The sequence below is a fragment of the Anaerobacillus alkalilacustris genome, assembly GCF_001866005.1.
GTDB classification, from domain to species: Bacteria; Bacillota; Bacilli; order Bacillales; family Anaerobacillaceae; genus Anaerobacillus; species Anaerobacillus alkalilacustris.
Window position 1 is genome coordinate 230,686 of sequence record NZ_MLQR01000029.1, and the last position, 57,671, is coordinate 288,356.

Genomic DNA, 57,671 nt, shown 5'->3' on the forward strand with positions numbered 1-57,671 from the left:
TAAGACATCAGGAACCTTTAAGCCACGAAAATCAACAGGCCTAGTATAATGAGGGTATTCTAATAAACCACTGCTAAATGAATCGGTTATAGCTGATGTTTCATTACCAAGAACACCTGTTAATAAACGTGTTACACTATCTATGATGACCATTGCTCCTAACTCTCCACCAGTTAGTACGTAATCACCGATAGAGATTTCATCCGTGACTAAATGTTCTCTAATTCTTTCATCGTAACCTTCATAATGCCCACATATGAAAATAAGTTGATCACATTGTGCTAATTCCTCTGCCTTTTTTTGTGAATACCTTTCACCTTGCGGACACAACAAAATAACCCTTCTTTTTTCACATCGAGATTGTTTTGTGATCTCTTCAATAGCATCAAAAACAGGTTGTGGTGTAAGAACCATACCACCACCACCACCATAAGGATAATCATCTACTCGCTGATGCTTGTCTTTAGAAAAGGTACGAAAATCGACCACATTGTAATTAACGATTTTCTTTTCTTCTGCACGTTTTAAAATTGAATGTCCGAGCACTCCTGTAAACATTTCGGGAAATAATGTTAAAATATCGTATCTCATATTAATCAAGCCCGTTCATTAAATGAATGATAACTTTTTTCTCATTTACATCTACACTTTTAACAACTTGTTCTATATAAGGAATTAATAAGTCCTTCCCTCCATTTTTCCTTTGAATAACCCATACATCATTAGCACCTGGAGACAAAATTTCTTTTATTTTGCCTAAAGCTTCTCCTTCTTCCGTCTCTACATCACACCCAATAATTTCATGGTAGTAATACTCTTCTTCTTCAAGTTGAGAAAGTTGATCTTCTCCTATTTGTAAAATACCACCTTTAAAAGCTTCTACCTCGTTAATATTGGTATAATTTTTAAAAGTCAATAAATCGAAATTTTTATGTTGGCGGTGACTAGCTACTGTTAGGCGTAGTTTTTCATTTAAGTTAGGATGTTCAAGATATAATGAAGACCCTATTGCGAATCTCTCCTCTGAGAAGTCTGTAGTAGAAATGACTCTAACCTCTCCTCTTACTCCATGTGTATTGACAACTTTTCCTACATTAAACCAATTAGTCATTCGTTTTTATGTCCTCCTTCACGGATCTCAAATACGATCCCATCTTTTACGATGATCTCCGTACCACTTGTAAATGAGTTCCAATCATCGCCTACGTTTAATTCATATAATGTATCAATAGTTTGTTCTTTTATTTCCGTTCCGATAACAAGCTCATTTAACTGTTGAATCTGAAAATCAATAATTTTAACTTTATCATTCCGGTCCTTAATTTCTTTATTAAATGAAGATTTAAGTGCATTTTGATATTCAAAATTGTTTTTACTTGCTTTAAGTTTTTTATGTAATTGAAATTCTAACTGTTTAATCTCTTTAACAACTTGTTTTTTTTGTTTAAAATAGTCCTCCATCATCAAGTGTTTCCTATTTTCTGTTAAAACTTGCTTAACAACCACTTTTTTTATAACTTTCATAACCACACCCCGCTCAATATAGTTATTACTTAATTTTACCACATGAAGAAGTAGAACAGACAATAGAATAAGAAAACTACCTTTAGATAGAGCTTTAATCTGTGTGATTTTCTAACAAAAAGTGCATGTAACCTTGCTCATCTACGAAAAAGTATTTTTGCTGTGTCTTCTATTCCTTCGTAGTAAGTTCCCACTAAGAAAGGGGTATGTAGCTAATCTAGATCTAATTCAAGTAGTAACTGAAGTTAGTAGCTTGACTGGGCAGAGAGCCCAAAAGATACATCGAATAGACACTAGACTTTTGTTCTCTAAGGAAATCTTATTAATCTAATAGGGCGCTGGAGCTAGACAGCTTTCTAGCACCAAAATTTTATACTATCTATCTTGTAAAAAACACTTTCTTAACCTTCAGGAATTTATTATTTAACAGTATAAAAAAAGGCAGAGGTTTTCCCCCTTGCCTTTACTGTATTTCTAAATTAATACGTTTTTTATGATTTGCACCAGCTGCATACACAACCGAGCGTATCGCTTTCGCAATTCGTCCTTGCTTTCCAATAACCTTCCCCATATCTGTTGGATGTACGGAAAGTTGTAAAGTCAAGGACTGCTCATGTTCAACTTCAGTAACGCGAACGTCTTCGGGATGATCAACAAGAGCTTTGGCAATTGTTTCAACTAACTCTTTCATTATTATCATTCCCCTTATAAATTAGTATTGAAAACTAGGCCCGAACTAAAGAAATAGTTAAGCCTAAGTTTTCATTACAATCTAATTTAAAGTAGTAATTACTTTACGTTTTTAGCGTTGTGTAACTTTTCCATTAAACCAGCTTTAGAGAAAAGGTTACGAACTGTGTCAGAAGGCTTAGCGCCATCAAGCATCCATTTTAAAGCTTTATCTTCGTTAACTTTAAATTCAACTGGATTAACTAGTGGATTATATGTGCCAATTTCCTCGATAAAACGACCATCACGTGGTGCACGAGAATTAGCAACTACTACACGGTAAAATGGTGCTTTATTTGAACCCATACGTTTAAGACGAATTTTTACTGCCATTTGTGTTTCACCTCCAAATTTAATTCACACAATAAGGTATATTATCATAAAATTCACTAGTTGAAAACTAGTAAAGTAAAAAAACTTTACAGAAAAGATTGGAATTTTTTCGCGTTTCTTGTCTAGCTACAGAGCCTATCAGCTCGATCACTTCAATCAAGCTTCATACTCCAATGCTTTCGCGTTTCTTACATAAAAGGAAATTTAAACTTTCCTTTTTTCTTTCCTTTTGCCGTCATATTTGACATTTGTTTCATCATTTTCTTCATTTCATCAAATTGCTTAATAAGTCGATTAACTTCTTGTATGGAAGTTCCACTTCCTTTAGCAATTCTTTTTCTGCGACTAGCATTCAAAATAGTTGGGTCTTGCTTTTCGGCTTTCGTCATAGAGCGAACAATCGCTTCAACATGGCCAATTTGCTTTTCATCAACTTGTATATTTTTCAAGCCCTTCATTTTATTAGCACCCGGCATCATACCAAGTAACTCATCAAGAGGACCCATATTACGAACTTGTGCTAACTGATCTAGAAAATCATCAAATGTAATATCAGCATTACGCATTTTTTTCTCTAGTTCACGAGCTTTTTCCTCATCTACAGTGGATTGAGCTTTCTCAATAAGAGTAAGTACGTCTCCCATTCCAAGTATACGTGATGCCATACGGTCAGGATGGAACGGTTCTAATGCATCTAATTTTTCACCCATACCAGCAAACTTAATTGGGGTGTTTGTCACTGCTTTTACTGAGAGCGCAGCACCACCACGTGTATCACCATCAAGCTTTGTTAAGACTACACCAGTTAAGTCAAGTTGCTCATTAAAGCTTTCTGCAACATTAACTGCATCTTGCCCTGTCATAGCGTCAACAACAAGTAATATTTCATCCGGATTTACCGTTTCTTTAATTTGCTGTAGTTCCCCCATGAGCGTTTCATCAATATGCAAACGACCAGCTGTATCAATTAATACATAATCAAGGTGTTCTTCTTTTGCTTTTTCTACTGCCTGCTTAGCAATTTCCACCGGGCTAACTTGATCGCCTAAAGAAAATACGGGCATACTTAATTGGTTACCCAATGTTTCTAATTGTTTAATAGCTGCCGGACGATATATATCGCCTGCTACAAGCATTGGCTTACGATTATTATTTTTCCTTAAGTAATTAGCAAGTTTACCAGTTGTAGTTGTTTTACCGGCCCCTTGTAGACCTACCATCATCACAACAGTTGGTGGCTTTTTAGCAACCGCTATTTTACTCTGCTCTCCACCCATTAGCTTTGTAAGCTCTTCGTTTACAATCTTAATTACTTGTTGTCCTGGTGTTAAACTTTTTAATACATCTTGCCCTACTGCTCTTTCTTTCACATTAGAAATGAAATCTTTTACAACTTTAAAGTTAACGTCCGCTTCAAGTAAAGCAAGTCGTACTTCACGCATCATAGCTTTTACATCCGCTTCAGAAACAACACCTTTACCTTTAATTTTACTCAAGGTACTTTGTAAGCGTTCAGCTAAACCTTCAAATGCCATGTTTGTCGCCTCCTAGTCTAACCTCTCAAGAGAATCGACGATAATTAATATAGATTGATTCGTTGCGCCTTTCTCTATCGCCGTTTTTAGTTTTTTCATAAGTATTGAGCGCTCTTCAAATTTAGAAAAGAGCCTGAGCTTTTCCTCATATTCTTCAAGCATACTTTCAGTTCTTTTAATATTATCATAAACGGCTTGACGACTAACTTCAAATTCTTCAGCAATTTCACCTAACGACCAATCATCGAGAAAATATAATTCCATGTACTGGCGTTGCTTCGTAGTTAGTAGGCTTTGATAAAAATCATAAAGATAATTCATTCTTAGCGTTTTTTCTAACACGAAAAGACCTCCTTGTTAAGTGAAATCCCTTTACAAGTACTTATCATACACGATCACAAAATTAGTGTCAAGTTTTTTTCTTTACTCTACTTCTGTTTTTTCTAGCATCTCAGAAAATAATCCATAAACAAATTGTTGCGCATCAAATTCTTGAAGATCATCGACCTTTTCCCCAAAACCAACAAATTTTACAGGTATATCTAATTCATGGCGAATCGCTAATACAATTCCGCCTTTAGCAGTACCGTCTAACTTTGTAAGCACAATCCCTGACACATCAGTTGCTTTTCCAAAGGTTTTTGCTTGTGACATCGCATTTTGCCCTGTTGTTGCATCTAACACTAATAGAACTTCATGTGGGGCACCAGGTATTTCTCTTTCGAGAACACGTTTTACTTTTTCTAACTCGTTCATTAAATTAACTTTGTTTTGAAGGCGCCCAGCAGTATCACAAAGTAAGACATCTACTCCACGAGATTTAGCCGCTTGAACAGCATCAAACATAACTGCAGCTGGATCTGAGCCAGACTGTTGTTTAATTACATCAACCCCTACTCGTTCTCCCCATACTTCTAATTGCTCAATAGCCCCTGCCCGGAAAGTATCTCCTGCTGCTAAAAGGACCGATTTACCTTCTTTCTTTAGTTTATTTGCTAACTTTCCAATCGTAGTAGTCTTACCTACACCATTTACTCCTACAAATAAAATAATAGTCATCGATGACTCTTGGATATTTAACTTTGTATCTTCCTCATTTTTTTCAAGAAGCTCAGCTAGTTTTTCAGAAATAACAGGTTGTAGCTCTTCTGAATTTTTTATGTTACGTGTTCTTGCAACATCCTTTAACTCATCTATCAACTCCATCACGGTAGTTACACCAACGTCAGCACTGATTAATAGTTCTTCAAGTTCTTCGAAAAATTCCTCATCAACACTTCGATAATTTTTAACGAGATCATTCATTTTTCCGACAAAAGAGTCGCGTGTCTTTGATAATCCTTCTTTAAATTTCTCAGTTACTGTATCTGTTTGTTGTGTAATCTTTTCTTTAAGCTTCTTAAAAAAACTCATTTTCTTTCCCTCCATATTTAATTCTATTTAGTGATTATTTTGATAGAAACTAACTCTATACAGTAGCAGTCAATAATTCGGGCGTTTCTTCGAGACGAACGGATACTAACTTGGATACACCAGATTCTTGCATAGTTACACCATAAAGAACATCAGCTTCCTCCATCGTTCCTTTTCTATGAGTTACAACGATAAACTGAGTTTGTTTACTAAATTCTTTTAAATAATTAGCAAAACGGGTTACATTAGCTTCATCTAGAGCTGCTTCTACTTCGTCAAGTACGCAAAATGGAACTGGTCGAATTCTTAATATAGCAAAAAGAAGGGCAATTGCAGTTAATGCTCGTTCTCCACCAGATAATAACGCTAAATGTTGTAGTTTCTTACCAGGTGGTTGGGCAACAATTTCAACTCCAGTAGTTAAAATGTTATCTGGATCACTAAGTAGCAGGTCCGCTTTTCCACCACCAAACAGTTCTTGAAAGACCATTTGGAACTGTGCTTTTATTTGCATAAAAACTGTTTTAAAACGTGTTGACATTTCTGCATCCATTTCATTTATAACACGAAAAAGTGTTTCTTTTGCTTCATACAAATCATTTTTTTGTTCTGTTAAAAATGTAAATCTTTGTGACACACGACTATATTCATCTATTGCTCCTAAATTTACAGTTCCTAACTCCTCGATTGCTAACTTAATAAGTTTTACCTTTGACTTAGCTGAATTAGCATCGATCGGTAGTGGATAATTAACTTTTGCAGCTTCAAAACTTATTTCATAATCAGACGATAGCTTTTCAAGACGATTTTCTAACTCAACATCTAAACGATTTACCTTCACTTCCTCTGTATGAAGATAATCAGATAACTGTTTTTGTTTGCGCTTATTTTCTTTTATCTCTTTTTCTAAATCATCATGCGCTGTTTGAAAGTCTAATCTATCTTGCCTACGATTTTGAATTAAATTTAAGGTAAGGTCTTTTTCCTGTCGTTTTTTCTTAATTAATTCATCTAAGGAATTTTCTCCAGTTGTACTATTACTCATTTCACGCTCAAGCAGCCAGTATTCTTCTTCTGTTTCACTCAATTCTAATTCAATACCGTCTTTTTCCTGCTTAGTGGTTTGTACGCGATGTTTTTTATTTCGGTATTGTTCTTCTTCTTTTGCCACCTGTACCTTTAATTCAGTAATAAATTCAGATAATGAAGCCTTAGATGTTTGTTGTGCTTTCTTCTTTTCTGTTAACAGTTGAACTTGTTCATCTAGATGTTCTTTTAATTTTTTAGTGCTATCTAGTTTTTCATTTAATTTAAGTAGGCTTGTTTCAATTTCAGATAATTCTAATTCAAATGATTGTTTTTCTTTATCATATATAAAAAGACGTTCATTTAAATTTTTGCATTCAATTTCAAGTTCACGTAGGTTCCCTTTTAGTTGTTGCTCTTCTGTTCTCAACAGTTCACCACGTTGCCGAAGTTCCTCCACAAACACTTCTGTTTCTTGACGTTGTTTTTTTAGAGATTTCAAATTTGTTTCCATGATTTTTGTTTGTTCTTCCATTTTAACTAGTTTTGCCACTAACTCCTCTAGTTCACGCTGCCGCCCTAATATTGGACTTCCTTTTTGTTTAACACTTCCTCCACTCATCGAACCCCCTGGATTAACAACATCCCCTTCTAGGGTAACAATTCTATTTTTATATTGAAGTAGCTTTGCTAATGCATTTGCCCCCTGTAGATCTTTTGCTACAATTACATGACCTAATAAGTTTGAAATAATTGCTTGATATTTTTTATCATAGTCAATTAATTCGGATGCCACACCTATATAAGAAGGTTGCGATTGTATCTTTTGTTTTTCAAACTGAGAAAGATCTCTGGGCTTAATGACCGAAAGCGGTAAAAAGGTCGCTCTACCAAAACGTCTAGCCTTTAAAAATTGAATTGCACTACGAGCATTCTCTTCTGTATTAACGACTATATGTTGCATAGCGCCACCTAAAGCTGTCTCTACAGCTTGCTCTACATGTTCAGGAACAACAATAATTTCAGCAACTGCTCCTTCGATTCCTGATAAAATATTTCCCCTTGCTTTTAATACTTCTTTTACCCCTTGAAAAAAACCAGAAAAATCAGCCTGCATCTCCTCTAAAACCTCTTTACGAGAACTTATCTGTTGTAAATGATTTAATGCTTGATAATACTGGGTTTCCTTCTTTTGATATTCACTATTTATTGTTTCAAGGTCTCGATTACTTTTTCGAAATTTGTGAATATGATTTTCTAAGCATTGCTCCTTATTTTGAAGTTCTTCCTTTAAAAGCATCTCCTTTTTTAACAAAGTTTCTCTTTGCTCTAATAAAGAGAGATTATTTTGATCCAAATGCTCACTTTTGTGTTTACGTTGTCTTAACTGTTCTTCAAGGTATCTAACTTCATTACGAATCGATGCTTGTTCATTTAAGACTTCAATATAATCTGCTTTCATTCGTTCTAATTCGGTTTCAATATCTTCCTCTAAAGAAGAGAGAAGTTTTTGCTCTTGATCTAAACGTTTTTTATTATTGAATAGCTTTTCTTTAAAGTTTTGTAGTTCTTTAGTTTCAACTGTTAGACTGTCTTCGATCTGCTCTTTCTTTTCTTTTAATACTTCTAGCTTTTTCAGGAAACTTTCTTTTGTTTGATGATAGTTTTTCTTTCTTTCTTTCAAAACTTCTTTTTGACCTTCATTTTTCTCTAATTGTTCACTTGTTGAAAGAAGAATATCTTGAAGTTCATTAATAGATTCATCAAGAGCATGCATTTTTTCACGATATTGATCAATATTCACTTCTTCAACTTTTATTTGCGAAGAAATTTCAAGCTGATCTCGTTTCAATTCCTCAACTTTTCGAGTCTGTTCATTCCAACTTTTATGAAGCTCTTCAATTTCATAAACTAATAGACCAACTTCTACTTTTGTAAGTTCCTCTTTCTTTTCCAAATAATCTTTCGCAATCGATGCCTGTATTTTTAAGGGTTCAACTTGTCCCTCAAGTTCATGGAGAATGTCCTCAATTCGATATAAGTTTTCTTGTGTTTCAGTTAGTTTTCTTTCAGCCTGTATTTTTCTCGTTTTATATTTTAATACTCCTGCCGCTTCCTCAAAAATAACTCTACGCTCTTCAGACTTACTACTTAATATTTCTTCGATTTTCCCCTGCCCAATTATTGAATATGCTTCTCTACCTAAACCTGAATCCATAAAAAGTTCATGAATATCTTTTAGTCGACAACTTTGCTTATTTATAAAGTATTCACTATCACCTGAACGATAAACACGACGGGTAACACTTACTTCACTATAGTCAATGGCCAAGTGCTGATCTTCATTATTTAATGTTAGTGTTAACTCAGCAAAGTTGAGTGGCTTTCTAGAATCACTTCCAGCAAAAATGACATCTTCCATTTTCGCTCCACGAAGAGACTTTGCTGATTGCTCTCCTAATACCCATCTAATACCATCAGATATATTACTTTTACCACTTCCATTAGGACCTACAACTGCAGTAACTCCTGGAACAAAATCTATTGATGTTCGCTCAGCAAAGGATTTAAACCCTACTACATCTAATCTCTTGAGGAACATTTCTTTTCACCTCATTATTTTTAACAATAAATATTATTAAGCAATTTCTTGCATCTTTAACTTAACTATTTTACCATACTTTTTTTAAACTAGTTATGATGATTATTGTTTCAAAAGCAAAATTTTAAAAAGCGTCTTACTGTTATACATAGACTATATAATCACAAAAAAATGCAATCGGAACTTCATTAAACGAAAAGCTCTATTCTAAACAAAAGAGTAGGACAAGAAAAGCGTAAGGCACCTTGGTCACGAGCGAAAGGCACTGGAAGGCCTTTAACAGAAGCCGTTCCTTGGCTTCCTACGTGCTTCTGCGTCTTCTAGTATTGTTTCGTAGTAAGCTTCCTCGAAGCAGTGTTTTGTGCGACGAGTAATCGCAGGAGCAATTGTTTTTCGTGCGACGAGTAATCGCAGGAGCAAAGTAGCATGGAGCATCTTCAAGAGTAATCCAGGAAGGAATTGAAGTCAGTTGCTTGACTGAAGTGACCGAACTCGTAGGCTGCTTGCGCTAGACAGTTTTTAAGTTAGAAATTGATAAATTCTGATTATATAAAATAAACTTCTTCTACCTAAAAGATGGAGGAAAATTAGATCGCCTCTATCAAAAGGCTCGACTTTCTGATTCGGCAAATGACGAGAGTCTATTATTTTTTCATTTTTTAAAACTATGTGAAGCTTCATACGTGTGAAAAGCCACGATATAATGGTACAATAAAATATAGTTAATTTCCTATAAAAGTATGTGTGGGCAAACAATTTGAAGGGGTGGAAGAAATGAATTTAAAAGAAAATTCGCGTGATAATATTGAATTTATGATTTCGAATATTAAAGAAAAAATGCAAGTTGTAAATGGCGGTGCACTGAGACCTGAAAGTTTTGATACTGATCATTATGAGGATTTAGTCGATATTTACGAAATGATAATGAGTAAAAAATCGTTTAGCGTAAGTGAAATCGATGCAATTGTATCTGAACTAGGAAAACTTCGTAAAAAAGGTTAAACAATAAGAAAAGCGAAAGGCGCCCGCCTATCGGAGACAAACACTGGAAGGTCGGCAAGTAGCTGTCTGCTCTTTGACCGCAATCTATGTGCTTCTGCGTCTGACAGCAATGCTTCGAAGTAGGCTTCCTCGAAGCATTGCTGCATGAAGCTATTCAGAGACGTTATTCAAGTACTTATTGAAGTCAGTTGCTTGACTGAAGTGACAGAGTTAAGCTGCTTGCGCTAGACAGTTTCCAAGTTAGAATTTTATAAATTCTGATTATATAAAAGAAAGACTTTCTTCACTTTAAATAGAAGAAAGCCTTTCTTTTATTTGTCCATTAGTTTTTCTAGTGCCTTTTGAGCAGCTTGTTGCTCAGCTTCTTTTTTCGATCTACCAACACCTACTCCTAACTTGGTCTCGTTTAAGATTACTTCTGAAACGAATTCGCGCGCATGAGCAGGCCCTCGTTCTTGAACAATTTGATATTGAATTGCCCCAAGTCCATCTCTTTGAATAAATTCTTGCAACTGGCTTTTAAAATCCATCATATGAGAAAAAGCACCCTCATCAATTTTAGGATAAATTGTTACGGATAAAAAGTGGTACACGGCTTCTAACCCTTGGTCTAAATAAAGAGCTCCAACAAACGACTCAAACACATCAGCAAGCAATGCTGGTCGTTCTCTACCACCCGTCATTTCTTCCCCTTTACCAAGAAGAACGATTTCACCAAAGTTTAAATATGTTGCAAACTTTGCTAGTGATGGTTCACAAACAATTGCTGCTCTTAATTTTGTCATTTCACCTTCACTCATTGTTTCGAACTTTTTAAATAAGTACTGAGAAACCGCTAACTCTAAAACCGCATCTCCTAAAAATTCTAACCGTTCATTATCATCAAACGGGCGAATGCGATGCTCATTCACATAGGATGAATGTGTAAATGCTTGAATAATAAGTTTTTCGTTGTCAAATTGAATTTCTAAACTCTCAAGCAGCTTTTCAAATTTCAATTTTTGGGCAGGTGTTAATTGAATTCTTTTTTCTGTACGTTTCGACGTGCGTCTACGGATTTTCCTTGAAGATTGTTGCATAGTAACCTCCAAAACCTTTCAATACGTAAAATATGAAAGACTTCATTACAGATAATTGTAAAATACGCTAACTATAGTTGGCGATTCTCATCGTCCACTTTGGTAGTCTCTCTTTTAAAATCACTTTATAACGGAAGCCTTTGTTTGTTTATCGCTGAATAATTAAGGAGGATGATTAACACTAAGATGCTGAACTTTTTATAAAAAAGAAATATCGGTACGTCTTAGGTTAATTCATCCTCAACTAACCTACTGGTGGCTGTTTATGTAGTCAACAACATCTTTAACAGTAGCAATTTTTTCTGCATCTTCATCAGAAATTTCTAAATCAAACTCATCTTCAAGTTCCATCACTAGTTCTACTACATCTAGTGAATCTGCCCCTAGATCTTCTTTGAATGTAGCTTCAGGCTTTACTTCAGCTTCGTCAACACCAAGACGATCTACGATGATTTTCGTAATACGTGGAAATACGTCTGCCATGAGTTCACCTCCTCTCAAGGAATAAAAATTTATTTATGACTATAACAGTACATTATAATGGCTTTAAACCTATGTACACATTATAGGATAAAACAATGTAAGAAACAATTAATTCATGACCATTCCACCGTCAACGTGTAATGTTTGACCAGTCATATAATTAGCCTCATCACTGACTAGAAAACGAACAGCTGAAGCAATATCTTCTGCGCTTCCTAATTTTGCAAGAGGAATTTGTTTTAATAACTCTTGTTTAATCTCTGTAGATAATTCTTCTGTCATATCTGTTTCAATAAAACCAGGTGCAACTGCATTAACCGTAATGTTTCGATTAGCTAATTCCCTTGCCAATGTTTTTGTTAAACCAATAACTCCAGCTTTAGCCGCAACATAGTTTGCTTGTCCTGCATTTCCTAGTACACCTACAACAGAGGAAATATTTACTATTTTCCCAAAACGTTGCTTCATCATTTGACGTGTGACGGCCTTTGAACAATTAAAGACACCTTTTAAGTTAGTATTTATAACTGCATCCCAATCGTCTTCCTTCATCCTCATGATGAGTCCATCTCGAGTAATTCCAGCATTATTAACTAGAATTTCCAACGAGCCAAATGCATCGATTGTTTCTTTTACCATCATATTCACTTCATCAGCATTAGCAACATCTGCTTTGATAGCAATCGCATCCGAGCCAAGAGCTTTTATTTCTGCTACAACTTCTTCTGCTTTTTGTTGGTTACCTGCAAAGTTTACTGCAACTTTTGCTCCTTGTCTAGCTAATTCTAATGCAATGGCCTTACCAATTCCTCTTGAAGCTCCGGTTACAAGAGCAACTTTCCCTTTAAGCATTATGCATTACCACCTTTTATAGTTTCAACAGTCTTTTCCAAAGATTCACGATCATTTACAGAAAACACCCGTACTTTACGGTTTATTTTTTTCACAAGTCCTGATAAAACATTCCCAGGACCTATTTCAATAAATGTATCTACATCTTGATTTAGTAAATAATTTACTGTATCTTCCCAAAGAACGGGAGAATAAACTTGTTGTACCAATTTTTGCTTTATTTCTTCACCTGAACGTACTTCGCTTGCAGTAACATTTGCAATAACAGGGACAAGTGCATCGTTAATATTAATATTATTTAATACTTCAGCAAGCTTATCTGCCGCTGGTTTCATTAACGAAGAATGAAATGGTCCACTTACTGAAAGAGATATAACTCTTCTTGCCCCTTTTTCTTTAGCAATAATAGAAGCTTCATCCACAGCTTCTTTTGAACCAGAAATAACAATTTGACCTGGACAATTTAGGTTAGCGAGTTCAACCGGTTGACCCTTTAACGTTACTTCGTCTGTAATTTCCTTTAACAGACTACGCTCCATTCCTAAAATAGCCGCCATTGCTCCTTTACCTTCTGGAACTGCTTCTTCCATAAAAGATCCTCTCATTCGTACCGCATAAACAGCATCTTCAAATGACAAAGCCTGAGCACAAACAAGTGCACTGTATTCACCTAAACTATGCCCAGCAACATAATCTGGTTGAATATCAGCGGTACGAAATGCCTCAAGCATAGCTATACTTGTTGTCAATAAAGCAGGTTGCGTGTTGGTAGTTAATGTTAATTCAGCCTCAGGACCTTCAAAAATAAGTTTTGTTAATTCTGTCTCAAGGCGTGTGTCTGCTCTTTTAAAAATTGCTGAAACAGCTTCATTTTCATCTGCAAGAGCTTTTCCCATTCCAACAGATTGAGACCCTTGACCAGGAAATAAAAATGCTATCTTACCCATTGTACAACTCCCTTTTAATCGTTTTTTTAACTAAAAATAATACTTACTATTCACCTTTTACAATTTCACCTTTTATGGTTTCTACAACCTTTTCTTCGACAATCATTCGAGCTTGCCTTACAGAATTCAATATTGCATTTTCATTAGAAGATCCATGCGCTTTAATAATTGGGGCTTGTAAGCCAAATAAACAAGCACCACCATATTCAGTATAATCCATTTGCTCTTTAATTCTTTTAAACCTCGGTTTTAATGCTCCAGCCGCTATTTTACTAAAAACCGTACTCGTAAGCTCTTTCTTCATTAATGAGAATAAAGAAAGAGCTGTGCCTTCTACTGATTTTAGAACAATATTACCTGAAAAACCGTCACATACTACAACATCAGCAATTCCATTCAATAAATCTCTAGCTTCAATATTTCCAACAAAATTCAAGTTCGCATTCTTTAACAATTCAAACGTCTGCTTTGTTAATTCAGTACCTTTATCGTCCTCAGTTCCGACATTTAGCAATCCAACTCTTGGGCGATCAATATTGCGAACCTTTTTCATGTAAATAGAACCCATGATGCCGTAGTGAAGTAAATGTTCAGGTTTTGCATCCATATTGGCACCTGCATCGATTAGTAAAAAACCATTACCATTAAGAGTCGGTAGCATTGGCGCTAGTGCAGGACGTTCAATTCCTTTTATTCTACCACTAATTAAAATTCCACCAGTCATTAGCGCCCCAGTATTTCCTGCTGAAATACAGGCATCAGCACGACCTTCTTTTACTTCTTTAATAGCAAGAACCATAGAGGCATTCTTTTTTCTACGTATAGCTGCCACCGGGGCATCTGTTGATTCAATCTTTTCATTAGTATGTATAATTGTAACTCTTGTTTCATCTGTAAGATTTTGTTTAATTGCCACCTCATCGCCTACTAGGACAATGTGTAGTTCTTTATAGGATTTTATAGCTGCCATTGCACCTTTTACGACTTCTTTAGGGGCATGGTCACCACCCATGGCATCAATTACGATCCTCATGTTCACCCTTCTCTCCTTCCAATAGCAAGTCTCTTCGGTACATGTGGAATTCTCCGGAGAAAACTAACTCTTGTTCAACAAAACTATTTACTTCAACTTTCGTACGCTCTTTTTCATTGTTGATAACTTTCGCCTTTGCAATTACACGTTCCCCTTGCTTTACTCTTCTAGTAAAACGAACATTTGCTTTTGATGTTAACGCTAATTCATCATCAATAATTGCAACTGCCAAAGAGTTTGCTTGAGCAAAAAGGTGATGTCCTCGAGCAATCTTTGTTCTTGTAAAAACATGCTCTGGTCCGATATCTAAAATGGATATTGCTCTCTGATCTAACTGTAAATCGATAATTTCACCGATAACTTCTTCTAATGATAAAGCTTTTACGGTATCAAACTGTTTTTCAGCTACATGTTTAATACGTTCTCTTAATTCAGGTATTGAAAGTTCTAATCGATCTAAACGGATCGTTTGAACACTCACATGAAAAAATTCTGCAAGTGACTCATCAGTAATAAAAGGATTTTCATTTATTTTTTGTTTTAATAGCTGTTGCCGTTCTTTTTTCGATCGTTTCATCTTTCCACACCATCCAAGCTTATATGACTAGGTACTAAAAGTAGTATATAGAAATTGGATTTATATTTCAATAAAAAAATCACTATTAATCCATTTTCTCTCCATTTAGCACCCCTTGCTCCTCTAAATACATAACTAGGTGCTTATATTCTGAATTCTCCCAAAATTCCTCAGAAGAGACTAGATATGTAGCATCATTTCTTGCTACTTCCAACGCGCGATAATCATGAATCATATCAGCAATTTTAAATTCAGGTAAACCACTTTGTTTAGATCCAAAAAAATCTCCAGGACCTCTTAGCTCTAAATCTCTTTGAGATAATTCAAACCCATTATTTGTTTCTGTCATAATCCTCATTCGTTCTTTTCCAACATCAGATTTAGGATCAGCTAATAGTACACAATACGATTGTGCATCACCACGTCCAACCCGTCCTCGCAGCTGATGAAGCTGTGATAAACCAAACCTCTCCGCATCATAAATAACCATGATTGTAGCATTAGGTACATTAACTCCAACTTCTACCACCGTCGTAGAAACAAGTATTTGGACCTCATTATTACTAAATTGTTGCATAACCTCTTCTTTTTCACTTGAATGAAGTCTCCCGTGCATGAGTCCTACTTTATAATTCCTAAAGTAATGTTGAAGTTGAGCATGTACGTCAATTGCATTTTGAACATCTAGCTTATCAGATTCTTCAATTAAAGGACAGATAACATAAGCTTGTCTACCCTTCAGTAACTCCTTTTCAACAAAAGATAAAACTCGTTCAAGCATTTGGTGTTTAGCCCAGTATGTCTCAATCGGTTTTCGACCAGCTGGCATTTCGTCAATTGTTGAAACATCCATATCTCCGAAAATCGAAATGGCAAGTGTCCTTGGAATGGGGGTCGCTGTCATAAAAAGGACATCCGGATTTAGACCTTTATTACGCAGTGTACGCCTTTGTTCAACACCGAAGCGGTGCTGTTCATCCGTTATAACTAAACCGAGATTGTGAAATTGGACTTCATCTTGTATAAGAGCATGAGTACCAATAATTATATTAATTTCCCCACTTTCAAGTCGAGTCAACAATTCCTTACGCTTTTTACCTTTAATGGATCCGGTTAATAATTCAGAGGTTATACCAACTGGCTCAAGTAACGCTTTTAAAGAATGATAGTGTTGCTCTGCTAATATTTCAGTAGGAACCATTAATGCACCTTGAAAACGAGCGGTAACAGCAGCATATAAACAAATAGCTGCGACAACTGTTTTCCCTGAACCTACGTCTCCTTGTAGCAAACGATTCATACGATAAGGCGTAGCCATATCTTTTAATATTTCATTAACTACCCGTTGTTGTGCAGATGTTAGCGAGAATGGTAATCTCTCAAGAAATAGCGCAACATTCTCTTTATCATAGTTAATAGAGGTACCACCACTATTTTCTCGATGGAATTTTCGAATCGCTTGCATTTTCAACTGAAACAAAAGAAACTCTTCATAGACCATTCTTCTCCTTGCTTTCTTAGCGTCTTCAAAATTTAGTGGGTAATGGAGTTTGTAGAGCGCATCTTTTCTTTCAATCAGTTTGTATTTCTGTAAATAGTCGGGTGGTAGGATTTCTTCAATTTGGGTTCCATACTGGTCCATCGCCGAATTTATCATTTTTTTCAATCCTTTCACGGTAATTTTACCGCCAACCGAATATACTGGTTCATAACTACTGTTATGCTCACCTATACCAAACTTACATTCGTTAACTGTAATTGAAAGACGATGTTGATCCCACTTACCTGTTAGTGTAACCTTTGAACCTAGAACTAATTTCGTTTTTAAGTAGTGTTGATTAAAAAAAACTGCTGTAAGTAATACGTTACCTACTAAAACCCTAGAAGATAGTTTCGATTTTTTTTTACCATAAAACCGTAGTACACTTTCACTTTGAATCGTTCCTTGGATCGTTACTCGCTCTTCATGTTTAATTTCCGTTATGTCTTTTGGCCGATAATCCTCATAACGAAACGGGAAATATTCTAATAAATCTTGGATCGAATAAATCCCTAAGTTATGTAAATCTTTAGCCTTTTCCTCCCCAATTCCCTTTACAAATGTAACTGATTTTTTTAACATCTTTATTTTTCGTGACTAAATCCAAAGATTTTCGCTTCTAGTGCTCTACCTGTTGGAGTAGCCGCTAAACCTCCTCCTGCGGTTTCTTTTAAATCTCTTGACATAGACTGACCTATTTTGTACATAGCCTCAATTACTTCATCACAAGGAATTCTACTTTCTATTCCCGCTAATGCCATGTCAGCTGCAACAAGTGCATTGGCAGCTCCCATAGCATTTCGCTTAACGCATGGAACTTCAACAAGTCCAGCAACAGGGTCACAAACTAACCCTAGCATATTCTTTAATGCTATTGCCATTGCATGGGCCGATTGTATAGGTTTCCCCCCCATAAGTTCAACAATGGCTGCTGCTGCCATACCTGTTGCACTACCAACTTCAGCCTGACAACCACCACCTGCACCTGAAATAGTAGCATTGTTTGCTACCACAAGCCCAAATGCACCACTTGTAAATAAAAAACGAACCAGTTTCTCTCTAGAAGGATTATTTTTTTTCTTAATAGCAAATAGGGTTCCTGGTACTACTCCAGCTGAACCTGCTGTAGGAGTTGCGCAAATAGTCCCCATTGCTGCATTTACTTCATTTGTTGCTATTGCTTTGCTAACAGCATCAAGAAGAAATTCACCAGATAGAGATTTTCCACTCTGTATATAATTTTGTAAAAGAATTGCATCTCCTCCTGTTAAACCTGATATTGAGCGAACTTTTTCTTTAATTCCTCTTTCAATAGCTTCTTCCATGACACATAAATTTCTGTCCATCTGATCAAAAATTTCTACAAAACTTTTCTCAGAAACATCCATTTCCTGTTTTATCATTATATCAGAGATAAGGATGCCTTCCTTCTCTGCCAATTCTACTAATTCAGCAACATTTCGAAACATCGTTTATCTCTCCCTATTCTCTCGTGTTGTTATTCATGTATCTTAGTTACCTTAGAGATATTTGGTAAAGATGCTACTTCAGCTAAAAGTTTTTCATCAACGTTTTGGTCAATCTCAATAACCATTAACGCTTCTTTACCTTTTTCTTTTCTTGAAACTTCCATATGGCCAATATTAATTTCATACTTTGCTAATACATTAGATACCGCTGCAATAACCCCAAATCGATCATCATGTACAACCAATATCGCAGGATGATTCCCTGATAATTTTAATTTAAAGTTATTTAGTTCAACGATCTCTATTTTTCCACCACCTATGGAAATCCCAACTAATTCTATTGTATCTTGCTCACATGTCCCTAGTCGAACTTTCGCTGTATTTGGATGATCTGTAATAGCATCCACTGTCACAATTTTAAAAGTAATTCCTAAAGCTTTAGCAATGATGAGAGAATCTTTTATTCTTTGATCAAAAGTATCAAAATCGAGTAACCCACCTATTATTGCAACATCAGTTCCATGTCCTTTATATGTTTTCGCAAAAGAGCCATAGAAGGAAATTTCTACAAATTTAGGTTCTTTACCTAGAAGTGTTCTAGCGACTCTTCCAATTCGAGCAGCTCCTGCTGTATGGGAGCTAGAAGGACCGATCATTATCGGACCAATAATATCAAAAACCGTTCTATATTTCATAAATACCTCCGAAAAATCCTCTAGGCTGTTAGTTTAAGTATAGTTATATTAATTACTTTGTCTTGTCGCCACCCTAAAAAAATTTGAATAACATTTCAAAAAAAGTGCCAGCAACCATATATGTATGGTTTTCTGACACCATAAAGCTTATTTAGCAAGAGTAACAGTAATTCCAATTGCCCCTGGACCTACATGAGCACCAATAACAGGACCAATATCAGTAAAAACTTCTGAACTAATATTAAAACGACTACGCATTTCTGTCATAATCTCAGTAGCCAATTCAATTGTATTTGCATGAATAACCCCAACGATAATTGTTTGATTGCCATAGTCTTTCTCTAGATAGTCATAAATCTTTGCCAAAGCTTTTTTCTGCCCACGCACTTTATCAACAGGGTAAACTTCTCCATCTTCATTTAACGAAAGGATTGGTTTAATTTTCAATAATGAACCGAGTACCGCTGACGCTTTACCAATTCGACCATTTTTTTGTAAAAACTCTAATGTATCAACCATAAAATAAATCGTTGTATCCTTTAACAACTCATTTAATCGCGATAAGCATTGCTCCTTTGTTGCACCTTGTTTAGCTAGTTTTGCAATTTCAGTAACAATCATCCCACAAGAATAAGCTGCTCTTTTAGAATCAACAACAGTAACATCTATAGTTTCTTTCACGACATCTGAAGCTATAACAGCTGATTGAAATGTACCACTTAGCTTCGATGAGATGTGAATTGAAATAATATCACAACCTTGATCCTCTGTATCAATTTCCTTATAAACTTCTTCAAATTGATACGGAGACGGCTGAGATGTTGAGGGGATAACATCTGATGTTGCAAGCTTTTCATAAAATTCCTTAGCTTGTATCGTAACTCCATCTTCATATGTTTCTTGTTCTCCAAAAAGTACTTTCAATGGTACAACAGCGATATTTAGTTCTTCCACTATTGACTTTGGAATATCAGACGTACTATCGGTGACAACTCTTACTTTTCCCATAACGAATCATCCTCCTCGATATTATTCAACAGAAAAGATATAAGAATATAAAGGTTGATTACCATCGTAAACTTCTACTTCTACATCTTTAAATTTTGCTTCAATATAATCAACAAGCTTATCTGTTTCTTCTTCAGTAGTACCCTCACCACGAATAATTGTTACGATTTCAGAGCTTTCATCAATCATTTGATCCAACAATTGTTCTGTCACTTTAAGACGATCGGGTCCTGAGGAAACAATTTTCTTCTCAGAAATTCCCATAAAGTCATCTTTTTTAATTTCCACACCATCAAGATTACTATCTCGCACTGCAAAAGTGACTTGCCCAGTCTTCACTAAAGCTAAAGCAGCTCTCATATCCTCAAAATTTGTTTCAATGTTCCCTGATGGATTAAAAGCTAATAATGAAGCTAAACCTTGCGGGACTGTTTTGGATGGTACAACGACAACATCTTCCTCAACAACTGTAGCAGCCTGCTCGGCAGCCATAATAACATTACTATTATTTGGTAAAATAATGATCTTTTTGGCACGAACATCTGAAACCGCCTTAACAAAATCTTCAGTGCTTGGGTTCATTGTTTGACCACCTTCTATAACAATCCCGGCGCCTAGGCTTTTAAACATTTTAGCAATCCCTTCACCCATAGCTACTGTAATAATTCCAAACTCTGCTTTAGTTTCCGAAGTGGAAGCAATTGGCTCTTCTTCGTAAACTGCTTTTGTTTCTTCTAGTAAGTGAGTGTGTTGTTCTCGCATATTTTCTATTTTCACATTAATTAAGCTTCCGAACCTTTGAGCCTGAGTGATGACTTCGCCTGGCTGTTCAGCATGAATATGTATTTTAAGTAAATCATCATCAGAAACAACTAACAAAGAATCTCCATGATTACTTAATAATTGACGAAAAGCTACTTCATCAAACGGGTTTTTTTCAATCTTTTCATCCTCAAATTTAACCATCACTTCAGTACAATATCCAAACTCTATGTCTTCAGTAGCCATGTAACTTTGAGCATTTTGGTGGTGTTCGACTTTCACAAGATCAGACATAGATGCCGACTTTTTATCAATTTCAACAATTTTTTCTCCTTTTAGTACTGCTAAAAAACCTTCATAAATAATTACTAAGCCCTTCCCACCAGAATCAACTACACCTACTTCTTTTAAAACAGGTAGTAGGCTTGGAGTTCGATCTAAGGATTTTTTTGCTTCAGCCAGGGTCGCATCCATAATTTGAATAATATCATCCGTACGTTTAGCGGTCTCTTGAGCTTTTTTAGCCGCATCTTTAGCTACTGTTAAAATTGTTCCTTCAACAGGCTTCATTACAGCTTTATAAGCCATATCTACTCCATAAGTAAAAGCATCAGCAAATTGTTTAGCATTCAAAGACGTTTTATCTTCAACAGATTTTGAAAATCCTCGAAAAAGTTGTGATAAAATTACTCCTGAGTTTCCTCGAGCCCCCATCAACAAACCTTTTGCAAAAGCTCCAGCAACTTTACCTACATGTTCTGAATTTTGAGTGGTCACTTCTTTCACACCTGAGGAAATGGACAAATTCATATTCGTCCCTGTATCACCATCCGGTACAGGAAACACATTTAACGAATCCACTAATTTAACATTCTTTGATAAATTACTGGCTCCTTCAATAAACATTTGGGCAAGCTTTTCACCCTCTAAACTCTTCAGTGTCACAAATGTTCCTCCTTAAAATCGAACTATGGATTTATTACCTTAACTCCTTGCACGAATATATTCACTGAGTCAACTGTCAAACCCAACATTTGCTCAAGCTGATACTTTACTTTCGTTTGAACATTATGGGCAACCTCAGAAATTTTTGTTCCATAGCTAACGATTATATACATATCAATATGAATTTCATCATCTTCTTCACGTATAACAACGCCTCTAGTAAAATTTTCTTTACCTAGCAATTCTGTAAGTCCATCTTTCAATTGCTTTTGTGAAGCCATGCCTACAATTCCATAGCAGTCGATTGCTGCTCCACCAGCAATTACGGCTACAACTTCTCTTGCAACATCAATTACACCTAATTGTGTTTTTATCTTTATTGACATATCGAAATCCTCCTTTAGAATGTACTATCATGGCTATACATATTTTACTATAATTATCCACATATTTAAAGAAAACTATATCAATCAGTACATATATCCGTTACGTATTTATTAGCTATATAATTAAGGTATCCTATTTATACATAAAACATTTACTTTTTTGATTATAGCTATTACTTATTTAGTGTCAAGTATCTTACCTTGATAATTATTCGAAAACCTCTTGCAATCTTTTTTTTACTATGCTAATATTAGCAAGTATTTATAAGATGAATTTGAGTGTCATCTCATGGTTTACAAGGAGGTGCAATCATGGCACGTAAATGTGTAATTACTGGAAGACAAGCTCGTACAGGAAACAAACGCTCACACGCATTGAACAAAACAAAGCGTAAGTGGGGTGCGAATGTACAAAAAGTTCGTATTATGGTAGATGGAAAGCCAAAACGTGTATACGTTTCTGCTAGAGCTTTAAAATCAGGAAAAGTTGAACGCGTATAATATGAATTGAAACAAAAAAGCACCCCTTATGGTGCTTTTTTGTTTACCCTTTTTTAAATGAATTTAATATTGCTCTTACAAATCCACCTAAAAATTTGGGTAACTTAATCGTATAGAATTTCATAAATCTCCCTCCTCAACATGGGATTCGTCATTTTTCAGCACTAACGATAAATGAATAAAGTATAAATGGCCTCAGTTATAATAAGTATATTCAGCAGTTTTAAAATAGTACCTATTTTCTTTAATTACCAAATAATGTTACACCTTATTCATTATTAAAAACAGTTTGTCTAATCAATACTCTCTACCACTATTAATATGCCAAAAGAAAATGAATAAGTACCCCTATTTACAATTAATTCATTACTAATACATAAACTCGATCCATACTTTAATTTTGTTTTTGTTAATGGGTATTTAAAACCTTGTAATGTTAGATCCTCTACGTATTCAAACATCGAAAGGAAGGAAATATATTTGTAATTACTTCGAAATATATCGTAACTCCCTGGCTTTTTCACTGTGATTCGATTTTTATTATCAACAATATAAATATTTACTGAGTTTTTTATACCTTTTTTTAGTAGTTGCAAATTAATCATTTCATGATCTAACCTACCACCAGTTGCCCCATAAATAATAATCTCTTCTGGGCTTTTCTCTATAGCAAAAGTTAACGCTAATTCAAGATCGGTTTCATCTTTTTCACTTGGAAATTGTTTGTACGAAGATACTCTTACGTTTCTTTTTGTCCTAACAGAAATTGAATCAAAATCACCGATAGCATAATCGGGTTCGATCTCAAACTCTACTAGGTGTTCTACGCCACCATCTACACCTATCCAAATTTCATCTTTTGACTTTTTATACAATGAAGGGAGACTCATACTCGGTCCCCCTGCGACAATATGGATACGTTTCATATTTATTTTCCATGTAACAGCCTAGGCGCTGTATTTGAAAGTAAAATAAAGACAACCGAAGATAATAAAAAGACTGGAAGCATGTATGATGCGTTATAAATAATTGAATAAAAAATAACGTTCATACCTTCTGGTGCATATATACCAAACCATACAACACCTGAAATAAAATGAGAGATAAAACGAAGAAATGAACCGACAAAGACACCAGCAATAATTGCTACCATACGCCTTGTTTTACTTGCAGCTACTGAAATACTAAATACCCCAGCAAACCCTACTACTGTATACGCCACAGCATAATCTAGAAAAATTTGTACCGGGTGAACAAAATAACCGTAAAACATTTGTATAGATCCAACAATAAAGCCTGTTAATAAGCCTGCACTAAGTCCTCTCCGATAAGCCATTAGTAAAATGGGAACCATTGCTAGAGAGACAGAACCACCATATCCCCAAAATCCTTTAATTGATACAAAATCTAATATTAAAGCTAAAGCTGCCATCATGGCAATTTCAGTCAAATGTAAAACTGGTCTTTTCAAAAGAAACACCTCTTTCTATAATAACATCACCTTTTTATGTGCAAGGGCGGTTAAAGATAATAAAGCTGAATTCAATCATTCACTGATTGTTAGTTTAACTTATACCACGATAAGAATAACTAATCATCAGGTTTCTCTGATGATTAGTTATTCTATATAGGACCTTTAAGGACAGTTATCCCCCCACCTCAAAACTTTTCATTTTCTTAAGTTTTGAGGTGGGTTCTTTATTGCACCTTAAGGGCGGGGAGAAATATAACTAAAAAGATAACTTAATATTAGAAAAACCCTAAAATTTTTGAATTTCTTCAGAATTTATACTGCACCTTCAATAAATAGTAAATACCCCACCGCTTAATAAAAGCTGCAATCGTTTAGTTAAAGAAATTTTTGGTTAGAGTTATCTAGTTAAGCTATCCCTTAATTTAACTTAGCCTCGAATCGCTTTAATTGCTTGAGCACGGTCTTTTTCATTATAAATAGCAGATCCAGCCACTAATACATTTGCACCGGCTTCTATACAAAGTTTTGCTGTTTCTGAGTTAACACCGCCATCAACCTCGATGTCAATAGATAAACCCTTTGACTTTGCCATTTCACTAACTGCATATATTTTTGGTAGCACTTGTTTAATAAACTTTTGCCCACCAAAACCTGGATTAACTGTCATTAGTAACACCATATCAACATCGTCAATAATATGCTGTATTGTATCTACAGGCGTTGCAGGGTTTAAAACTACACCAGCCTTAACTCCATTTTCTTTAATTAAGTGAATTGTTCTATGAAGATGAGTACACGCCTCGACATGGACCGTAATAATGTCTGCTCCTGCTTTTGCAAACTGCGTAATATAGTTATCGGGATTTTCAATCATTAAATGGACATCTAACGGTAACGTTGTAATTGGTCTAATAGCTTCTACAATAAGAGGTCCAATTGTAATATTTGGTACAAAATGACCATCCATTACATCGACATGAATGTAATCAGCCCCCCCTCTTTCTACATCTTTAATTTCCTCTCCAAGTCTTGCAAAATCTGCAGACAGGATTGACGGTGCAATCTTAATCATTTTAGTACCTCCGCTTTTGTTGTTTAATCTCTTCTAAAAAACTTAAATAATCCTTGTAACGGTAATCAGCAATTTCCCCAGCCTCTACCGCATCAAAAACAGCACAATTGGGCTCTGTAGAATGGGTACACCCTCTAAATTTACATTGACTAGCACGTGATCTCATCTCCGGAAAACAATCTGATAACTGTTCAGAAGTAATCTCTGTAAAGTCTAATGAACTAAAACCAGGTGTATCAGCAACTAATCCTGTTCCAATTTTAATCAACTCTACATGTCTAGTCGTATGTTTCCCTCTGCCTAAATGAGATGAGATTTTATTTGTTTCTAGGTTTAATTCAGGTTTAAGTGCGTTTAGTAAGGACGACTTCCCAACACCAGATTGTCCAGCAAATACACTTATTTTTCCATCTAACCATGGTCTAACTTCTTCAATTAGCTCTTCCATAAAAATAGAGGTTTGCAATACCGTATAACCCAACTTACGATAGTCGTTCATATATTGATTTATTTCTTGTTGATGCTCTCTTTTAAGTAAATCAATCTTACTTATGCAAATAATTGGTTCAATATCATTAGCCTCAATGTGAACTAAAAAACGATTTAAGAGAAGTGTACTAAATTTTGGCTCCATAGCCGAAAAAACTAAAATCGCTTGCTCGACATTAGAAATAGGTGGGCGAACTAATTCATTAAACCGGTCTTTCAGCCCCAAAATGTACCCATCGCTATAATTTTCAGCCTCAAAATTTACTGTATCACCTACTAATGGTGTTATCTTTTTCTTACGAAAGTTCCCTCGAGCACGACATTGAAATACTTCACCTTGACTTTCAACATAGTAAAAGCCACTTAATGCTTTAATAATCTTTCCTTCGGGCATTGAATCCTCCTTATTTAGAAAGCAATAAAATTATACTCTCTGATAGTATGAACGAAGTCCTAACATTTCTCACGGAACGCAGAAAATTATTTTAAATTAACTAGTTTGCAGCTGCTTCATCATACGTTTTCGTGTGTGTTTGATATTCTTCCCCATTAATAGCTACCTTTACTTCCGCTACATCTTCTGGGTTAATCGTAACAGGAATCCTAAAAGATGTTAGCTCATTAATCGGTTGTTCATCTGTATATACTACATGACCTGAAGTAGTTGAATCATCGTACGTAATCGTTACAAAATAAGTAAGACCAGCAAGTTGATCTTCTTCTGAAATTGGAACTTCAAACTCTATAAATGTAGATATTGGTGGTAGCTCAGGTTCCGGAATCGGTTCTGGACCTCGCGAAAATACAACCTTAATAACATCACCTTTTTGTACTAGTTCACCTCTTAATGGGTTTTGTTCCATTACCTCTCCTACTGGAAAGCGGTCTGAATAAGCTTCATCAAAATTACCGGAAAGTCCATGCTTTCTAAAATATTCAATCACTTCATTACGATTATAACCTTGTAAGTTATCAAGTCTTATCGTTGGTGCGACACTATAGGTTAAGTAAATAATTGCTTCTTCAGGCACGATAAGAACTCCCGATTGCGGAATATGAGAAATAACAATATTTTCATTAAAATTTGAAGTTGCTTCCTTTGTTTCGAATATGTTTTCGTCCTTAAATCCTAATTCAATTAAAGTTCGGCGAGCTACTTCTTTATTTTGTCTCGTTACATCAATCATTTCTATTTTTTCCTTACCTTCGCTTACAAAAACAGTGATAGTAGTATTTATTTTCACTACTCGTCCTGCTACTGGGTCATGTCGGACAACACGACCTTCTTTAATCTCATCATGAGGGATGTTTTCTCGCTCAACTACTAACCCAAGGGCAGTCAGTTCTCGAAATACTTCCTCATATTCCATCCCTACTAACTCTTCTGGAATCGTAACCTCATCAACGTGAAGGAGGCTAGGTATAATGGTAAAGGCAGCAATTACAGAACCTAATAACAATAATAAAGTAACCAATAAAACAGGAATCCATTTCCTCTTTTTCTTTACTACTTTAGTATCCGATTTTTTACTTTCAGATTGTTTAACAATTTTTGTTTGATCCAAATCCTGATCATGGAAATGTTCGTTTTTTAATATTGGGATAGCCTTAGTTACATCATCATCATCTTTTGGTATAACAAATTTCTCTTCATTGAAACGATGTGGATCCAATGCTGTTTGTATGTCTTCTTCTAATTCTCTTACTTGACTATATCGATGGAAAGGGTCCTTTGCAGTAGCCTTTAAAATAATATTTTCGATACTTTGTGGTAATGATGGATTTATTATTCTAGGTGATGGTACTTCTGTTTGTAAATGTTTAATAGCTATCGAAACTGCTGTATCACCTGAAAAAGGAACTTCCCCTGTCACCATTTCATATAGCACGATTCCTAATGAATAAATATCCGATCTTTCATTTACTAAACCACCTCTTGCTTGTTCGGGTGATAAATAGTGTACTGAACCCATCACCGAATTAGTATGGGTGATGGTAGCAGATGTCATTGCTCTAGCGATTCCGAAGTCAGTAACTTTTGCTTCACCTTTTGCACTAATTAAAATATTGTGTGGCTTAATGTCACGATGTACAATATGATTTGCATGCGCATGAGAAATGGCAGAAGAAATTTGGAGCATAATATCTACTATTTCTTCGATTGGCAATGCGCCACGTTGTTGAATAAGCTGTTTCAACGTTAAACCTTCTACGTATTCCATCACAATATAATATAAGTCATCTTCTTCACCTACGTCGTAAATATTCACAACATTCGGATGTGAAAGACTTGTAGCTGCTTGTGCTTCTCTTCTAAACCTTCGAATAAATTCATCATCATCTGAAAATTGTGGACGTAAAACCTTTACAGCCACTACTCTATTAAGAATAACATCGTGTGCCTTGTACACATTTGCCATTCCGCCGCCACCAATTGTTTCTAAAATCTGATAACGGTCATTGATTCTTCTACCTTTCATGGACATCACCATGAGTTACTTCATTATCATGATAAGCAATTGCTATCGTAATGTTGTCCTCGCCACCCCGTTGATTCGCTAAGGAGATTAATTCTGAAATCTTTGCATCAAGAGACATATCTTTTTGGATTACTTGAAAGATTTCTTCATCCTTCACTTTATTTGAAAGTCCATCAGAACACAAAAGGATGTAACTACCCTTGTCCCAATTAATGGTCTCAATATCTATTTTTATAGTTTTTTCGGTACCTAATGCCCTAAGAAGCACATTACGACGAGGATGGTTTTCTGCCTCAACTTCAGTAATTTGTCCTGAACGAACAAGTTCATTGACTAATGAATGATCTTCCGTTTTTTGTGTAAGAGTTTCACCATTCATTAAATAAGCCCGACTATCCCCTATGTGAGCATATGTAATAAATTGATCAGAACAGACAACAGCCACAAGGGTTGTACCCATTCCTTGACACTGGGGATTTTCAGTTGAATGTTTATAAACTTGTTCATTAACATCGGAAATAGCTTCATCTAACCAATTTTCAATACTTGTAGGTGTCTCTAACTCACTAGTCTCACGCCATTTTCCTAATAATTTTTCAATGGTCATCAGACTTGCTACGTCACCAGCCTGATGTCCACCCATACCATCAGCGACAATAACCAGTAGTAATCCATCCTTATTTTTACTAAAGCCCCCATTGTCCTCATTGTGAGATCTAATTTGTCCTACATCTGATTTAAACGCTACATCCATTCTTTTATCCCCTCGTTTCTTCTTTGCGTTCCTTTGCTCTTAACTGACCACAAGCAGCATCGATATCGTGTCCCTGTTCTCTACGGATCGTAACATTAACCCCATGATTTTTTAAGATTTTTTCAAATTTAAAAATCTGATTTCTTGAAGTACGAACAAAGTTCCTTTCGACAACATCATTAACGGGTATTAAATTCACATGACACTTTAAACGTTTTATTAAATCTGCTAGCTGTTCGGCATGCTCCTCTTTATCATTCACTCCACCAAATAATCCATATTCAAATGTAACTCTTCGACCAGTCTTTTCTGTATAATAGTGAACGGCTTCCATTAGTTTATCTAGTGAGTAAGCTTTATTGATTGGCATTAATTTACTTCTTATCTCTGTATTTGGTGCATGAAGTGATATCGCAAAATTAATTTGTAACTTTTCATTAGCAAAATCGTATATTTTGGGAATAATTCCACTTGTTGATACGGTAATATGTCTTGCTCCGATATTTAAGCCCTTATCATCATTAATTGTCTTTAAAAAACTTACTAATGGATCGTAATTATCGAAAGGTTCACCAATACCCATAACAACAACAGAACTAACGCGTTCACCAACTTCATCTAAAGAACGTTGCGCTTGTAAGACTTGAGCTACAATTTCACCAGCTTCTAAGTTACGTTTTAATCCACCTAGAGTTGAAGCACAAAACGTGCAACCAATACGACATCCTACTTGCGTTGTAACACAAACACTATTGCCGTATTCATGGCGCATTACAACTGTCTCGATAGAATAGCCGTCACTTAATTCAAATAAAAATTTAATGGTTCCATCCTTTGATTCTTGTTTTGTCAGTGTTCTTAAAGTTGTTAATCTAAAATCATTCGACAAACTTTCGCGTAAATCCTTCGACAAATTTGTCATTTCATCAAAAGATGTAACTCTTTTTTTATAAAGCCAATCAAAAATTTGGCCTGCTCGAAACTTTGGCTCTTTATGATCCTTTAGCCAGGCTTCTAATGTACTAAACTGCAAACTAAAAATTGATGGCTTTTCTGTTTCTGTTTCAATCATGCTCGACACACCTTTATGGTTGATTTTTTATAAGACTTGCGATGAAGAAGCCGTCTGTTTGAAAATCCGATGGCAATAATTGAACCATCCCATCTTTACAAAATCTTTGAGCTTTTTTAGGTAAACGATTCATTAATGTTCTATCTAAATGAAATTCATGATGCCCTTCAAGAAAACTCTTAACTACTTCTTCATTTTCAACGGTATCAATTGTACAAGTACTGTAGACTAATCTTCCCCCTTTTTTCAAAAGGGGTGCAACTGCATCTAAAATTGCTTTTTGAATAGTTGTTATTTTCTCTATATCTTCTACTTTTTTTTGCCATTTTATATCAGGTTTTCTTCTAATAACACCGAACCCTGTACATGGAGCATCTACTAAAATATAATCAAAACTTTCTTTTTCAAATATTTGTCCAGCATTTCTGCTATCGGTTGCTTTTGTAGTTATGGAAGTAAGGTGGAGTCTATTAGCTTGTTCATCAATAAGTTTCACTTTATGTTGATGAAGATCTAACGCATATACATCACCTTCATTATTCATCCGTTCTGCTATATGTGTTGTTTTTCCACCAGGGGCAGCACAGCTGTCTAGTACCTTCATGCCAGGTTTTGGATCTAATGCTCTTGCTACAAGCATTGAACTCTCATCCTGAATAGTTAAAAAGCCTTCTTTATACAACTTTGTATTCGGAAGTGAACCTTTCACAACTTTTATGGCATCTTCTGATAAATCTCCTCGTTCTGCAAGGACACCTTCATTAGCTAGAAGTTGAATCACAGCATCAATATCGGCATTCTTAACCTTATTAACACGAGCCGAAACTGAGGGTGGAACTACACTTACTTCACAAATATTTTTTGTTTTTTCTGTCCCGAATTGCTCAACCCATCTTTCAATAAGCCATGCTGGATGACTTAATTCTATAGCCATTTTTTCAATTGGATTTATTATGTTATTAAAAGTCGGTTTACCTTCTCTTAGAAACGATCTTAAGGTACCATTAACCATTGCCGAAATTCCTTTATGACCTTTTTTCTTAGCTATTTCAACTGCTTCATGGACAACAGCCCGTTCAGGAACACGATCTAAGTAAACAAGTTGGTATATTGATAAACGTAACAGAACAAGTACCCACTGATCTAATTTGTGTAAACGGCCTTTAACAAATTGACTTAAGAAAAAATCTAACGTATTCTTTCGCTGAATTGTACCGTAAACGATCTCAGTTAGTAAACCCACGTCCTTCTCGTTTAATTTTTCTTTTTTAATAGATTGATTTAAGAGAAGGTTAGAATATGCTTGATTTTTTTCAATTTGAAGTAGGATTTCGAGGCCAACTTCACGAACTTTTTTTTTCATTAATTATTCTCCTAACTTAGTTCCAACAGTTAAATTACTTCCCGCACCACGTAAGAACTGCTCAGCACTCATTCGTTTTTTACCAGAAGGCTGTAGCTCTGTTACTTTAATATAAGTTTCGTCCCCGGTACTTACAACAAAACCATCTTCTTCAATAGCTACTATAACTCCTGGATCAGCTTGTTTTTTTGAAGGAACTTTCATTGACCACCATAGCTTTAAAGGTTGGTTATAAAGTAAAGTGTAGGCAACAGGCCATGGATGTAGACCACGGATCTGATTGTAAATATCTACTCCGCTTTTTTCCCAATTAATTTTTTCTTTATCTCGACTAATATTAGGAGCGAAACTTGCCTTAGCGTCATCCTGTCTAATAGGATTAAGTCTACCTTCTATTAGGTCAGGGATTGTCCGAGACAAGAGCTCTGATCCTATCACACTTAATTTATTATGTAATGTACCCACATGATCTTCTTCTAAAATTTCAACCTTTGCTTGGGTAAGAATATCACCAGCATCTAATTTTTCTACCATATACATAATTGTAATCCCTGTTTCCTTTTTTCCATCAATAATTGATTGGTGAATTGGAGCACCACCACGATATTCTGGCAAAAGGGAGGCGTGGACATTAATACAGCCAAACTTCGGTTTATCAAGAAGTGCTTTTGGTAATATTTGCCCAAAGGCAGCTGTGACAATTAAGTCGGGCTCTAAATCAAGCACCTGCTGTAAATCTTCTGACCGCTTTAAATTCTCTGGTTGAACAATTTTTAAATCGTGTCTTACTGCTTCAACTTTTATTGGTGGTGGCGTTAATTCTTTTTTTCTGCCTTTCGGTCGATCTGGTTGTGTCACAACTCCAACTATGTTGTATTCATCTTCTATTAAACGTCTTAATACAGGAACTGAAAAGTCAGGAGTTCCCATAAAAACTACACGCATATAAACACCTCTTTATTATTATAGTAATTAATTGTAAGTTACATCAGAACATAAGGATTCATATCTATTGAAACCTGTAAAACTCCTTGTTGAATTTCTCGTTTATAATTTTCATTTATTTCCTTTAAAACAGCTAATAGTGTCGGTTCATTTTTGTATTTTATCATGCATTGATAGCGATATCTATCTTTTATCCTAGCAATTGGACTAGCTACAGGCCCTAAGACAATAGCTTTATCAGATAACGACCTTCTTAGAAAGGATCCAATCTTTTCAGTTACTTCAATGACCTTCATGATCTCAGGGTGTGACACTTGAACAATTGTAATAAAATAATAGGGTGGATAATTTTGTAGCTTTCTAACACTCATCTCTCTTTCAAAAAAGGCTAAATAGTCATGCTGACGTACTAAATCTATACTGTAATGCTCTGGTGTATAAGTTTGTATAACTACTTCTCCAGGAAGTTTGTGTCGACCAGCTCGACCACTTACTTGAGTTAAAAGCTGAAACGTTCGTTCACTAGCTCGAAAATCAGGAAGGTGAAGCATTGAGTCTGCAGCTAACACTCCAACTAGCGTAATATTTGGGAAATCTAATCCTTTAGCAATCATTTGTGTACCCAGTAATATATCAGCCTTCCCTTGGTCAAATGCTGTTAGTAGTTTTTCATGTGCACCTTTTTTTCTTGTCGTATCCACATCCATTCTAATAACCCTTGCTCCTGGTAAAACCTTCGTAATTTCTTCCTCTACCTTTTGAGTTCCTGATCCAAAAAAACGAATATGCTCACTATTACAACTACTACATGTTTTGGGCATATTCTCTTGATGACCACAGTAATGACATTTTAATAGTCGGCTTGTTTGATGATAAGTTAATGAAATATCACAATGTGGGCATTCAGCTACGTATCCACAGTCTCGACACATTACAAATGTTGAATACCCTCGACGGTTTAAAAATAATACACTCTGTTCACCTCGAGAAAGGCGATCAGTCAGTTTATCAAAAAGCTGTTTTGAAAACATGGAACGATTACCGCTTTTAAGCTCTTCTCTCATATCTACTATTTCCACTGTTGGTAATGTAACATCGTTAACACGCTCTAGCATCGATAATAACTTGTATACACCTTTCTTTGCACGAGCATACGTCTCTAAAGAAGGTGTGGCACTTCCTAAAATTAATGGGCACTTATAATAACTAGCACGCTGTATCGCAACATCCCTAGCATGATAGCGAGGGTTCTCTTCTTGCTTATACGTCGCTTCATGTTCTTCATCAATAATGATTATTCCGATATTTTTAAATGGAGCAAATACTGCAGATCTAGCACCAACTACAACCTTAACACTACCATTATGAATTTTGCGCCATTCGTCATACTTTTCTCCCACGGAAAGACCACTATGTAAAACAGCAACTAAAGAACCAAAACGTTCTTTAAAACGTTGAACCATTTGCGGTGTAAGTGAAATTTCTGGAACAAGTACAATCGCTTCTTTCTCCTGCCCTATTACTTTAGAAATGGATTGTAAATAAATTTCAGTTTTCCCACTACCAGTTACCCCGTGAATTAAAAACGTTTCATGTTTTTTGTTTTCTATCATATGATAAATTGGCTCAATCACCTTTTTTTGATTTCTTGTCAATGGTAATGGATTTGTTCTCTTAAATGAACGATTAGCATAAGGATCACGGGAGACCTCTATTTCTTTTTCTACTAACACGTTTTTCTCAATTAACGCTTTAATTGTGCCTCGTGTAGTTTCTGCTTGCTCGATAAGTTCTGTTATAGGTACGGCTGTTGGAAACTTAATAAAATATTCAATCACTTCTTTTTGCTTTGCTGCTCGGTTTCCTAGTTGCATTAACTGAATAGAGAGATCTTCGCGACAAAGAGGTTCAACAACCTTCACTTTTTTATGAGTAACCTTATCCTTTACAACGTAAACAGCTTCTAAAACTCCCATTGAAATTGCTCTTTTTATTAATGGCATTAAGTTAATGTGATTTAATTTAAACTCTTCCCAATCAACAACGTCTCGATGTTCAAACCAAACACGTAGCTCTTCTGGTATTTCAAGTATTCTATTTTGATCAACAAGTTTTATTTCCTTTTTATACTTAGCACGTAATGCAGCTGGGAGCATTGCTTGATAAGCAGTTATTTTAAAACAGATCGCACTGTTCGTTAACCACTCTCCCAACTGAAGTAGTTCATTAGTTAAAACAGGAGTAACATCTAGTATTTCTTCAACTTCCTTAACATTTTCCAGTTCCGTTTCTTCGGACGTTGAAATTACAAATCCTTGAACTTTTCTCGGTCCGAATGGAACAATAACTCTCATCCCAATTTCTATCATTGGGAGTAAGTGAACAGGAACTTTGTAGTCAAAAAGACGATCGGTACCGCCAGTCGGAACATCAACGACGACTTGTACAATCATTTTTCGGAATCCTTTATTATTTCTTCCACTTCATTTAACAAATAATTAGCGACTTCATGCTTAGACATCAGTGGCAAATCAAGTCTTGTCCCATTCTTATTAAATATCGTTACAATATTTGTATCAGCTTGAAACCCAGCTCCCGGTTGAACAATACTATTAGTAACAATCATATCTAAATTTTTTCTCTCTAATTTATCTTTGGCATATTCCTCTAGTTGTTCACTTTCAGCAGCAAATCCGACTAATAGTTGTTTTTCTTTTCTTTCACCTAACGTTTTTAATATATCTGTCGTTCTTTCCATTTCAATAGACCAATCATTCGGGCGTTTTTTTATTTTTTGTTCGTGTACTAACTTTGGTCGATAATCAGCAACAGCTGCTGTTTTGATAACGACATCAGCAAAATCAAAACACTCGATTACTTTTTCAAACATATCTTTTGCTGATGTTACGTTCTCAAGTTGAGCACCAATTGGCGGATTTATATTAGTAGGACCAGAAATTAATATAACATTTGCCCCTCTTTTTATCGCTTGCTCAGCTATAGCATAACCCATTTTTCCAGATGAGTGGTTCGTAAAATAGCGTACTGGATCAAGTTTTTCTTGAGTAGGTCCAGCTGTAACTAATACTGTTTTACCTTTTAATTTGGATGATGACGGTTGAAAGAACTCTTCAAGATGTTTAAAGATATCGTCCGGTTCCATCAGTCGCCCTTTTCCAATATATCCACATGCTAAATAACCTTCACCTGGCTCTAATATTTGATAGCCAAATAATTTTAATTTATCGATATTAGCAATAACTGCCGGATGCTCGTACATATGAACATTCATAGCAGGTGCGATAAAAATAGGTGCAGAGGTAGCGAGTAACATTGTTGAAACTAGATCATCCGCTATACCATTGGCAGCTTTTCCAATAATATTGGCAGTAGCTGGTGCCACAACAACAACATCTGGCCAATCAGCAATATCTATATGGGTTATTTTTGTTGGATCTTTTTCTTCGAAGGTATCAACATATACATTGTCTCTTGAAAGCGCTTGGAAGGTTAGTGGTGTTACAAATTTTGTTGCACCTTCTGTCATAACCACTTTAACACTAGCACCAGCTTGTGTTAATTTACTCGTAAGCGCACATGCTTTATAAACAGCGACTCCGCCAGCCAAACATAATAAAACCTTTTTCCCCTTTAGCATATGAAACTCCTCCAGTGTCTTGAAAATTAGAAAACTGATAGCGCCTTGTTCACTCGACAACTTTCCAAACAGAAAAAAATTTAAGTGCATTTCATATTTACCAATACCGACTCGTATAAATCTAAATTTAGTTACGAACGATTCAGCGTAACTAGGTTTAGCATCTTAGTGGCAAGAATAATGAATGATGAAATCCATTAACTATACTTTCTTAAAAAAACACAAAAAAGAGGGTGACTCATACTAGATCAGTCACACCCCCATTATAAACTAGTGAAAAACCTTTGATGTAAGGTTAAATTCTCTAAATAATTGTTCATAGGGGGGCAAACACTTTTTGAGTCATCCCCTTTTGCATTTTCTACTCTTCCCGACGTTTGAACGTAAGTTGCCCTGCAGAAATTTCTTCAAGTGCTTTACCAACCTGTTTATGTGACTGAGGCTTATCAACCTTTAAGTCTCTTTCATTTGATTCACGAAGGTATCGTGCACGTCTTGACGAAACAGTCACTAACGTATATTTCGAATCAAGTTTTGTTAATAAATTATCAATTGAAGGGTATAACATTTACTCAGCCTCCACTAATTGTTTATATTTTTCTATTAAGCGGTCTTTCCTACAATGTTCAGCAATTACAATCGCTTTAATTCTGTCAACCGCTAGATGAACTTCGTCATTTTCAACAACATAATCATACTTATTCATCATTTCTATTTCATCTTTAGCAACTGTCATACGATTGTTAATAAGATCTTCTGTTTCAGTTCCACGGCTAACAATTCGATTTCGTAACTCAGCCAAGCTAGGTGGCATCAAGAAGATAAATAATCCTTCTGGAAATTTTTCTCTAACTTTTAATGCACCCTGTACCTCAATTTCAAGAATAATATCTTTTCCTTCACTTAAGGTTTTTTCAACATAATCTACAGGTGTTCCATAAAAATTACCAACATATTCCGCCCATTCAAGAAGTTGATCCTTCTCTATCATTTCCTTAAATTGTTCTTTCGTTTTAAAAAAATAATTAACCCCATTAACTTCTCCTTCTCTTGGAGAGCGAGTCGTTGCAGAAACTGAATACAAAATATCTGTATCTTGTTTCCTAAGTGCTGCACATACCGTACCTTTCCCTACACCAGATGGTCCAGAAAGAACGATTAATAAACCTCTTTCCTTTTTCATTATTACCTCCATAATCAATCCATAGGATTAAACTTTGCATAATAAATTTTGTATATGCCAAGTTACTTATACTATCTCAAATACGTATGTATTTATAGTACTAGAAAACTCCAGCTAATTATACTTTAGCCGGAATTGGATTGGTGATATTATTTCCTTTAGTCTTCTGATAAATCATCTTTATTAGATAAACGTTGTGCTACCGTTTCCGGTTGAACAGCAGATAAAATAACATGATCACTATCAGCAATAATTACAGCTCTCGTTCTTCTTCCATATGTAGCGTCAATCAACATGTTTCGCTCCCTAGCTTCTTGAATAATTCTTTTAATTGGAGCTGATTCTGGACTCACAATTGAAATAATCCGATTTGCTGAAACAATATTACCAAAACCAATATTTATAAGTTTAATGTTCATTGTTTTCCCCTGCCCATCTTTATATTATAACCAGAACTTTGGTCATTTTAACACCTTTTTCTTTCTAATAATATTAATTATGTAATTATTCAATATTTTGGACTTGTTCTTTGATTTTTTCGAGCTCCGCCTTTAACTCTACCACTTGTTTGTTAATATGTATATCATTAGATTTTGAACCTATTGTATTTGCTTCCCGATTCATTTCTTGAACAAGAAAATCTAACTTCCTACCTACTGCAATTCCTTTATTTTGCTCAATAATGAATAAGAACTGATCTAGATGGCTTTTCAACCTAATTAGTTCTTCATCAACATTTGCTTTATCGGCATAAATCGCAACTTCTGTTAGAATCCGCGCCTCTTCAATTTCTAGTTTACCAGTTAAAAACTCATCTACTCTTTTTAATAACCTCTCGTGATATGTCTCAATTACTTTAGGAGCACTTGTTGCAACATCGTCAGTTAAGTTATGAAGTTTCTCAAGTCTTGATTTCAAATCATTACAAAGACTTTCTCCTTCTTTTTGACGCATTTTAAGTAATTCCAAAACTGCTTTCTCACATGTAGTAATAATATCATCAACAAGAGTGTCCGATTGATTTTCTTTTTCTATCACTGTTACGACATCAGGGTGAATAATAATTTTTTCCAAATTAAAATCCTGTTTGAAACCTAATTTTTTTTCTGCTGTTTCAAAAACTTCATGAAAATCAGCTATCAAATTCCAATCAACTTGCAGCGTTCGTTGAACTAATCCATCCCCTTCAATTGTTAGGAACACATCGACTTTACCTCGCTGAACAAATTGATTTACTTGCTTCTTTAATCGATCTTCCAAAAAAAGGAATTGGCGTGGCATTCGTATTGTTACCTCTGAAAACCGATGATTTACTGATTTCATTTCTACGTTAATTCGATAATTTTCTTTTTCAATAAATGCTTGACCATATCCAGTCATACTTACTATCATATCTATCACATCCACTTCTCTATTCTAACCAATTTTACCATTATCAACAAGAATAGAAAACAGAAACAACATGAACGTTAATTTTTTATTATAGTTAGAATATTTTTTAAAAATTATAGTTTTTGCTACAAAAATACTTGTGGATATAGATCGGAGAAAGAAACAAAATAAAGAGGCTTATTTAATGGTCCAACTTTATTTTACTACTATAGTTAGGAACACATCAAATTAGCCTCTTTTTAATTAAGTGAATTTCATATTACCAAAAACGAACTGCGTAAAGCTGAACTTAATGGGGGTTCCTTCATCTCCTACTAATTGTTAGCTTAACTTATACTACAGGAAATAACTAATCATCTTCACTGATTAAAGTTATTGTATATCGGGACCTATTGGGCAGTTAATCCCACACCTAAAGAGTGGGATTAATCTATATCGAGCTACAAATGATGAAACGAAACTAGATCTTACATCATTGTGGTCAGATTAAGCAATGATGATGGTATTCATTAATTCATTTATTTTCTCTTAAATATGTGAAACCCCGCTAATGCAATGGTTGGAATAGATGCAAGCCCTATGACCAGCAACCATTCACGTACCCCTAAACCAACGGTATGAAATACAGGTTGTAAAGGTGGGAAGTACATGACACCTAACATTAACAAAAGCGAAGATAACACCGCTAATACTAAATATATATTTTGGAATGGATTTCGATGAAACACAGAGTGCTCACTTCGACAATCGAAAACATGAATGAGTTGCGCCATTACTAACGTTGCAAAAGCTACAGTTTGAGCTTTTATTAGTTCTTGTGGGTTCGCAGTTAACGTTAACCAAAATGCAATAATTGTAACAATTCCAATCATAAAACCACGGCTTACAATTTTCCATGCTAACCCTCTAGCAAAGACACTCTCCATTGGATGACGTGGTTTACGCTTCATTACATCGCCCTCTGCTTGATCAAGCCCTAATGCCATCGCTGGTAAACCATCGGTAACTAAATTGATCCATAAAATTTGGATAGCAACTAAAGGTAACGGCATACCGAGCAACATTGCAAATAGCATAACTAATATCTCACCAACATTAGATGCGAGCATATAGCGAATAAATTTACGAATATTGTCATAAATATTTCTTCCTTCTTTTATTGCCGCTTTAATTGTCGCAAAGTTATCATCGCTAAGGACAAGTGATGATGCCTCTTTTGCAACATCAGTCCCTGTTATCCCCATAGCAACCCCAATATTCGCAGCTTTTATTGCTGGAGCATCGTTAACACCATCACCTGTCATTGCAACAATAAGTCCTTTAGCCTGAAGTGCTTTCACTATTTTAAGTTTATGTTCTGGAGATACACGTGCATAAACATAAATATCTTCAACGACTTCCTCTAAATCTTTTACACTCATTTTTGCCAACGTATTCCCGTCCATAATTTTACCGTGACTAGGTAATATGTTTAATTGCTCTGCAATAGCCCTAGCTGTAATTAAATGATCGCCTGTAATCATAATGGTCTTAATTCCTGCCTGTCGACATTCAATAATAGAATTTCTCACTTCAGGTCTAGGAGGATCAATCATACCTTCAAGACCAATGAACGTTAATTTACTTTCAACTACACCTTCTGAGTTAAGAGGAGTAGTTCTTTCAATCTCTTTAAAAGCAATGGCAATCGTGCGTAGTGCTTGGGATGCAAGATTATCAATTGCACTGACAACTGCAGTTTCTTTGTCAGTAGTTAAAGTTTGTCGTCTTTCATCCCATAAAATATGCTCACTTCTACGGAGTAAGACGTCAGGGGCACCCTTTGTTACAACAAAACGTTTACCATCTCTTCTTCTTTCAACAACGACACTCATCATTTTTCGAGTTGATTCAAACGGAAACTCTTCAATAATATCGTATTCTTTTACTAAAGACTCTCTATCAATCCCAGCTTTGTTAGCACAAACAGCTAACGCTCCTTCAGTTGGATCTCCATCAATTGTATATTCCTTTTTGGGCTTGGAAAGTAATCCTTCTTTTACTTCTTTTGTGATAACCTTTGCATTGTTACATAAAGCTCCAAATGTTAACAATTGGTATAAAGTTTTTTCCATTTCTACATTTAACTTTTTTTCATTAAGGAAGAAATCACCCTTAGGAATATACCCCGTACCAGAGACACTCCATGTTTTTCCACCCGACCATAATTTTGTAACTGTCATTTTATTTTGTGTTAACGTACCTGTTTTGTCAGAACAAATCACTGAGGCGCAACCTAATGTTTCTACTGCGGGTAATTTTCTGACAATTGCTTTTCGCTTTATCATTCGTTGTACACCTAATGCCAGTGCAACGGTAACAATTGCAGGTAAACCTTCAGGTATGGCAGCTACCGCGAGAGAAACCCCCGCTAGAAACATCGTATAAGCATCTTGACCTTGGTAAACCCCAATGACAACTACTAAAGCTGTCAGTATGAGGGCAACAAAAATCAAAATTTTTCCTAGTTGTTCAAGTTTACGTTGTAAAGGGGTTACCATCGTTTCTGCAGATTGTAAAAGATGGGCAATTTTTCCCATTTCTGTTTTCATTCCAGTAGCAACAATTACTCCAGTTCCATTTCCTTGTGTGACCATTGTCCCCATAAATGCCATGTTTTCTTGATCACCTATTGAAAGATCCTCCCCAGAAAGGACAACTTCTGTTTTTTGTACCGGAACTGATTCGCCTGTCAGTGCTGATTCTTCCACTCTAAGTCCTTTGGATTGGATAATTCGAATATCAGCTCCGACTCGGTCCCCACTAATAATTTTAACGATGTCACCAACAACAACATCACTAGAAGGAATTTTCGTCCATTGCCCATCTCTAAGTACAGTCATTTGGGGAGCAGAGAGTTCTTTTAAGGCAGCTAACGACTTCTCTGCTTTTCTTTCTTGAATAAAGCCTAAGACTCCATTTAAAAGGACAATGACAATAATTGTAATGGCATCAATATATTCACCTAGTAACCCAGATATTAAAGTCGCTACCAATAAAACAATGACCATGAAATCTTTAAATTGGGATAAAAACAGGAATAAAGCCGGTATACTTTCACCTTCATCCAGTTTGTTATACCCAAATTGTTTTAGCCTTTTATCCGCCTCCCTTTGTGATAATCCACTAGAAAATTCTGACCGTGTCATTTTTTCAATGTCTTTAATTTCGCGATCATACCACTTCACATACATCACCCCACATCTGTTTCATTTAACGTCTGACTTGTCCTTCAAACTATCTTTATTCAGGCAAGTCCAAAAAAATGCTATACTGTTAAGTGAACCTATATAAAAAAGTGTGGCATTCGTAAAATTAAGGTAGTAATGGAGTGAATATAATGTCATTTGACGGAACAATTGTACATGCAGTGGTAAAAGAACTAAATAATACTTTACTTACTGGAAAAATAACTAAAATATATCAACCTTATAAAACAGAATTAGTCTTTACAGTTCGGGCAAAAGGCTCAACAAAACAATTACTTATTTCTGCAAATCCGAGTTTTGCACGATTACATTTAACAAATGAAAAGCTTGATAACCCTTCTCAACCACCAATGTTTTGTATGTTATTACGAAAACATTTAGAGGGTGGAATAATTGAGGAAATAAAACAATTAGATTTAGAAAGAATTATCACTATTAAAATTAGAGCTCGAAACGAACTAGGAGATATAACTTATAAAAAGTTAATGGTTGAGATTATGGGGCGTCACAGCAATATCGTATTATTAGATGAAACAGACGACAAAATATTGGATAGTATTAAACATTTATCACCTGGGATAAATAGTTATCGAACCATTTTACCAGGACATACATATAAACTTCCACCAGAGCAAGAAAAGTTGAACCCGATGGAAATTGATGAAAACACATTTATTAAAAAAATAGATTTTAATGTTGGTAAAATAGACACTCAGATTGTGAAACAGTTTTCAGGATTGTCTCCACAAATAGCAACCGAAATCATATATTCAGCAGGACTAGTAAATCGAGAAACTCTAACGAAAACTTTCTTTGAGGTAATAGATGTACTAAAAAATAATAAATTCGAGCCACAAATAACTGTTACCGAGAAAAAGGAATATTTTTCAATTATCCCCTTAACACACTTAAATGGAACGAATCAAACGTTTACGTCTGTTAGCGAGATGCTCACCAGGTTTTACTTTGGAAAAGCAGAACGAGATCGAGTCCACCAGCAAGCAAATGACTTAGAGCGGTTTCTTAAAAATGAATACCAAAAAAATAAAACAAAAATAAAAAAGCTTCAGCTAACATTAAAGAATGCAGAAGATGCAGCAAAATACCGCAAATTTGGTGAACTTTTAACTGCTTACTTACATGAAATAAAAAAGGGTGAGAAACATATAGAAGTGATTGATTTCTATGATGAAGAAGGAAAATCAATTATGATTACCCTTGATCCAAGAAAAAATCCTTCTGAAAATGCTCAAAGTTATTTTAAAAAGTATAATAAAGCTAAAAACTCTTTAGATATAGTGCAAGAACAAATTAATAAAGCAAATGATGAACTCATTTACTTAGAAGAAATTTTGAGTCAAATGGAAACAGCAGCCCCTAAAGATATTGCTGAAATACGCGAGGAGCTTGTTGAAGGCGGTTATCTGCGCAATCGAAACAAGAAACAAACCAAAAAACAGAAAGAAACTAAACCGAATTTAGAAGAATATAAGTCCTCATCCGGATTAGATATTTTAGTTGGAAAAAATAATAAGCAAAACGAATATTTAAAAAACAAATTAGCAAGACGTGACGAAACGTGGTTACATACAAAGGATATTCCTGGATCTCATGTGGTGATTAAAAGTAATCAAATTGATGAAAGGACATTAATAGAAGCCGCGACAATAGCAGCCTACTTCAGTAAAGCACGTCAATCAAGCTCGGTACCTGTTGATTATACACTTATAAAACACGTGAAAAAACCGAGTGGCTCAAGACCAGGATATGTTATTTACGACAATCAAACAACACTTTATGTTACTCCGGACGAAGAGCTTGTTAGGAACTTAAGAAAATAATAATCATGTAGGCTTTGTCACGAGATCTAACTTGAAAAATATGCAGTTTCTTAAATAAGTAAAGCGCAAGCGCCTTGGTCACGAGCAGCTGCTCCTGTGCCACTCCGTTTGCTCAAGAGCAATTGTTTTCCGTGCGACGAGTAATCGCAGGAGCAAAGTAGCATGGAGCATATTCAAGAAGTAATCCAAGAAGACATTGAAGTCAGTAACTTGACTGAAGTGACCGAGCTCGTAGGCTGCTTGCGCTAGACAGTTTCCAAGTTAGAAATTTATAAATTCTGATAATGTAAAAAAACGCTTGCGTGTAATAACACAAGCGTTTTAATTACTTTAAGCCATCCAATCTAAGGTAGCTGGATTGTTACGCCATTTTTTTAATTTTTCTAAATCGGTATCCGTAATCATTTTTTGTTCATTTGCTACTTCTATTAAAGTAGAATAATCGGTTATCGTATAATACTCTAACTCTGCATCTTCTAACTGTTTATTTCCTTTTTCTAACCCATATGTAAAAATGGCTACAACTCCAAGGACATTTACACCAGCTTCAAGTAAGGCTTCTTTCGTTGTTATGACGCTTCCACCTGTAGAAATTAAATCTTCCACAATTACGACGTTTTGTCCTGGCTTTACAAGACCTTCAATTTGATTTCCTTTCCCATGCTCTTTTGCTTTACCACGTACATATACCATAGGTAAATTTAAATTTTCACTTACCCAAGCAGCATGCGGAATTCCTGCTGTCGCGGTACCTGCTACCACATCAACTGAAGGAAAATGCTTAGTGATTAATTCTTCTAATCCAATAGCAATCTTTCTACGTACTAATGGATAAGAAAGAGTTAAACGATTGTCACAATAAATTGGTGATTTTATCCCTGATGTCCATGTAAATGGATCATTTGGACGAAGATGCACTGCTTCGATTTGTAGTAAATGATTAGCTAATTGTCGTTTCACTTATATCATTCCATTCATTTTTAATTTTAAGGTAAGCTTCTAGTGGATTTTTACTTGCTGTAATACTTCTACCAACAACTATAAAGTCGCTTCCTAAACTTTTGGCTTGTTTTGGTGTCGTAATTCTTTGTTGATCATCTTTAGAGTCACCAATCATTCTGATTCCAGGTGTAACAGTAAGGAAGGAAGTTCCACAAGATTCTTTTACTAAAGGTACTTCTAGAGGCGAAGATACGACGCCATCAAGACCACTCTCATTTGCTAGTTTTGCATAATGAACGACAACGTCTTCAATGTTACCGTTTATTTTTAGCTGCTCTCGCATTACTTCTTGGCTTGTACTCGTAAGTTGTGTCACAGCTATACATATCGGGCGTTCTTTGCCACTAACAGTCCCTGCTATTAACCCTTCAAGAGCTCGTTCCATCATCAAACATCCACCTGCAGCGTGAACATTAACAATGTCAACGTCAAGGCGCGCAAGTGATTTCATTGCTTTACCAACTGTATTTGGAATATCATGAAGTTTTAAATCTAAAAAGATATTATGGCCTTTATCTTTTAATTTATGAAGCAAATTATTTCCACAACTATAGTAAAGCTCCATACCTACCTTCAAAAATAGTTGTTCGTCGTCAAATTTATCAATTAATTCCCAAACTTGATATTCTTCTGAATAATCTAGGGCTATGATGATTGGATTTTTGTTTATGTTCATTTCCAACTGCCCCCTATTAATTCTGAAATATGATCTACTCCTAACTCATCAAGAGCGCGCGGTAAATCTTCGATGATCGTTGGACATACAAATGGATCAACGAAATTAGCAGTCCCTACTGCAACACAACTTGCACCTGCTAAGAAAAATTCAATAACGTCCTCTGCCGTTGTAATTCCACCCATTCCAATAATTGGGATCGATACGGCTTGACTTACTTGATGGATCATTCTAATTGCTACCGGTTTGATCGCAGGACCAGAAAGTCCACCAGCACCATTTGCTAAAATAGGTTTGCGTTTCTTTAAATCAATACGCATTCCAAGTAAAGTGTTAATCATTGATAGTCCGTCCGCGCCAGCTTCTTCTACAGCTACTGCCATTTCAACGATATCTGTTACATTTGGTGATAGCTTTACGTAAACAGGAACTTCAGATACTTCCTTGACAAGTTTCGTTAGTTCACTTGCCACTTTTGGATTTGTACCAAAAGTTATCCCGCCTTCTTTCACATTAGGACAAGATATGTTTAATTCTAAAGCATGGACATTCTTAGATTTCGATATTTTTTCTGCGACTTCAATATAATCTTCAGTCTTTGTTCCTGCAACATTTGCTACAATTGGAACATCATATTTTTCAAGCCAAACAAGTTCATTTTCGATAACTTTTTCAAGGCCTGGATTTTGTAATCCAATTGCATTCAACATTCCACTAGATGTTTCAGCAACTCTAGGTGTTGGATTTCCAAACCTTGTTTCAACTGTTGTTGCTTTAATGGCAATCGCACCTAGCTTACTTAGGTCATATAGCTTAGCATACTCCTGACCAAACCCGAAACATCCAGATGCTGGCATGATTGGATTTTTCATTGAAAGTCCCGGAAGCTCTATATTTAATCTACTCATAGTTCTACCTCCCCAATCGGAAAGACTGGTCCATCAGTACATATCTTTTTATATTCTGTACGAGTTTTGTCGTTTTGGACATGACATACACAGGCAAAACAGGCACCTATTCCACATCCCATACGTTCTTCTAGTGATAAAAAGCCTTTCTTCTCTGGGAACGTTGATTCGATGGCTTTTAACATAGGAGTTGGTCCACATGAGTAAATGACATCAAAATTAAGTTGTTTATCGTTAATCACATCAATAACCGTGCCTTTTTCGCCATATGTACCGTCCATAGTTGTTACATAAGTTTCACCTAATTGAACGAATTTTTCTTCGTAAAAGACATCTTTACTACTACTAAATCCTAACACGTGAATCACTTGGACTCCCATGTTTCTAAGCTGTAATGATAATTCATATAATGGTGGAACTCCAATCCCACCACCAATTAAAATTGCAGTATTAGAAGCTTCTACTTCATTTAATGGAAAACCATTACCAAGTGGCCCTAAAACAGACACCATTTCACCAGCCTGTTTAAGTGCTAACATATTTGTTCCTCTTCCACCAGCACGATATATAACGGTAAGTTCGCCTTGATCTTTATTTATTTGTGCAATACTGATCGGACGTCTTAATAGCGGGTCAGTTCCTTCACTTACTTTTAAATGAAGGAATTGCCCTTGATTACATAGGCGTACGAGAGCCTCGCCACGAAGGACGAGCTCATACACGCTATCTGCTATTTTATGTTGACTTATTACTTCCATATTTTCAACGATCATTTTAAAGTCACCGCCGTTTTTTGTTCCTCAAATGATGGCATTGGCTCTGATGCAAATGTAATTAATTCTAATACACGTAATAATGCTTCCGCAGTGTCCATGCTTGTTAAACACACCACGCCATTTTCAACGGCTTCACGACGAATTCTAAACCCATCACGGAGTGGTTGCTTTCCTTTTGTTAACGTATTAATGACAAACTGTGCATGACCTTTACGAATAACATCTAACATATGTGGCTCTTCTCCACCAATTTTGTTTACTACTGTCACAGGGATATTATCTTCTTTCACAACTGCCGCTGTACCTTCTGTTGCAAGTATATGATATCCAATTCGGTGGAAACGACGTACTAACTCCATTGCTTCTTCTTTATCTTTGTCTGCTACAGTAAATAGTACTGACCCATGTGTAGGAATTTTCATTCCTGAAGCTACTAATCCCTTATACAGAGCTTTTGCTAACGAATAATCTCGTCCCATAACCTCACCAGTAGATTTCATCTCAGGCCCAAGCGTAATATCAACATCACGTAGTTTCGCAAACGAGAACACTGGTACCTTTACTGAAACTTCTTTTGGTTCTGGTACATATCCTGTTTCATAACCTAAGTCGTTAAGGTTAATTCCTAATATCGCCTTTGTTGCTAAGTTAGCCATTGGTACGCCCGTAATTTTACTTAAAAATGGAACCGTACGACTAGAACGAGGATTTACTTCTAGTACATAAACTTCATCTTCATGAAGAACGAATTGAATGTTCAACAAACCAACAATGTTTAAACCTTTAGCTAGTTTTATCGTTCTTTCAACAATCTTATCCTTCGTTTCTTTTGATAAGCTCTGTGGTGGGTATACCGCAATGGAGTCACCAGAATGAACACCAGCTCTTTCGATATGCTCCATAATTCCTGGAATAACTACAGTCTCACCATCACTAATAGCATCTACTTCAATTTCCTTACCAATTAAATAACGGTCAATTAAAACAGGGTGCTTCGGATTAATCTTAGCTGCATTTTCCATATAACGAAGTAATTCAGCTTCATAATAAACAATCTCCATAGCACGCCCACCTAATACGTAAGAAGGACGAACTAAAACAGGATAACCAATTTTACGAGCAATTTCTACTGCTTGATCAACGCTTGTTGCTGTACGACCTAATGGTTGTGGTACTTGCAGCTGCTGTAGGGCTTGTTCAAACTTATCACGATTTTCAGCGCGGTCCATGTCTTCTAAAGAAGTTCCTAAAATCTTAACACCTCGAGCTTCTAACTCTTCGGCTAAGTTAATTGCTGTTTGACCACCAAACTGCACAATAACTCCTAGTGGTTTTTCGTGATTAATAATATGCATAACATCTTCAACAGCTAACGGTTCAAAGTATAATTTATCTGAAATACTGAAATCAGTAGATACCGTTTCAGGATTATTGTTAATAATAATGGCTTCATAACCTGCTTCTTTAATTGCAAGGACAGTGTGAACTGTTGCGTAGTCAAACTCAATCCCTTGACCGATACGAATTGGACCAGACCCTAAAACAACGATACTCTTTTTATCTGTAATAATTGATTCATTTTCTTCTTCATAAGTTCCGTAGTAATATGGCGTAGCTGAAGCAAACTCAGCTGCACACGTATCAACCATTTTATACACCGGAACAATACCTTTTTCATAACGGAAATTATAGACATCATTTTCAGTACACTTCCAAAATGAAGCAATCGCATCGTCTGAAAATCCTAGTTCTTTCGCTTCTTGAAGAATTTCTTGGTTAAATGCTTCTGCTTTTAACGTTTCTTCGAATTGTACGATACCTAAAATCTTATTTAAGAAGAAACGATCAATTTTCGTTAGTTCCCACAATTGTTCAACTGTATACCCACGACGCATAGCTTCAGCAACAATGAACAAACGCTCATCATCAGCTTTTTGTAGGCGGTGGTCCATCTCTTCTTGTGTAAGAGATTTTAGCTTTTCAATTTCCAAGTGTAGTACATTTGCTTCTAATGAACGCACAGCCTTTAGTAACGACTCTTCTAAGTTTCTTCCTATCGCCATTACTTCTCCTGTTGCTTTCATTTGCGTTCCGAGAGTACGATTTGCAGCTTCAAATTTATCGAAAGGCCAACGTGGAATTTTTGAAACAACATAATCTAGGGCTGGTTCAAAACTTGCATACGTTGTTTTTGTTATTGGGTTCATAATCTCATCAAGAGCATAACCAACGGCAATTTTTGCTGCGATTTTCGCAATCGGATAGCCTGTAGCTTTTGAAGCTAGTGCTGAAGAACGACTCACACGTGGGTTAACCTCGATAATAAAGTACTGATAGCTATCAGGATCTAATGCAAATTGTACGTTACATCCACCTTCAATTCCTAATGCACGAATAATTTTCAATGAAGAATTACGCAACATTTGATATTCACGATCTGATAATGTTTGGCTTGGCGCTACAACAATTGAGTCACCAGTATGAATACCTACTGGGTCTATATTTTCCATATTACAAACAACGATAGCTTGATCTTTACCATCACGCATTACTTCATACTCGACTTCTTTGAACCCGGCAATACTTTTTTCGACTAAACATTGAGTTACGGGGCTATACTTTAAACCACTCGTAACAATTTCAATTAAATCTTCTTCGTTATATACTAGGCCACCACCAGTTCCACCTAATGTGTATGCTGGACGGACAATAATCGGATAACCAATTTCATTAACAAACTCATACGCTTCTTCAAGAGTATGAATAATAGCACTTGGTGGTACTGGCTCATTTAAGTCGTTCATAAGTGTACGGAATAATTCACGATCTTCTGCTTGTTCAATAGAGTGAAGCTTTGTTCCTAAAAGTTCAATATTAAACTCATCTAATATTCCTGACTTTTTTAATTCAACCGCCATATTTAATCCTGTTTGTCCACCTAAAGTAGGTAATAAACCGTCTGGTTGTTCTTGTCTAATAATACGACTAACAAATTCATACGTAATTGGTTCAATGTAGACTTTATCAGCCATGGAAGTATCTGTCATAATCGTAGCCGGATTGGAGTTAATTAAAATAACTTCGTAACCCTCTTCTTTTAATGCTTGACACGCTTGCGTTCCTGCATAATCAAACTCTGCAGCTTGTCCTATAACAATTGGTCCTGAACCGATTACTAATATCTTTTTTATATCATCACGTTTTGGCATGTTGTTACCCCCTAGCTAGCGTCTTTGCTTCAATATTTTTTTCCATTAAATTCATAAAGCGTTCAAACAAATCGTTGGCATCTTCTGGTCCTGGAGATGCTTCTGGATGATATTGAACACTAAAGGCTGGATAATCAAGATGTTCAATTCCTTCAACTGTCCCATCATTAACAGAAATATGAGTGATAGTTAATCTAGTATCTTTAATTGATGACTCTTCTACTGTATATCCGTGGTTTTGTGCAGTGATATCAATCTTGCCTGTAATTAATTCTTTTACAGGATGATTTGACCCACGATGACCGAACTTAAGTTTTGTTGTTTTCGCTCCACAAGCTAGTGCTAGCAATTGATGACCTAAACAAATCCCAAATATCGGTTTTTTACCTAAAAGCTCTTTTAGCATCTCAATAGCTTCCGGAACACTTACAGGGTCCCCAGGGCCATTACTAAGCATAATCCCATCTGGGTTTAAACGTAAAATTTCTTCACAAGTAGTGTCATACGGTACAACAACAACATCACAATTTCGATTATTTAATTCGCGAAGGATACCTTTTTTCATCCCAAAGTCTACTAAAACAACACGGAAGCCTCGACCTGGACTATTGTATGATTCCTTTGTAGAAACCATTGATACTTGATTTTCGATAAGTGGAGTGCCTTTAAGCTCACGAACAACCTCTTCGACATTCACATTCATTGAACAAAGTTTCCCTTTCAGAACCCCATGCTCACGAATCATGCGAGTAAGTTTTCTTGTATCAATCCCTTCTAATCCTGGGATATCAAGAGCTTTTAATAGCTCATCTATTGATTCTTCATTGCGCCAATTACTTGGATATTTGGCAGCTTCTTTCACAATAAGACCATTAATGGATGGCTTAATTGACTCAAAGTCATCACGATTTATACCGTAATTCCCGATTAGTGGATATGTTAATGTAACGATTTGTGAGCAATACGAAGGATCAGATAAAATTTCTTGGTAACCTGTCATACCTGTATTAAACACAACCTCTCCCATTTGCTCACGCTCACTACCAAAAGCTTTTCCAACAAAAACAGTTCCATTTTCTAATATTAATTGACGTTTCATGTAGTTGCCCCTTCCTTTTTCCAAGCAATTTCACCATTTACAATTGTTAATACAGGCCAGCCCTTACATTCCCAGCCCGCAAAAGGAGTATTTTTCCCCTTAGATAAAAAGTTATCTGGATCAATCTTTTCAATTTGATTTAGATCAATAACAGTAATATCAGCCTTCCCTCCAACTTCAAGAGTACCGTATGGTAAACCAAAAGCCTCACATGGCTTTGAAGTTAAAAGAGCTACTAATTCCTTTAGCGTTATTATTTCTTTTTCAACAAAGTAAGTATATAAAAGCGGAAATGCTGTTTCCAATCCAACTATACCGAATGGAGAAAGCTCAATTGGCTCACTTTTCTCCTCTAACGAATGAGGCGCATGATCAGTAGCGATAAAATCAATTGTCCCGTCAAGTAGCCCTTCAATTAAAGCTACTTTATCCTCTGGACCTCTTAAAGGTGGATTCATTTTATAATTTGTATCTAGCCCAGGAATATCTTCATCAGATAGTAATAAGTGATGTGGCGTTACTTCTGCTGTTACCCGAACTCCTGCGCGTTTGGCATCGCGAACAACTCGAACAGACTCTTTTGTACTAATATGGCAAACATGATAGTGTACTCCAGCAGCTTCCGCCAGAAGTACATCTCTAGCAATATGTACCGATTCACATACTGATGGTATTCCTCTCAGTCCCATTTTTTCAGAAAATACCCCTTCATGAACCGAACCTTTATTAATTAATGTTTCTTCTTCACAATGAGCGACAATCGCTTTATTAACTTTTTTTGCCTCTTTCATAGCTGCAAGCATCATATTTGCATTTTGTATACCAACACCATCGTCAGTAAAAGCAAATGCTCCACTTTCGGCTAGTTCCGAAAAGTTAGTTAATTCTTTTCCTAACTCACGAACAGTAATTGCTCCATAAGGTAGAACTCTAACAACTGCGTCTTCTTTAATCTTTTTGTTTAACCACTCTAATTGTTCCTTTGAGTCGGGTACAGGACGAGTATTTGGCATTGCGGCAATTGTAGTAAATCCGCCACGTGCTGCTGCTAGTGTCCCTGTTGCTATTGTTTCTTTATATTCACCACCTGGTTCTCTTAGATGAACGTGAAGGTCCACAAAGCCAGGTACTACTAAATTCCCCTCTACATCAATTACTTCGTTTCCAGCAACGTCAATATCCTTTTCTATTTTTATTATAGTATCATTCTCAATAAGAAGATCAATCTTATCTAAAACACCATCTGCCGTTAGAAATTTTCCATTTTTTATTAATTTAGCCATTTAAAACAACCTCCCTTTTAAATTGTAAAGCTCGTTTTAATACCGCTTGCCTAACAGCAACCCCGTTTGTCATTTGTTTAAATATACGGGATTTACTACACTCAACTAGCGAGCTAGCAATTTCTACGTCACGATTTATTGGAGCTGGATGCATGATAATACTTTTCGGTTTCATCTGAGCTTCTCTTTCAATAGTTAACCCAAAGATTTGATGATATTCTTCTTTTGAAGAAATCATTTTAAAAGCATGGCGTTCATGTTGAATACGAAGCATCATCATTACATCTGCAAATTGTACTGCTTCATCCATACTCACATAATTACCATTTACCATTGTTTCATCCATCCACGGTTCGGGACCTGAAAAATATACATTTGCCCCTAGTCTTTTTAGAACATCAGCATTGGATCTAGCTACTCGGCTATGACGAATATCACCTACAATTACGACATTTAAGCCAATAAATTTTCCGAATTCTTGTTGCATTGTTAATAAATCAAGTAAGCATTGAGTTGGATGGTGACCACATCCATCACCACCATTTATGATAGGGATAGAAATACCATCTACTAATTCATCAAAATAATGATCTTGAGGGTGTCGAATAACTACTGCATTTGTTCCAATCGCTTCTAAAGTCTTCACCGTATCATATAAAGTTTCACCTTTTTGAACACTAGAGGTCTGACTCTCAAAATTTAATACTTGAAGTCCTAATTTTTTTTCTGCAACCTCAAAAGACAATTTTGTACGTGTACTAGGCTCAAAAAAAAGATTTGCCACAAACTGCTCTTTTGCTGGCATCCAAATTTTGCCTTCAGAAAACTGTTGTGCTTCAGATAGAATTTCGAGAATTTCTTCATTGTGAAGCTCTGTGATTGTTAATAAATGTTTCATTTTTCGTTCCCCTTTCAGTGCTTACTCAACTTATTACGTTTTGTTTATTGTACCTCTATTAGCGATTTGTCATTAACCTAACTTTCATCCTTAAAGTTATTTCGAAGAAAAGTGCAAGGCACCCGCCTATCGGCGACAAACACTGGAAGGTCGGCAAGTAGCGGTCTCTCTTTGACCGCAATCTATGTGCTTCTGCGTCTGACAGCAACGCTTCGAAGTAGGCTTCCTCGAAGCAAAGCTGCATGAAGCTATTCAGAGACGTTATTCAAGTAGTTTTTGAAGTCCGTTGCTTGACTGAAGTGATCGAGCCGATGGTGCCTGAAGCTAGACAGTTTCCAAGTTAGAAATTTATAAATTCTGATTATAAAATAAAGCACCCTTATTTTTTTTCGTAAGGGTGCTCTAAAGAGAAGACATGAATACTCATTTCTCTGGAGTTAACACCCTTTCAAGTCTCTCTGTACTTCATTAAAGGGATTAATATTTAAGCTGCAATTTTTTGCTCATTCGCTTCATCTTCTACAAACATTGCATTAGTATCTACGTTCTCTCTTCCCGGTAATACAAGGTTTAAAACAATCCCAATGATTGTTGCCAAAGCCATACCTGCAATTTGAATAGTATCAGAAACTTGAATAAACGCTCCACCAATTCCAATTACTAAAATTACTGATGAAATAATTAAGTTACGTTTTTTACCTAGATCTATTTTATTATCAATTAACATTCTTAACCCACTTGAAGCAATAATACCAAATAGAAGGATCGATACACCGCCCATAACCGCTGTAGGAATTGTTGAGATTAATGCAGCAATTTTACCTACAAAACCGAACATTATCGCTAACACCGCAGCTCCACCGATAACAAAAACACTGTAAACACGAGTTAAAGCTACAACACCAATATTTTCACCATATGTTGTATTAGGTGGTCCACCTAGTAAACTTGAAATCATTGTCGCTACCCCATCACCTAAAAGCGAGCGATGTAAGCCAGGGTTTTTGATGAAATTTTTTCCAACTACTTTACTAAGAACCATTTGATCACCAATGTGTTCTGCTATTGTTACTACTGCAATTGGGACAATAATCAGCATAATTTCCCACGAAAATGCTGGAGTATACGTTACAAATGGAACAATAAAATCTGGCATTGCAAACCAAGCTGCATCTCTTACAGGTTGTAAATCAACAACACCTTGAAAGTATGCATATGTGTATCCACCAACTATTCCGATTAGAATTGGAATAAGTCCGAAAAAACCTTTAAAGAACATTGATGCTAAAACTGTAATTGCTAACGTTATAAATGCGATTGAAAATAATACTCCACTATATTCACCTGTTACTTGATTATTCATCGCCATATTTATAGCAACACCTGCCAAACCTAAACCAATTACCATAATTACAGGACCAACAACGATTGGTGGCAAGATATTCATTAACCAATTGATACCGATTTTCTTAATTACTATTGCTACTACTCCATAAACTAATCCCGCTACAAAACTTCCGACCATCGCTCCTTCAGGACCACCAATTGTTGAAGCTGCAATAATTGGCGCAATAAAAGCAAACGATGAACCTAAATATGCTGGTACTTGACCACGAGTAATAAATAAATATGCAAGCGTACCTAATCCACTAGAAATTAGAGCGACTGCTGGGCTTAGACCTACTAAATAAGGGACTAAGATTGTTGCTCCAAACATCGCAAACAAATGCTGTAAACTTAATACCAACCACTTATCAACCTTTGGTATTTCACGTATCCCTACTTCTTTATTGTACATTTAACATCTCTCCTCTTAATTTTCATACAAAAAACCTCTTTGAGTACACAAAGAGGTACGGTCATCCTTTTGAACTGCCATTAAGCATAGTTCAGTAAGAGGAGTACCCCTTGCAAGCCTCACAGGACTCATTTAAAGGGAGGTTTTTTGTTCAATTGTAACTTCATCTTGGTTGTCAACTTCTGTAAGTTTTACAACAATCATTTCACTTTTTGATGTCGGTACGTTTTTTCCTATATAATCTGGCCTTATCGGCAATTCACGATGTCCACGATCAATTAGAACGGCTAACTGTATTTGTGAAGGCCTTCCGATATCAATAATGGCGTCTAAAGCTGCTCTAACTGTTCTTCCTGTATACAGGACATCATCAACTAGAATAACTTTTTTCTCATTTACATCAACCGGAAAAGATGTTCCTTTTAATAGTGGTTCTTTATTTGCGGACTTATGAGATAAATCATCACGGTATAACGTAATATCTACTTCCCCAACGCTAATTTTAGAACCTTCAATTTCTTCTATTCTTTCTGCAAGTCGATTAGCAATATAAATTCCTCTTGTTTTAATTCCAATTAATATGCAATCTTCAATTCCTTTATTATGTTCAATAATTTCATGTGCGATCCTCGTTAACGCTCTTCTTACAGCTTGCTGATCAAGAATAACCGTTGCTTTAGACAAGTTGGCACCACCTTCATTACATATTTTCAGAACAATTCCCTTCTCAAAAAAAACCTCTCACCGAAGATGAGAGGTTTTTAAGCACACGTAAATTAACAGATTATTATCTGTACGTATCCTAAGTTCCTTCTCAGCCTCACGGGACTGTAATTAAAGGGTTAGTATGTTCTTTACTCTTATATTATGACAAAATTCATCAAACCTGTCAATTAGAATTTTTTTTAATTTCATTTAACAAATGTTGAAAGTCTTCAGGCACATCTCTTTCAAAAGTTAACCTTTCATTTGTAACTGGATGTGTGAACCCTAAAACAGCAGCATGTAGTGCTTGGCCGTTAATTGGTAACTTTAAGGTCCTTGGCGGTCCGTATTTTGGATCCCCTGCTAATGGGTAACCAATATATTTTAAATGAACACGTATTTGGTGTGTTCTCCCTGTTTCAAGTTTGCACTCTATTAATGAAAATTCCTTTAGCCTTTCTAATACAGTAAAATGTGTTACCGCTTCCTTACTATTTTCATCAGTAACTGTCATACTTTGTCGATCTTGTTTGTCTCTACCGATAGGGGCATCAATTGTTCCGTGATCATGCGCGATCACACCATGGGTAATTGCTTTATAGATCCTTGTCGTTGTTTTATCTTTTAATTGATTAACAAGTGATTCATGTGCTTTATCATTTTTTGCAACCATTAACAATCCAGATGTATCTTTGTCAATGCGGTGAACGATCCCTGGACGTAGAACACCATTAATCCCTGATAAATCCTTACAATGGGCCATTAGACCATTAACTAAAGTTCCGGTTAAATGTCCTGGTGCTGGGTGAACAACCATCCCTCTAGGTTTATTTACAACAAGAAGATGTTGATCTTCATATACAATATCTAAATTCATTTCCTCTGGCTCAACATCTAAAATTTGAGGTTCTGGCACTTCTAACGATACTTTATCACCTTTTTGGCATTTATAATTACTTTTAATGTTCTTTCCATTTACTATTAGGTTTCCTTCTTTCATCCATTGTTGGACTTGTGTTCGAGACCAAGCATTATCTTGTGAGGATATCCACTTATCTAAACGTTCGTTCTGAGCCGCCTCTTCAATTATCCATTCAAAATGTTCCATTTATTTGCTCTCCCTTGCATTTCTGTCTTCCAAAAATATTTGTATCATTAATAGTCCTACTCCAACTACCAATGCCATATCCGCCACATTAAATATTGCAAAATCATATGTAAAAATGTAAACATCAATAAAATCTACAACTTCACCACGGAATAATCTGTCAATAAAATTCCCAATTGCTCCACCCAATACTAAACCTAATGAAACCCCAAGCAATTTACTTTGACTTGCATATTTGGTAAGGTAGTAAACCACAAAAGCCACAACAAATGCAGTAACAATAAAAAATAACCACATCTGCCCTTGCAAAATACCAAACGCTGCGCCTTTATTTCGATGAGAAGTTAAATAAAATACCCTTTCAATAATAGGAATTTGTTGATTCAAATTCATTTTTGTAACAACTAACCATTTTGTTACTTGATCTAAAATTAGTACACTTAATGCTAATATATAATATTTCACTTTCGTTCCTCCGCTTCTCCATATGTAGCACACCTTCTTGATTTTAGCATAGGACCGCAGATTGAACAATTCATATCGTACTTCATGGGAAATTTATGTATACAAAGTAAGAAAAGTTAATCATCAGAAGGAGAAATGGATCCCCTTCTGATTGAAGATTTATTCCTTCTCGTCACTTGCCTCTAATCGATCGAGTTGATCCATATAGTGATCGTAATGAACGTTTCTTACAATTTCGATATTTTCATCACCCTTATAGCCCGTAATATCTGTAGATGCAAATGCATCTAATTCTTCTACATAACCAATTAACTCTTCACTACTATTTAAGC

Annotated in this window: 54 protein-coding genes (2 of these 54 only partly in view); 3 read left to right on the top strand and 51 right to left on the bottom strand. The window is 35.7% G+C overall.

Going from position 1 to position 57,671, the window contains the following annotated elements; genetic code table 11:
- From trmD to smc, 9 genes are all read right to left on the bottom strand, one after another.
- Positions 1–591 carry the 5' portion of a tRNA (guanosine(37)-N1)-methyltransferase TrmD gene (trmD, locus tag BKP37_RS11790; protein WP_071309787.1) on the bottom strand. The gene continues 147 nt to the left of window position 1, outside the view, so only the first 591 of its 738 coding nucleotides appear in the window; it begins with the start codon at positions 589–591; its stop codon lies off the left edge, out of view.
- Position 592: 1 nt separating this feature from the next.
- Complete coding sequence (rimM, locus tag BKP37_RS11795; protein WP_071309788.1) at positions 593–1,111, bottom strand: ribosome maturation factor RimM; 519 nt, start codon at positions 1,109–1,111, stop codon at positions 593–595.
- Complete coding sequence (locus BKP37_RS11800) at positions 1,108–1,524, bottom strand: YlqD family protein (RefSeq protein WP_071309789.1); 417 nt, start codon at positions 1,522–1,524, stop codon at positions 1,108–1,110. The genes rimM and BKP37_RS11800 overlap by 4 nt, the downstream gene beginning before the upstream one ends.
- Before the next feature lie 463 nt (positions 1,525–1,987).
- On the bottom strand, positions 1,988–2,215 hold the full coding sequence (locus BKP37_RS11805; protein ID WP_071309790.1) for a KH domain-containing protein: 228 nt from the start codon (positions 2,213–2,215) through the stop codon (positions 1,988–1,990).
- 98 nt (positions 2,216–2,313) lie between these two features.
- Entirely contained in the window at positions 2,314–2,586 is a 273-nt protein-coding gene (gene rpsP / locus BKP37_RS11810) for a 30S ribosomal protein S16 (protein ID WP_071309791.1), read from the bottom strand.
- A 188-nt stretch (positions 2,587–2,774) separates the two neighbouring features.
- On the bottom strand, positions 2,775–4,121 hold the full coding sequence (gene ffh / locus BKP37_RS11815; RefSeq protein ID WP_071309792.1) for a signal recognition particle protein: 1,347 nt from the start codon (positions 4,119–4,121) through the stop codon (positions 2,775–2,777).
- Positions 4,122–4,133: 12 nt separating this feature from the next.
- Positions 4,134–4,442, bottom strand: coding sequence for a putative DNA-binding protein (locus BKP37_RS11820; protein WP_245712516.1), 309 nt, complete (start codon positions 4,440–4,442; stop codon positions 4,134–4,136).
- A 102-nt stretch (positions 4,443–4,544) separates the two neighbouring features.
- A complete protein-coding gene (gene ftsY / locus BKP37_RS11825) occupies positions 4,545–5,534 on the bottom strand; it encodes a signal recognition particle-docking protein FtsY (RefSeq protein WP_071309794.1) in 990 nt (329 codons plus the stop codon).
- Between the two features lie 55 nt (positions 5,535–5,589).
- On the bottom strand, positions 5,590–9,162 hold the full coding sequence (gene smc / locus BKP37_RS11830; protein ID WP_071309795.1) for a chromosome segregation protein SMC: 3,573 nt from the start codon (positions 9,160–9,162) through the stop codon (positions 5,590–5,592).
- Positions 9,163–9,936: 774 nt separating this feature from the next.
- On the opposite strand from smc, the gene BKP37_RS11835 reads away from it, so the two are divergent.
- On the top strand, positions 9,937–10,164 hold the full coding sequence (locus BKP37_RS11835) for a DUF1128 domain-containing protein (RefSeq protein ID WP_071309796.1): 228 nt from the start codon (positions 9,937–9,939) through the stop codon (positions 10,162–10,164).
- Positions 10,165–10,475: 311 nt separating this feature from the next.
- Here BKP37_RS11835 and rnc read toward each other — a convergent pair whose 3' ends face one another.
- The 12 genes from rnc to BKP37_RS11895 all read right to left on the bottom strand — a co-directional run bounded on the left by rnc (position 10,476) and on the right by BKP37_RS11895 (position 21,940).
- Positions 10,476–11,243 carry a ribonuclease III gene (rnc, locus tag BKP37_RS11840; RefSeq protein ID WP_071309797.1) on the bottom strand — a complete coding sequence of 256 codons (768 nt, stop codon included), beginning with the start codon at positions 11,241–11,243 and terminating at the stop codon, positions 10,476–10,478.
- Positions 11,244–11,492: 249 nt separating this feature from the next.
- Positions 11,493–11,726, bottom strand: a complete 234-nt coding sequence (gene acpP / locus BKP37_RS11845) for an acyl carrier protein (protein ID WP_071309798.1) — start codon at positions 11,724–11,726, stop codon at positions 11,493–11,495.
- 108 nt (positions 11,727–11,834) lie between these two features.
- Complete coding sequence (fabG, locus tag BKP37_RS11850) at positions 11,835–12,578, bottom strand: 3-oxoacyl-[acyl-carrier-protein] reductase (protein ID WP_071309799.1); 744 nt, start codon at positions 12,576–12,578, stop codon at positions 11,835–11,837.
- Positions 12,578–13,525: an ACP S-malonyltransferase gene (gene fabD / locus BKP37_RS11855; protein WP_071309800.1), complete on the bottom strand. Its 948-nt coding sequence runs from the start codon at positions 13,523–13,525 to the stop codon at positions 12,578–12,580. The genes fabG and fabD overlap by 1 nt, the downstream gene beginning before the upstream one ends.
- A 46-nt stretch (positions 13,526–13,571) precedes the next feature.
- Positions 13,572–14,558, bottom strand: a complete 987-nt coding sequence (gene plsX, locus BKP37_RS11860) for a phosphate acyltransferase PlsX (protein WP_071309801.1) — start codon at positions 14,556–14,558, stop codon at positions 13,572–13,574.
- On the bottom strand, positions 14,542–15,135 hold the full coding sequence (gene fapR, locus BKP37_RS11865) for a transcription factor FapR (protein WP_071309802.1): 594 nt from the start codon (positions 15,133–15,135) through the stop codon (positions 14,542–14,544). The genes plsX and fapR overlap by 17 nt, the downstream gene beginning before the upstream one ends.
- Before the next feature lie 85 nt (positions 15,136–15,220).
- Entirely contained in the window at positions 15,221–17,257 is a 2,037-nt protein-coding gene (recG, locus tag BKP37_RS11870) for an ATP-dependent DNA helicase RecG (protein ID WP_071309803.1), read from the bottom strand.
- A gap of 2 nt (positions 17,258–17,259) precedes the next feature.
- On the bottom strand, positions 17,260–18,144 hold the full coding sequence (gene sdaAA / locus BKP37_RS11875; RefSeq protein ID WP_071309804.1) for an L-serine ammonia-lyase, iron-sulfur-dependent, subunit alpha: 885 nt from the start codon (positions 18,142–18,144) through the stop codon (positions 17,260–17,262).
- 29 nt (positions 18,145–18,173) lie between these two features.
- Positions 18,174–18,839 (bottom strand): L-serine ammonia-lyase, iron-sulfur-dependent subunit beta, encoded by a 666-nt coding sequence (sdaAB, locus tag BKP37_RS11880; protein WP_071309805.1) that lies wholly within the window; start codon positions 18,837–18,839, stop codon positions 18,174–18,176.
- A gap of 147 nt (positions 18,840–18,986) precedes the next feature.
- The gene (locus BKP37_RS11885) at positions 18,987–19,847 is read right to left on the bottom strand and encodes a DegV family protein (protein WP_071309806.1); all 861 of its coding nucleotides are present in this window, start codon (positions 19,845–19,847) and stop codon (positions 18,987–18,989) included.
- Positions 19,848–19,868: 21 nt separating this feature from the next.
- Positions 19,869–21,554 (bottom strand): DAK2 domain-containing protein, encoded by a 1,686-nt coding sequence (locus BKP37_RS11890; RefSeq protein ID WP_071309807.1) that lies wholly within the window; start codon positions 21,552–21,554, stop codon positions 19,869–19,871.
- 23 nt (positions 21,555–21,577) lie between these two features.
- Positions 21,578–21,940, bottom strand: coding sequence for an Asp23/Gls24 family envelope stress response protein (locus BKP37_RS11895; RefSeq protein ID WP_071309808.1), 363 nt, complete (start codon positions 21,938–21,940; stop codon positions 21,578–21,580).
- A gap of 312 nt (positions 21,941–22,252) precedes the next feature.
- Between BKP37_RS11895 and rpmB the strand changes: the two genes are divergently transcribed.
- Positions 22,253–22,441, top strand: coding sequence for a 50S ribosomal protein L28 (rpmB, locus tag BKP37_RS11900; RefSeq protein ID WP_071309809.1), 189 nt, complete (start codon positions 22,253–22,255; stop codon positions 22,439–22,441).
- A gap of 43 nt (positions 22,442–22,484) precedes the next feature.
- On the opposite strand, the gene spoVM is transcribed toward rpmB, so the two are convergent.
- The 17 genes from spoVM to BKP37_RS11985 form a co-directional block, all read right to left on the bottom strand.
- Positions 22,485–22,565 carry a stage V sporulation protein SpoVM gene (gene spoVM, locus BKP37_RS11905; protein ID WP_071309810.1) on the bottom strand — a complete coding sequence of 27 codons (81 nt, stop codon included), beginning with the start codon at positions 22,563–22,565 and terminating at the stop codon, positions 22,485–22,487.
- A gap of 169 nt (positions 22,566–22,734) precedes the next feature.
- Complete coding sequence (locus BKP37_RS11910) at positions 22,735–23,367, bottom strand: thiamine diphosphokinase (protein ID WP_071309811.1); 633 nt, start codon at positions 23,365–23,367, stop codon at positions 22,735–22,737.
- Positions 23,368–23,369: 2 nt separating this feature from the next.
- The gene (gene thiT, locus BKP37_RS11915; RefSeq protein ID WP_084034676.1) at positions 23,370–23,912 is read right to left on the bottom strand and encodes an energy-coupled thiamine transporter ThiT; all 543 of its coding nucleotides are present in this window, start codon (positions 23,910–23,912) and stop codon (positions 23,370–23,372) included.
- Positions 23,913–24,342: 430 nt separating this feature from the next.
- Complete coding sequence (rpe, locus tag BKP37_RS11920) at positions 24,343–24,987, bottom strand: ribulose-phosphate 3-epimerase (RefSeq protein WP_071309812.1); 645 nt, start codon at positions 24,985–24,987, stop codon at positions 24,343–24,345.
- 1 nt (position 24,988) lies between these two features.
- The gene (gene rsgA / locus BKP37_RS11925; RefSeq protein WP_071309813.1) at positions 24,989–25,870 is read right to left on the bottom strand and encodes a ribosome small subunit-dependent GTPase A; all 882 of its coding nucleotides are present in this window, start codon (positions 25,868–25,870) and stop codon (positions 24,989–24,991) included.
- A 100-nt stretch (positions 25,871–25,970) separates the two neighbouring features.
- Positions 25,971–27,956: a Stk1 family PASTA domain-containing Ser/Thr kinase gene (gene pknB, locus BKP37_RS11930; RefSeq protein WP_071309814.1), complete on the bottom strand. Its 1,986-nt coding sequence runs from the start codon at positions 27,954–27,956 to the stop codon at positions 25,971–25,973.
- Positions 27,946–28,710: a Stp1/IreP family PP2C-type Ser/Thr phosphatase gene (locus tag BKP37_RS11935; protein WP_071309815.1), complete on the bottom strand. Its 765-nt coding sequence runs from the start codon at positions 28,708–28,710 to the stop codon at positions 27,946–27,948. The genes pknB and BKP37_RS11935 overlap by 11 nt, the downstream gene beginning before the upstream one ends.
- A 4-nt stretch (positions 28,711–28,714) precedes the next feature.
- Positions 28,715–29,782, bottom strand: coding sequence for a dual-specificity RNA methyltransferase RlmN (gene rlmN, locus BKP37_RS11940; protein WP_071309816.1), 1,068 nt, complete (start codon positions 29,780–29,782; stop codon positions 28,715–28,717).
- A 13-nt stretch (positions 29,783–29,795) separates the two neighbouring features.
- Positions 29,796–31,145, bottom strand: coding sequence for a 16S rRNA (cytosine(967)-C(5))-methyltransferase RsmB (gene rsmB / locus BKP37_RS11945; RefSeq protein WP_071309817.1), 1,350 nt, complete (start codon positions 31,143–31,145; stop codon positions 29,796–29,798).
- Positions 31,146–31,148: 3 nt separating this feature from the next.
- A complete protein-coding gene (fmt, locus tag BKP37_RS11950) occupies positions 31,149–32,090 on the bottom strand; it encodes a methionyl-tRNA formyltransferase (protein ID WP_071309818.1) in 942 nt (313 codons plus the stop codon).
- Positions 32,091–32,128: 38 nt separating this feature from the next.
- Complete coding sequence (gene priA / locus BKP37_RS11955; protein WP_071309819.1) at positions 32,129–34,543, bottom strand: primosomal protein N'; 2,415 nt, start codon at positions 34,541–34,543, stop codon at positions 32,129–32,131.
- A complete protein-coding gene (coaBC, locus tag BKP37_RS11960) occupies positions 34,540–35,748 on the bottom strand; it encodes a bifunctional phosphopantothenoylcysteine decarboxylase/phosphopantothenate--cysteine ligase CoaBC (protein ID WP_071309820.1) in 1,209 nt (402 codons plus the stop codon). The genes priA and coaBC overlap by 4 nt, the downstream gene beginning before the upstream one ends.
- 361 nt (positions 35,749–36,109) lie before the next feature.
- Positions 36,110–36,316 (bottom strand): DNA-directed RNA polymerase subunit omega, encoded by a 207-nt coding sequence (gene rpoZ, locus BKP37_RS11965; protein WP_071309821.1) that lies wholly within the window; start codon positions 36,314–36,316, stop codon positions 36,110–36,112.
- Positions 36,317–36,931 carry a guanylate kinase gene (gene gmk, locus BKP37_RS11970; RefSeq protein WP_071309822.1) on the bottom strand — a complete coding sequence of 205 codons (615 nt, stop codon included), beginning with the start codon at positions 36,929–36,931 and terminating at the stop codon, positions 36,317–36,319.
- A 158-nt stretch (positions 36,932–37,089) separates the two neighbouring features.
- Positions 37,090–37,350 (bottom strand): extracellular matrix/biofilm regulator RemA, encoded by a 261-nt coding sequence (gene remA, locus BKP37_RS11975; RefSeq protein WP_071309823.1) that lies wholly within the window; start codon positions 37,348–37,350, stop codon positions 37,090–37,092.
- Positions 37,351–37,435: 85 nt separating this feature from the next.
- Positions 37,436–38,323, bottom strand: a complete 888-nt coding sequence (locus BKP37_RS11980; RefSeq protein ID WP_071309824.1) for a YicC/YloC family endoribonuclease — start codon at positions 38,321–38,323, stop codon at positions 37,436–37,438.
- A 518-nt stretch (positions 38,324–38,841) separates the two neighbouring features.
- The gene (locus BKP37_RS11985; RefSeq protein ID WP_071309825.1) at positions 38,842–41,550 is read right to left on the bottom strand and encodes a calcium-translocating P-type ATPase, SERCA-type; all 2,709 of its coding nucleotides are present in this window, start codon (positions 41,548–41,550) and stop codon (positions 38,842–38,844) included.
- A 152-nt stretch (positions 41,551–41,702) separates the two neighbouring features.
- On the opposite strand from BKP37_RS11985, the gene BKP37_RS11990 reads away from it, so the two are divergent.
- Complete coding sequence (locus BKP37_RS11990; protein WP_071309826.1) at positions 41,703–43,412, top strand: Rqc2 family fibronectin-binding protein; 1,710 nt, start codon at positions 41,703–41,705, stop codon at positions 43,410–43,412.
- 330 nt (positions 43,413–43,742) lie between these two features.
- Here the strand turns inward: BKP37_RS11990 and pyrE are convergent, their stop codons facing one another.
- The 13 genes from pyrE to BKP37_RS12055 all read right to left on the bottom strand — a co-directional run.
- The gene (pyrE, locus tag BKP37_RS11995) at positions 43,743–44,372 is read right to left on the bottom strand and encodes an orotate phosphoribosyltransferase (protein WP_071309827.1); all 630 of its coding nucleotides are present in this window, start codon (positions 44,370–44,372) and stop codon (positions 43,743–43,745) included.
- A complete protein-coding gene (gene pyrF, locus BKP37_RS12000) occupies positions 44,353–45,090 on the bottom strand; it encodes an orotidine-5'-phosphate decarboxylase (protein WP_071309828.1) in 738 nt (245 codons plus the stop codon). The genes pyrE and pyrF overlap by 20 nt, the downstream gene beginning before the upstream one ends.
- Entirely contained in the window at positions 45,087–45,998 is a 912-nt protein-coding gene (locus tag BKP37_RS12005) for a dihydroorotate dehydrogenase (RefSeq protein WP_071309829.1), read from the bottom strand. The genes pyrF and BKP37_RS12005 overlap by 4 nt, the downstream gene beginning before the upstream one ends.
- Positions 45,995–46,771 carry a dihydroorotate dehydrogenase electron transfer subunit gene (locus BKP37_RS12010; RefSeq protein WP_071309830.1) on the bottom strand — a complete coding sequence of 259 codons (777 nt, stop codon included), beginning with the start codon at positions 46,769–46,771 and terminating at the stop codon, positions 45,995–45,997. Before BKP37_RS12010 ends, BKP37_RS12005 begins: the two co-directional genes overlap by 4 nt.
- Entirely contained in the window at positions 46,768–49,983 is a 3,216-nt protein-coding gene (gene carB, locus BKP37_RS12015) for a carbamoyl-phosphate synthase large subunit (RefSeq protein WP_071309831.1), read from the bottom strand. The genes BKP37_RS12010 and carB overlap by 4 nt, the downstream gene beginning before the upstream one ends.
- Positions 49,984–49,987: 4 nt before the next feature.
- Complete coding sequence (locus BKP37_RS12020; RefSeq protein WP_071309832.1) at positions 49,988–51,082, bottom strand: carbamoyl phosphate synthase small subunit; 1,095 nt, start codon at positions 51,080–51,082, stop codon at positions 49,988–49,990.
- Positions 51,079–52,365 carry a dihydroorotase gene (locus tag BKP37_RS12025; RefSeq protein WP_071309833.1) on the bottom strand — a complete coding sequence of 429 codons (1,287 nt, stop codon included), beginning with the start codon at positions 52,363–52,365 and terminating at the stop codon, positions 51,079–51,081. The genes BKP37_RS12020 and BKP37_RS12025 overlap by 4 nt, the downstream gene beginning before the upstream one ends.
- On the bottom strand, positions 52,358–53,263 hold the full coding sequence (locus tag BKP37_RS12030) for an aspartate carbamoyltransferase catalytic subunit (RefSeq protein WP_071309834.1): 906 nt from the start codon (positions 53,261–53,263) through the stop codon (positions 52,358–52,360). Before BKP37_RS12030 ends, BKP37_RS12025 begins: the two co-directional genes overlap by 8 nt.
- Before the next feature lie 484 nt (positions 53,264–53,747).
- A complete protein-coding gene (gene uraA, locus BKP37_RS12035; protein WP_071309835.1) occupies positions 53,748–55,061 on the bottom strand; it encodes a uracil permease in 1,314 nt (437 codons plus the stop codon).
- 132 nt (positions 55,062–55,193) lie between these two features.
- Positions 55,194–55,745 carry a bifunctional pyr operon transcriptional regulator/uracil phosphoribosyltransferase PyrR gene (gene pyrR / locus BKP37_RS12040; protein ID WP_071309836.1) on the bottom strand — a complete coding sequence of 184 codons (552 nt, stop codon included), beginning with the start codon at positions 55,743–55,745 and terminating at the stop codon, positions 55,194–55,196.
- Positions 55,746–55,950: 205 nt separating this feature from the next.
- Positions 55,951–56,874: an RluA family pseudouridine synthase gene (locus tag BKP37_RS12045; protein ID WP_071309837.1), complete on the bottom strand. Its 924-nt coding sequence runs from the start codon at positions 56,872–56,874 to the stop codon at positions 55,951–55,953.
- A complete protein-coding gene (lspA, locus tag BKP37_RS12050; RefSeq protein WP_071309838.1) occupies positions 56,875–57,339 on the bottom strand; it encodes a signal peptidase II in 465 nt (154 codons plus the stop codon).
- Between the two features lie 159 nt (positions 57,340–57,498).
- A protein-coding gene (locus BKP37_RS12055; RefSeq protein WP_071309839.1) for a TraR/DksA C4-type zinc finger protein crosses the window boundary here: on the bottom strand, positions 57,499–57,671 show its end. 511 nt of this gene lie beyond the right edge of the window; 173 of the gene's 684 nt are visible here — the last part of the coding sequence; the start codon falls outside the window, past its right edge; the stop codon is at positions 57,499–57,501.

What these genes read in the sequence shown, in the direction of transcription:
- rimM (WP_071309788.1), bottom strand. Translation starts at nt 1,111, where the DNA reads ATGACTAATTGGTTTAATGTAGGAAAAGTTGTCAATACACATGGAGTA.
- BKP37_RS11800 (WP_071309789.1), bottom strand. Translation starts at nt 1,524, where the DNA reads ATGAAAGTTATAAAAAAAGTGGTTGTTAAGCAAGTTTTAACAGAAAAT.
- BKP37_RS11805 (WP_071309790.1), bottom strand. Translation starts at nt 2,215, where the DNA reads ATGAAAGAGTTAGTTGAAACAATTGCCAAAGCTCTTGTTGATCATCCC.
- rpsP (WP_071309791.1), bottom strand. Translation starts at nt 2,586, where the DNA reads ATGGCAGTAAAAATTCGTCTTAAACGTATGGGTTCAAATAAAGCACCA.
- ffh (WP_071309792.1), bottom strand. Translation starts at nt 4,121, where the DNA reads ATGGCATTTGAAGGTTTAGCTGAACGCTTACAAAGTACCTTGAGTAAA.
- BKP37_RS11820 (WP_245712516.1), bottom strand. Translation starts at nt 4,442, where the DNA reads ATGAATTATCTTTATGATTTTTATCAAAGCCTACTAACTACGAAGCAA.
- ftsY (WP_071309794.1), bottom strand. Translation starts at nt 5,534, where the DNA reads ATGAGTTTTTTTAAGAAGCTTAAAGAAAAGATTACACAACAAACAGAT.
- smc (WP_071309795.1), bottom strand. Translation starts at nt 9,162, where the DNA reads ATGTTCCTCAAGAGATTAGATGTAGTAGGGTTTAAATCCTTTGCTGAG.
- BKP37_RS11835 (WP_071309796.1), top strand. Translation starts at nt 9,937, where the DNA reads ATGAATTTAAAAGAAAATTCGCGTGATAATATTGAATTTATGATTTCG.
- rnc (WP_071309797.1), bottom strand. Translation starts at nt 11,243, where the DNA reads ATGCAACAATCTTCAAGGAAAATCCGTAGACGCACGTCGAAACGTACA.
- acpP (WP_071309798.1), bottom strand. Translation starts at nt 11,726, where the DNA reads ATGGCAGACGTATTTCCACGTATTACGAAAATCATCGTAGATCGTCTT.
- fabG (WP_071309799.1), bottom strand. Translation starts at nt 12,578, where the DNA reads ATGCTTAAAGGGAAAGTTGCTCTTGTAACCGGAGCTTCAAGAGGAATT.
- fabD (WP_071309800.1), bottom strand. Translation starts at nt 13,525, where the DNA reads ATGGGTAAGATAGCATTTTTATTTCCTGGTCAAGGGTCTCAATCTGTT.
- plsX (WP_071309801.1), bottom strand. Translation starts at nt 14,558, where the DNA reads ATGAGGATCGTAATTGATGCCATGGGTGGTGACCATGCCCCTAAAGAA.
- fapR (WP_071309802.1), bottom strand. Translation starts at nt 15,135, where the DNA reads ATGAAACGATCGAAAAAAGAACGGCAACAGCTATTAAAACAAAAAATA.
- recG (WP_071309803.1), bottom strand. Translation starts at nt 17,257, where the DNA reads ATGTTAAAAAAATCAGTTACATTTGTAAAGGGAATTGGGGAGGAAAAG.
- sdaAA (WP_071309804.1), bottom strand. Translation starts at nt 18,144, where the DNA reads ATGTTTCGAAATGTTGCTGAATTAGTAGAATTGGCAGAGAAGGAAGGC.
- sdaAB (WP_071309805.1), bottom strand. Translation starts at nt 18,839, where the DNA reads ATGAAATATAGAACGGTTTTTGATATTATTGGTCCGATAATGATCGGT.
- BKP37_RS11885 (WP_071309806.1), bottom strand. Translation starts at nt 19,847, where the DNA reads ATGGGAAAAGTAAGAGTTGTCACCGATAGTACGTCTGATATTCCAAAG.
- BKP37_RS11895 (WP_071309808.1), bottom strand. Translation starts at nt 21,940, where the DNA reads ATGTCAATAAAGATAAAAACACAATTAGGTGTAATTGATGTTGCAAGA.
- rpmB (WP_071309809.1), top strand. Translation starts at nt 22,253, where the DNA reads ATGGCACGTAAATGTGTAATTACTGGAAGACAAGCTCGTACAGGAAAC.
- spoVM (WP_071309810.1), bottom strand. Translation starts at nt 22,565, where the DNA reads ATGAAATTCTATACGATTAAGTTACCCAAATTTTTAGGTGGATTTGTA.
- BKP37_RS11910 (WP_071309811.1), bottom strand. Translation starts at nt 23,367, where the DNA reads ATGAAACGTATCCATATTGTCGCAGGGGGACCGAGTATGAGTCTCCCT.
- rpe (WP_071309812.1), bottom strand. Translation starts at nt 24,987, where the DNA reads ATGATTAAGATTGCACCGTCAATCCTGTCTGCAGATTTTGCAAGACTT.
- rsgA (WP_071309813.1), bottom strand. Translation starts at nt 25,870, where the DNA reads ATGCCCGAAGGAAAGATTATTAAAGCATTAAGTGGCTTTTACTATGTT.
- pknB (WP_071309814.1), bottom strand. Translation starts at nt 27,956, where the DNA reads ATGAAAGGTAGAAGAATCAATGACCGTTATCAGATTTTAGAAACAATT.
- BKP37_RS11935 (WP_071309815.1), bottom strand. Translation starts at nt 28,710, where the DNA reads ATGGATGTAGCGTTTAAATCAGATGTAGGACAAATTAGATCTCACAAT.
- rlmN (WP_071309816.1), bottom strand. Translation starts at nt 29,782, where the DNA reads ATGATTGAAACAGAAACAGAAAAGCCATCAATTTTTAGTTTGCAGTTT.
- rsmB (WP_071309817.1), bottom strand. Translation starts at nt 31,145, where the DNA reads ATGAAAAAAAAAGTTCGTGAAGTTGGCCTCGAAATCCTACTTCAAATT.
- fmt (WP_071309818.1), bottom strand. Translation starts at nt 32,090, where the DNA reads ATGCGTGTAGTTTTTATGGGAACTCCTGACTTTTCAGTTCCTGTATTA.
- priA (WP_071309819.1), bottom strand. Translation starts at nt 34,543, where the DNA reads ATGATTGTACAAGTCGTCGTTGATGTTCCGACTGGCGGTACCGATCGT.
- coaBC (WP_071309820.1), bottom strand. Translation starts at nt 35,748, where the DNA reads ATGCTAAAGGGGAAAAAGGTTTTATTATGTTTGGCTGGCGGAGTCGCT.
- rpoZ (WP_071309821.1), bottom strand. Translation starts at nt 36,316, where the DNA reads ATGTTATACCCTTCAATTGATAATTTATTAACAAAACTTGATTCGAAA.
- gmk (WP_071309822.1), bottom strand. Translation starts at nt 36,931, where the DNA reads ATGAAAAAGGAAAGAGGTTTATTAATCGTTCTTTCTGGACCATCTGGT.
- remA (WP_071309823.1), bottom strand. Translation starts at nt 37,350, where the DNA reads ATGAACATTAAACTTATAAATATTGGTTTTGGTAATATTGTTTCAGCA.
- BKP37_RS11980 (WP_071309824.1), bottom strand. Translation starts at nt 38,323, where the DNA reads ATGATAGTAAGTATGACTGGATATGGTCAAGCATTTATTGAAAAAGAA.
- BKP37_RS11990 (WP_071309826.1), top strand. Translation starts at nt 41,703, where the DNA reads ATGTCATTTGACGGAACAATTGTACATGCAGTGGTAAAAGAACTAAAT.
- pyrF (WP_071309828.1), bottom strand. Translation starts at nt 45,090, where the DNA reads ATGAACATAAACAAAAATCCAATCATCATAGCCCTAGATTATTCAGAA.
- BKP37_RS12005 (WP_071309829.1), bottom strand. Translation starts at nt 45,998, where the DNA reads ATGAGTAGATTAAATATAGAGCTTCCGGGACTTTCAATGAAAAATCCA.
- BKP37_RS12010 (WP_071309830.1), bottom strand. Translation starts at nt 46,771, where the DNA reads ATGATCGTTGAAAATATGGAAGTAATAAGTCAACATAAAATAGCAGAT.
- carB (WP_071309831.1), bottom strand. Translation starts at nt 49,983, where the DNA reads ATGCCAAAACGTGATGATATAAAAAAGATATTAGTAATCGGTTCAGGA.
- BKP37_RS12020 (WP_071309832.1), bottom strand. Translation starts at nt 51,082, where the DNA reads ATGAAACGTCAATTAATATTAGAAAATGGAACTGTTTTTGTTGGAAAA.
- BKP37_RS12025 (WP_071309833.1), bottom strand. Translation starts at nt 52,365, where the DNA reads ATGGCTAAATTAATAAAAAATGGAAAATTTCTAACGGCAGATGGTGTT.
- BKP37_RS12030 (WP_071309834.1), bottom strand. Translation starts at nt 53,263, where the DNA reads ATGAAACATTTATTAACAATCACAGAGCTTCACAATGAAGAAATTCTC.
- uraA (WP_071309835.1), bottom strand. Translation starts at nt 55,061, where the DNA reads ATGTACAATAAAGAAGTAGGGATACGTGAAATACCAAAGGTTGATAAG.
- BKP37_RS12045 (WP_071309837.1), bottom strand. Translation starts at nt 56,874, where the DNA reads ATGGAACATTTTGAATGGATAATTGAAGAGGCGGCTCAGAACGAACGT.